The organism is Acerihabitans sp. TG2 (assembly GCF_035013185.1).
In the GTDB taxonomy this organism is placed as follows: domain Bacteria; phylum Pseudomonadota; class Gammaproteobacteria; order Enterobacterales; family Enterobacteriaceae; genus Acerihabitans.
Window position 1 is genome coordinate 57,672 of record NZ_JAYGJO010000012.1, and the last position, 57,671, is coordinate 115,342.

The 57,671-nt window shown below is 52.6% G+C and carries 51 protein-coding genes (2 of these 51 cut by a window edge); 35 read left to right on the top strand and 16 right to left on the bottom strand.

Annotation, left to right across the window (positions count from 1 at the left end; all coding sequences use genetic code 11):
* Nucleotides 1–206: the beginning of a hydrogenase nickel incorporation protein HypB gene (hypB, locus tag SJI19_RS12500; protein ID WP_323478592.1), read on the bottom strand. Its footprint begins 1,162 nt before the window's first position; only the first 206 of its 1,368 coding nucleotides appear in the window; it begins with the start codon at nt 204–206; its stop codon lies off the left edge, out of view.
* Between the two features lie 134 nt (nt 207–340).
* The gene (gene hypA, locus SJI19_RS12505; RefSeq protein ID WP_323478593.1) at nt 341–685 is read right to left on the bottom strand and encodes a hydrogenase maturation nickel metallochaperone HypA; all 345 of its coding nucleotides are present in this window, start codon (nt 683–685) and stop codon (nt 341–343) included.
* A 392-nt stretch (nt 686–1,077) separates the two neighbouring features.
* Between hypA and SJI19_RS12510 the strand changes: the two genes are divergently transcribed.
* The 13 genes from SJI19_RS12510 (at nt 1,078) to fdhF (ending at nt 15,487) form a co-directional block, all read left to right on the top strand.
* Nucleotides 1,078–1,698: a 4Fe-4S dicluster domain-containing protein gene (locus SJI19_RS12510; RefSeq protein ID WP_323478594.1), complete on the top strand. Its 621-nt coding sequence runs from the start codon at nt 1,078–1,080 to the stop codon at nt 1,696–1,698.
* A gap of 2 nt (nt 1,699–1,700) precedes the next feature.
* Nucleotides 1,701–3,716, top strand: coding sequence for a hydrogenase 4 subunit B (hyfB, locus tag SJI19_RS12515; protein WP_323478595.1), 2,016 nt, complete (start codon nt 1,701–1,703; stop codon nt 3,714–3,716).
* 11 nt (nt 3,717–3,727) lie between these two features.
* Nucleotides 3,728–4,678: a respiratory chain complex I subunit 1 family protein gene (locus SJI19_RS12520; protein ID WP_323478596.1), complete on the top strand. Its 951-nt coding sequence runs from the start codon at nt 3,728–3,730 to the stop codon at nt 4,676–4,678.
* 18 nt (nt 4,679–4,696) lie between these two features.
* On the top strand, nt 4,697–6,136 hold the full coding sequence (locus SJI19_RS12525) for a hydrogenase 4 subunit D (protein ID WP_323478597.1): 1,440 nt from the start codon (nt 4,697–4,699) through the stop codon (nt 6,134–6,136).
* A gap of 11 nt (nt 6,137–6,147) precedes the next feature.
* Nucleotides 6,148–6,798, top strand: coding sequence for a hydrogenase 4 membrane subunit (hyfE, locus tag SJI19_RS12530; RefSeq protein WP_323478598.1), 651 nt, complete (start codon nt 6,148–6,150; stop codon nt 6,796–6,798).
* Between the two features lie 4 nt (nt 6,799–6,802).
* Nucleotides 6,803–8,380: a hydrogenase 4 subunit F gene (locus SJI19_RS12535; RefSeq protein WP_323478599.1), complete on the top strand. Its 1,578-nt coding sequence runs from the start codon at nt 6,803–6,805 to the stop codon at nt 8,378–8,380.
* Nucleotides 8,377–10,092, top strand: coding sequence for a hydrogenase large subunit (locus SJI19_RS12540; protein ID WP_323478600.1), 1,716 nt, complete (start codon nt 8,377–8,379; stop codon nt 10,090–10,092). The genes SJI19_RS12535 and SJI19_RS12540 overlap by 4 nt, the downstream gene beginning before the upstream one ends.
* An 11-nt stretch (nt 10,093–10,103) precedes the next feature.
* Nucleotides 10,104–10,655 (top strand): hydrogenase 4 subunit H, encoded by a 552-nt coding sequence (gene hyfH, locus SJI19_RS12545; protein WP_323478601.1) that lies wholly within the window; start codon nt 10,104–10,106, stop codon nt 10,653–10,655.
* Complete coding sequence (locus tag SJI19_RS12550) at nt 10,652–11,434, top strand: NADH-quinone oxidoreductase subunit B family protein (protein WP_323478602.1); 783 nt, start codon at nt 10,652–10,654, stop codon at nt 11,432–11,434. Before hyfH ends, SJI19_RS12550 begins: the two co-directional genes overlap by 4 nt.
* The gene (locus tag SJI19_RS12555; protein ID WP_323478603.1) at nt 11,427–11,828 is read left to right on the top strand and encodes a formate hydrogenlyase maturation HycH family protein; all 402 of its coding nucleotides are present in this window, start codon (nt 11,427–11,429) and stop codon (nt 11,826–11,828) included. The genes SJI19_RS12550 and SJI19_RS12555 overlap by 8 nt, the downstream gene beginning before the upstream one ends.
* Nucleotides 11,825–12,316: a hydrogenase maturation peptidase HycI gene (hycI, locus tag SJI19_RS12560; RefSeq protein ID WP_323478604.1), complete on the top strand. Its 492-nt coding sequence runs from the start codon at nt 11,825–11,827 to the stop codon at nt 12,314–12,316. Before SJI19_RS12555 ends, hycI begins: the two co-directional genes overlap by 4 nt.
* 287 nt (nt 12,317–12,603) lie before the next feature.
* On the top strand, nt 12,604–13,143 hold the full coding sequence (locus tag SJI19_RS12565; protein WP_323478605.1) for a 4Fe-4S dicluster domain-containing protein: 540 nt from the start codon (nt 12,604–12,606) through the stop codon (nt 13,141–13,143).
* A gap of 178 nt (nt 13,144–13,321) precedes the next feature.
* Complete coding sequence (gene fdhF, locus SJI19_RS12570; protein ID WP_323478606.1) at nt 13,322–15,487, top strand: formate dehydrogenase subunit alpha; 2,166 nt, start codon at nt 13,322–13,324, stop codon at nt 15,485–15,487.
* A 163-nt stretch (nt 15,488–15,650) separates the two neighbouring features.
* On the opposite strand, the gene SJI19_RS12575 is transcribed toward fdhF, so the two are convergent.
* Complete coding sequence (locus tag SJI19_RS12575; RefSeq protein WP_323478607.1) at nt 15,651–16,751, bottom strand: hypothetical protein; 1,101 nt, start codon at nt 16,749–16,751, stop codon at nt 15,651–15,653.
* 217 nt (nt 16,752–16,968) lie between these two features.
* Nucleotides 16,969–18,975, bottom strand: coding sequence for a sigma 54-interacting transcriptional regulator (locus SJI19_RS12580; RefSeq protein ID WP_323478608.1), 2,007 nt, complete (start codon nt 18,973–18,975; stop codon nt 16,969–16,971).
* A gap of 613 nt (nt 18,976–19,588) precedes the next feature.
* On the opposite strand from SJI19_RS12580, the gene focA reads away from it, so the two are divergent.
* The gene (focA, locus tag SJI19_RS12585) at nt 19,589–20,446 is read left to right on the top strand and encodes a formate transporter FocA (protein WP_323478672.1); all 858 of its coding nucleotides are present in this window, start codon (nt 19,589–19,591) and stop codon (nt 20,444–20,446) included.
* A gap of 118 nt (nt 20,447–20,564) precedes the next feature.
* Here the strand turns inward: focA and SJI19_RS12590 are convergent, their stop codons facing one another.
* The 3 genes from SJI19_RS12590 to SJI19_RS12600 all read right to left on the bottom strand — a co-directional run bounded on the left by SJI19_RS12590 (nt 20,565) and on the right by SJI19_RS12600 (nt 23,853).
* A complete protein-coding gene (locus SJI19_RS12590; protein ID WP_323478609.1) occupies nt 20,565–21,866 on the bottom strand; it encodes an MFS transporter in 1,302 nt (433 codons plus the stop codon).
* A complete protein-coding gene (locus SJI19_RS12595) occupies nt 21,860–23,023 on the bottom strand; it encodes a mandelate racemase/muconate lactonizing enzyme family protein (protein WP_323478610.1) in 1,164 nt (387 codons plus the stop codon). The genes SJI19_RS12590 and SJI19_RS12595 overlap by 7 nt, the downstream gene beginning before the upstream one ends.
* Nucleotides 23,024–23,607: 584 nt before the next feature.
* Nucleotides 23,608–23,853, bottom strand: a complete 246-nt coding sequence (locus SJI19_RS12600; protein ID WP_323478611.1) for a hypothetical protein — start codon at nt 23,851–23,853, stop codon at nt 23,608–23,610.
* A gap of 287 nt (nt 23,854–24,140) precedes the next feature.
* Here SJI19_RS12600 and SJI19_RS12605 point away from each other — a divergent pair, with 287 nt between their 5' ends.
* Nucleotides 24,141–26,531 (top strand): phosphoketolase family protein, encoded by a 2,391-nt coding sequence (locus SJI19_RS12605; RefSeq protein ID WP_323478612.1) that lies wholly within the window; start codon nt 24,141–24,143, stop codon nt 26,529–26,531.
* Between the two features lie 118 nt (nt 26,532–26,649).
* Here SJI19_RS12605 and SJI19_RS12610 read toward each other — a convergent pair whose 3' ends face one another.
* On the bottom strand, nt 26,650–27,459 hold the full coding sequence (locus SJI19_RS12610) for an ABC transporter permease (protein WP_323478613.1): 810 nt from the start codon (nt 27,457–27,459) through the stop codon (nt 26,650–26,652).
* A gap of 4 nt (nt 27,460–27,463) precedes the next feature.
* Nucleotides 27,464–28,231, bottom strand: coding sequence for an ABC transporter ATP-binding protein (locus SJI19_RS12615; protein WP_323478614.1), 768 nt, complete (start codon nt 28,229–28,231; stop codon nt 27,464–27,466).
* A gap of 725 nt (nt 28,232–28,956) precedes the next feature.
* Here SJI19_RS12615 and SJI19_RS12620 point away from each other — a divergent pair.
* Nucleotides 28,957–29,688 carry a hypothetical protein gene (locus SJI19_RS12620; RefSeq protein WP_323478615.1) on the top strand — a complete coding sequence of 244 codons (732 nt, stop codon included), beginning with the start codon at nt 28,957–28,959 and terminating at the stop codon, nt 29,686–29,688.
* A gap of 299 nt (nt 29,689–29,987) precedes the next feature.
* Here the strand turns inward: SJI19_RS12620 and treA are convergent, their stop codons facing one another.
* A complete protein-coding gene (gene treA / locus SJI19_RS12625; protein WP_323478616.1) occupies nt 29,988–31,688 on the bottom strand; it encodes an alpha,alpha-trehalase TreA in 1,701 nt (566 codons plus the stop codon).
* A 554-nt stretch (nt 31,689–32,242) separates the two neighbouring features.
* Here treA and fucO point away from each other — a divergent pair.
* Nucleotides 32,243–33,394 (top strand): lactaldehyde reductase, encoded by a 1,152-nt coding sequence (fucO, locus tag SJI19_RS12630; RefSeq protein WP_323478617.1) that lies wholly within the window; start codon nt 32,243–32,245, stop codon nt 33,392–33,394.
* Between the two features lie 129 nt (nt 33,395–33,523).
* On the opposite strand, the gene SJI19_RS12635 is transcribed toward fucO, so the two are convergent.
* Together SJI19_RS12635 and SJI19_RS12640 are read right to left on the bottom strand one after the other, a co-directional pair.
* The gene (locus SJI19_RS12635; RefSeq protein WP_323478618.1) at nt 33,524–33,718 is read right to left on the bottom strand and encodes a hypothetical protein; all 195 of its coding nucleotides are present in this window, start codon (nt 33,716–33,718) and stop codon (nt 33,524–33,526) included.
* A gap of 660 nt (nt 33,719–34,378) precedes the next feature.
* A complete protein-coding gene (locus tag SJI19_RS12640) occupies nt 34,379–35,017 on the bottom strand; it encodes an RpiB/LacA/LacB family sugar-phosphate isomerase (protein WP_323478619.1) in 639 nt (212 codons plus the stop codon).
* Between the two features lie 476 nt (nt 35,018–35,493).
* Here SJI19_RS12640 and SJI19_RS12645 point away from each other — a divergent pair, with 476 nt between their 5' ends.
* On the top strand, nt 35,494–35,865 hold the full coding sequence (locus SJI19_RS12645; protein ID WP_323478620.1) for a transcriptional regulator: 372 nt from the start codon (nt 35,494–35,496) through the stop codon (nt 35,863–35,865).
* Nucleotides 35,866–35,884: 19 nt separating this feature from the next.
* Here SJI19_RS12645 and SJI19_RS12650 read toward each other — a convergent pair whose 3' ends face one another.
* Nucleotides 35,885–36,211: a glucose PTS transporter subunit EIIB gene (locus SJI19_RS12650; RefSeq protein ID WP_323478621.1), complete on the bottom strand. Its 327-nt coding sequence runs from the start codon at nt 36,209–36,211 to the stop codon at nt 35,885–35,887.
* A 462-nt stretch (nt 36,212–36,673) separates the two neighbouring features.
* Between SJI19_RS12650 and urtA the strand changes: the two genes are divergently transcribed.
* The 11 genes from urtA to SJI19_RS12705 all read left to right on the top strand — a co-directional run bounded on the left by urtA (nt 36,674) and on the right by SJI19_RS12705 (nt 48,371).
* Complete coding sequence (urtA, locus tag SJI19_RS12655; RefSeq protein WP_323478622.1) at nt 36,674–37,942, top strand: urea ABC transporter substrate-binding protein; 1,269 nt, start codon at nt 36,674–36,676, stop codon at nt 37,940–37,942.
* Between the two features lie 67 nt (nt 37,943–38,009).
* Complete coding sequence (urtB, locus tag SJI19_RS12660) at nt 38,010–39,590, top strand: urea ABC transporter permease subunit UrtB (protein WP_323478623.1); 1,581 nt, start codon at nt 38,010–38,012, stop codon at nt 39,588–39,590.
* Entirely contained in the window at nt 39,590–40,669 is a 1,080-nt protein-coding gene (urtC, locus tag SJI19_RS12665) for an urea ABC transporter permease subunit UrtC (RefSeq protein WP_323478624.1), read from the top strand. The genes urtB and urtC overlap by 1 nt, the downstream gene beginning before the upstream one ends.
* Entirely contained in the window at nt 40,669–41,469 is an 801-nt protein-coding gene (gene urtD / locus SJI19_RS12670) for an urea ABC transporter ATP-binding protein UrtD (protein ID WP_323478625.1), read from the top strand. Before urtC ends, urtD begins: the two co-directional genes overlap by 1 nt.
* 18 nt (nt 41,470–41,487) lie before the next feature.
* Nucleotides 41,488–42,186, top strand: coding sequence for an urea ABC transporter ATP-binding subunit UrtE (gene urtE / locus SJI19_RS12675; protein ID WP_323478626.1), 699 nt, complete (start codon nt 41,488–41,490; stop codon nt 42,184–42,186).
* Nucleotides 42,187–42,365: 179 nt separating this feature from the next.
* The gene (gene nikR / locus SJI19_RS12680) at nt 42,366–42,848 is read left to right on the top strand and encodes a nickel-responsive transcriptional regulator NikR (RefSeq protein ID WP_323478627.1); all 483 of its coding nucleotides are present in this window, start codon (nt 42,366–42,368) and stop codon (nt 42,846–42,848) included.
* Between the two features lie 222 nt (nt 42,849–43,070).
* Nucleotides 43,071–44,159 carry a cobalt transporter CbiM gene (gene cbiM / locus SJI19_RS12685; protein WP_323478628.1) on the top strand — a complete coding sequence of 363 codons (1,089 nt, stop codon included), beginning with the start codon at nt 43,071–43,073 and terminating at the stop codon, nt 44,157–44,159.
* 54 nt (nt 44,160–44,213) lie between these two features.
* Nucleotides 44,214–45,026, top strand: coding sequence for a cobalt ECF transporter T component CbiQ (gene cbiQ, locus SJI19_RS12690; protein ID WP_323478629.1), 813 nt, complete (start codon nt 44,214–44,216; stop codon nt 45,024–45,026).
* 18 nt (nt 45,027–45,044) lie between these two features.
* Nucleotides 45,045–45,806: an energy-coupling factor ABC transporter ATP-binding protein gene (locus tag SJI19_RS12695; RefSeq protein ID WP_323478630.1), complete on the top strand. Its 762-nt coding sequence runs from the start codon at nt 45,045–45,047 to the stop codon at nt 45,804–45,806.
* A gap of 75 nt (nt 45,807–45,881) precedes the next feature.
* Nucleotides 45,882–46,784, top strand: coding sequence for a drug/metabolite exporter YedA (gene yedA, locus SJI19_RS12700; protein ID WP_323478631.1), 903 nt, complete (start codon nt 45,882–45,884; stop codon nt 46,782–46,784).
* Between the two features lie 201 nt (nt 46,785–46,985).
* Nucleotides 46,986–48,371, top strand: a complete 1,386-nt coding sequence (locus SJI19_RS12705) for an MFS transporter (RefSeq protein ID WP_323478673.1) — start codon at nt 46,986–46,988, stop codon at nt 48,369–48,371.
* A 42-nt stretch (nt 48,372–48,413) separates the two neighbouring features.
* On the opposite strand, the gene SJI19_RS12710 is transcribed toward SJI19_RS12705, so the two are convergent.
* Nucleotides 48,414–49,127: a helix-turn-helix transcriptional regulator gene (locus tag SJI19_RS12710; RefSeq protein WP_323478632.1), complete on the bottom strand. Its 714-nt coding sequence runs from the start codon at nt 49,125–49,127 to the stop codon at nt 48,414–48,416.
* Nucleotides 49,128–49,616: 489 nt separating this feature from the next.
* On the opposite strand from SJI19_RS12710, the gene SJI19_RS12715 reads away from it, so the two are divergent.
* Nucleotides 49,617–50,051: a GNAT family N-acetyltransferase gene (locus SJI19_RS12715; protein WP_323478633.1), complete on the top strand. Its 435-nt coding sequence runs from the start codon at nt 49,617–49,619 to the stop codon at nt 50,049–50,051.
* Between the two features lie 71 nt (nt 50,052–50,122).
* Here SJI19_RS12715 and SJI19_RS12720 read toward each other — a convergent pair whose 3' ends face one another.
* Nucleotides 50,123–51,679 (bottom strand): methyl-accepting chemotaxis protein, encoded by a 1,557-nt coding sequence (locus SJI19_RS12720; protein WP_323478634.1) that lies wholly within the window; start codon nt 51,677–51,679, stop codon nt 50,123–50,125.
* A 454-nt stretch (nt 51,680–52,133) separates the two neighbouring features.
* On the opposite strand from SJI19_RS12720, the gene SJI19_RS12725 reads away from it, so the two are divergent.
* Nucleotides 52,134–52,466: a DMT family transporter gene (locus tag SJI19_RS12725; protein ID WP_416347540.1), complete on the top strand. Its 333-nt coding sequence runs from the start codon at nt 52,134–52,136 to the stop codon at nt 52,464–52,466.
* A 49-nt stretch (nt 52,467–52,515) separates the two neighbouring features.
* On the top strand, nt 52,516–53,097 hold the full coding sequence (gene speG, locus SJI19_RS12730) for a spermidine N1-acetyltransferase (RefSeq protein ID WP_323478635.1): 582 nt from the start codon (nt 52,516–52,518) through the stop codon (nt 53,095–53,097).
* A gap of 44 nt (nt 53,098–53,141) precedes the next feature.
* Here speG and glgX read toward each other — a convergent pair whose 3' ends face one another.
* Nucleotides 53,142–55,247: a glycogen debranching protein GlgX gene (gene glgX, locus SJI19_RS12735; RefSeq protein ID WP_323478675.1), complete on the bottom strand. Its 2,106-nt coding sequence runs from the start codon at nt 55,245–55,247 to the stop codon at nt 53,142–53,144.
* A 435-nt stretch (nt 55,248–55,682) separates the two neighbouring features.
* Here glgX and SJI19_RS12740 point away from each other — a divergent pair, with 435 nt between their 5' ends.
* From SJI19_RS12740 to SJI19_RS12750, 3 genes are all read left to right on the top strand, one after another.
* Nucleotides 55,683–56,495, top strand: a complete 813-nt coding sequence (locus tag SJI19_RS12740) for a shikimate 5-dehydrogenase (protein WP_323478636.1) — start codon at nt 55,683–55,685, stop codon at nt 56,493–56,495.
* Nucleotides 56,496–56,804: 309 nt separating this feature from the next.
* On the top strand, nt 56,805–57,281 hold the full coding sequence (locus SJI19_RS12745) for a hypothetical protein (protein ID WP_323478637.1): 477 nt from the start codon (nt 56,805–56,807) through the stop codon (nt 57,279–57,281).
* 40 nt (nt 57,282–57,321) lie between these two features.
* Nucleotides 57,322–57,671: the 5' portion of a hypothetical protein gene (locus tag SJI19_RS12750; RefSeq protein ID WP_323478638.1), read on the top strand. It continues 76 nt past the right edge of the window; 350 of the gene's 426 nt are visible here — the first part of the coding sequence; it begins with the start codon at nt 57,322–57,324; its stop codon lies beyond the right edge, outside the window.

The following is a 57,671-nucleotide window of genomic DNA, read 5'->3' on the forward strand; positions in this document are numbered from 1 at the left end:
GTATGTTCATGGAAACCGTCACCGGCCGCGTGATCGTGAATGTGATCATGGGTATGCTCATGACCACCAGGGCTGACGGCATGCTCGTCGGCATGGTCATGCGGATGGGCATGTTCATGGGCATGTTCATGGTGAGAACCTTGTTGAACAGGTTCGTCACCCTCAATATGGCGTTCGCCTTTGGCGCAACCGCAGGTACTGCACATGAATAATTTCCTCGCTTAACGATGGATCGGGTCGACCTGACGCGTCGACATACCCGTCATACTTCCCGTTGCAGTGGTAATGGCTTTCCGCAAGACGAACTATTGAGGGTATTGCGCCAATATTGGCTGGCACTTCAGGCCACTTCAAGACGTTTGATTTGAATATTGTCATGGGCGTCGGTCTGCAGGGCATGGCCGCCGCACAACGGGCAGATCAGCACCGGCGCGTCCGGCAACGTCACCTGCCGTTCACACGCGCGACACCAGGCTTGTGCCACCTGCACGTCCAGATGGAGCGAACAGCCTTGTGCCAAGGTGTTGCGACAAACCATGTCAAAGCAAAATTGCAATGACTCCGCCTCTACGCAAGAAAACGCCCCGATGGACAACCAGACGCCGGTAACCCGACTGGCGCCGTTTAATCGCGCTTGCTGTTCGACAATCTCCAGCGTGTTCTGCGCCAGGGTTAATTCATGCATGTCTTATTCCGCCCAATACTCCGCCTCTTTCAGACGATTGTCATTTATCTTGCGATCATTGCAAAACAGATGCCAGCTTATCATGGTCACGTAGGTTAATTTTATGATACAAATCAATTCATTAAATTAAGCGTTTTTTCAACCATTCCCCCATCGGCTGTCATCGCCACCTTTCGTCATTTATGACGACGCGGTACCGGCAACCCGGGTCGACACTTATGACGATTGACCGGTGCCGACAGCGTTTGGCCAGTACCCATAATGCCGCAACCCCGCGCCCACGGCCTTCTCCACCGATAACCACATGAGTGGCATGGAATATGCTTTACTCGCCAGCATCATCTTTCAGCATGCAGCCTGACTGTCATCCGTTTCTCCTGGAGGAGAAGGTTATGAACCGCTTTGTTATCGCGGAGCCACAGCTTTGTATTGGATGTAATACCTGTATGGCCGCCTGTACCGAGGCACATAAAGCCGTAGGGTTGCAGTCTTATCCCAGACTGTCCGTAACACGTACTGCCCAATACACCGCGCCCTTGCTCTGCCGCCAGTGCGAAGACGCGCCTTGCGCCCGTGTCTGCCCGGTTAACGCCATTACCCTTGGCCCCGACGCCATCATCCTTAATGAGAGCCTGTGTATCGGTTGCAAATTGTGTGGACTGGCCTGCCCGTTTGGTGCCATTACGCCGTCCGGCAGCACGCCGGTCAATATGCCTACGTTGTTTACGCATTTTATTCCGTCTCAACAACTGGCCGACGTTCCCGAAAGTCCAAAAAACATGAATCCCTTTCTGGCCTGGAATGCCGGAATACGCAACGTGGCGGTGAAATGTGATCTTTGCGATTTTCATCCCGACGGTCCGCAATGTGTCCAGGTCTGCCCAACCAATGCATTGGTGTTGGTGGATGACGACGCGGTGGAACAGACCAACCAACGCCGACGTCTTTATGCGGCGCGCGGGTTATCCGCCGATTTGGATATCGCTTCCCACACGACCCCAGGGCAGGAGTAAATATGAGTGCATTTCAGTTACTCAGCGGCTCACTCGGGCTGTACATTATCGGTGGTTTGCTCTCGCTGTTGCTGGCCCGTCAGGAGCATCTGGCAATATGGGTCGCCGGCCTGACGGCGATGGCCGGTGGCATCCTCGGCCTGCTGGCCGCCGCACCGGTACTGCTTAGTGGGGAAACCCTCACCTATACCACCGCCGGTCCTTTTCCCTTCGCTGCGTTCAGCGTGCGCCTGGACGGTCTGGCGGCTTTTATGCTGCTGGTGATTTCCTTGTTGGTGACCGTATGCGCCCTCTACTCCATTGCCTATGTGCGTGAATATATAGGCCGGGGCGCGGCGGCAATGGGGTTCTTTATGAACCTGTTTATCGCCTCCATGGTTACGCTGGTGGTGATGGATAATGCCTTCTGGTTTATCATTTTCTTCGAAATGATGTCGCTGGCGTCCTGGTTCCTGGTGATAGCCGATCAGGACGAAGAGTCAATTAACGCCGGGCTGCTCTACTTCTTTATTGCCCACGCCGGTTCGGTGCTGATCATGGTGTCGTTCTTCTTGATGTGGCGGCAAAGCGGCAGCCTGGAATTTGCCTCGTTTCGTACCTTATCCATGTCCCCCGCCGCCGCCTCGGTGGTGTTCCTGCTCGCATTTTTTGGTTTCGGTGCCAAGGCGGGCATGCTGCCATTACACAGTTGGCTGCCGCGCGCACATCCCGCGGCCCCTTCTCATGCATCGGCCTTGATGTCCGGCGTAATGGTAAAAATCGGCATCTTCGGCATTATCAAGGTGGGGATCGACCTGCTGGGTGCCAGCCAACTTTGGTGGGGCATTATGGTGCTGGCCTTTGGCGCAGTATCCTCAGTGCTTGGGGTACTCTATGCCTTGGCGGAGCACGATATTAAACGCTTACTGGCCTGGCATACGGTGGAAAACATCGGCATCATTTTGATGGGGGTCGGCGTGGGCATGATTGGCATTGCCGCCCATCATCCGGTACTGGCCGCGCTGGGCCTGCTTGGCGCACTCTACCATCTGTTGAACCATGCCGTATTCAAAGGGTTACTGTTTCTCGGTGCCGGTGCGATTATCTGGCGGGTGCACAGCCGGGATATGGAAAAGATGGGGGGACTGGGCCGGCTGATGCCGCTCACCGCCGTGGCATTTTTGATCGGTTGTATGGCGATCTCCGCGCTGCCGCCGCTAAACGGATTTGTCAGCGAGTGGTACACCTACCAATCCCTGTTTACCATGAGCCATGACGGCAGCTTTATTATGCGACTGAGCGGTCCGGTAGCCATCGTGATGCTGGCGATCACAGGTGCGTTGGCGGCCATGTGTTTTGTTAAAGTCTATGGCATCAGTTTTTGCGGCGCGCCACGCAGCGAACGGGCTTCCCAGGCGCGTGAGGTGCCTTGGCAAATGACGCTGTCTATGCTGCTGCTGGCGCTGCTGTGCGTCGCTTTGGGCGCCGGGGCCTCGGTGGTAGCACCGATATTGGCCAGCGTAGCCGCCGGCTTAAGCCATGCCCATGAGATTACCGTGGTGCAAGGTACGCTGCTCATTCCCCAACAGGCCAGCCAGGCCATGCTGTCCCCCTTGTTGATATTGATCTTGCTGCTGGCCTTGCCGCTGATTCCGCTGGGCATTTACCTGTTGCGCAAAGGCGATCAGCCGGGTTATCGCCGCCACGGCGAACCCTGGGCCTGCGGTTATGCCTGGGAACCGCTGATGGCCATGTCAGCCGGCAGCTTTACCCAACCGCTGCGCGTGATGTTCTCCGGTCTTTACCGGTTGCGCAGCCAGCTTGATCCTTCCCCGCTGCTGCGCCGTGTATTGGAGCGTGTGACTGAAAGCGCCGGCCGGATCGAGCCATTTTGGGATGACGATATCATTAATCCATTGGTACGTATCACCCAGCGATTAGGGGTGAGGGTCCAGGTGTTGCAGGGGGGGGATTTTCGTATCTACTGCCTGTACGTGGTCGCCGCGCTGGTGATCTTGCTGCTTGCCACCGCCCTCTGAGGAGATAGACCATGTTGATACAACCATTGCCGTCGCTGACCATGGGGCTGTTTGCGCTGGTTCAAGCCCTGCTGCTGTTGGCGATAACCCCGCTAATGACCGGTATTTCACGCCAAATCCGCGCCCGAATGCACTCCCGGCGCGGACCTGGCATCGGGCAAGATTATCGCGATTTGATCAAGCTGTTAATGCGCCAGGACGTGGCGCCAGAACAGGCCGGTCCGGTATTTCGTGTCATGCCCTATGTCTTGATAGGCAGCATGTTGCTGGTCGCCATGACCCTACCCATATTGACCCGGTTCTCACCGTTTGGCGCGGCGGGGGATCTGATTGCCCTGTTGTACCTGTTCGCCTTGTTTCGCTTCTTTTTCTCGCTGGCCGGGCTCGATACCGGCAGCACCTTCGCCGGTATCGGCGCCAGCCGCGAGCTGACGTTGGGGGTTCTGGTGGAGCCCACCTTGATGCTGGCGCTACTGGTGGTGGCGATGATTGCCGGTTCCACCAATATCGGCACCATCGGTGCGACCCTGTCTGCGGGTTGGCAATCACCTACCGCCACCCTGCTGGCACTGTTGGCCTGCGGCTTCGCTACCTTTATCGAAATGGGCAAAATCCCCTTCGACGTAGCGGAAGCAGAGCAAGAGCTGCAAGAGGGCCCGCTAACGGAGTATAGCGGCTCCGGCCTGGCACTGGTGAAATGGGGTCTTGGCCTCAAACAGGTGGTGATGGCTGAACTGTTTTTGGTGGTATTTTTTCCCTTCGGCAACGCGGCCGAACTCACTGCCGGTGCCTTACTGTGGGCGCTGGTCGCCATGATGATTAAATTGCTGGTGGTATTTATTCTCGCTTCCCTGTTTGAAAACAGCTTGGCGCGCGGACGTTTTTTATTGATTCCGCGCGTGACCTGGTTGGGATTCGGCGTCGCCGCGTTGTCCTTTGTTTTTTACCTCACCGGACTTTAAGGAGCCAGGAAATTCATTATGGAGAATATAGCCCTTGCGACTGTTCTGGTCCCGTTTGTCGGCGCGCTGCTGACCGCCTGTCTACCTCAAAGGATGGCAAAATGGCTGTGCACGCTGTTTGCGTTGCTGGCCACTGTCGGCACGTTACTGCTGGCACAGGCGTTTTTTTCCGGCGGTAAAATCGCCACCACCTATACCTTGCTGCACTATGGCGATGTTGCGCTCATTGGCATCACCATCGACCGTATCAGTACGTTGATCGTGTTTGCCGTGGTGTTTTTAGGATTACTGGTCAGCCTCTATTCCACCGGTTATCTGACCACCGGCAACCGCGAACATCCCCATGAAGGCACCAATCGTTATTATGCCTTCCTGCTGGTGTTTATCGGCGCGATGGCCGGGTTGGTACTCTCGTCCACCCTCCTTGGCCAACTGTTGTTCTTTGAAATCACCGGTGGCTGCTCCTGGGCGCTTATCGGTTATTACAGTACGCCGAAAGCCCAGCGTTCAGCCATGAAAGCACTGCTGATCACCCACTTTGCCTCTATAGGGTTGTATCTGGCGGCGGCGATGCTGTTTGTCACCACCGGCACCTTTGCCCTGAGCGCCTTGAGCCAGTTGCACGGCGACGTTGCGCTTATCGTCTTCGGCGGCATATTAGTGGCGGCCTGGGGAAAATCAGCACAATTGCCGTTGCAGGCCTGGCTGCCTGATGCCATGGAGGCGCCAACACCGGTCAGCGCCTATCTGCATGCAGCCTCGATGGTGAAAGTCGGGGTGTATATTTTTGCCCGCGCTATCCTGTCGGCGGGTGATGTACCGCATATTATTGGCTGGGTCGGCATGGTGATGGCGGTGATCACCATGATCTACGGGTTTATAATGTATCTGCCGCAAAAGGACATGAAACGCCTGTTGGCATGGTCCACTATCACCCAATTGGCCTACATCTTTTTTGCCCTGTCACTGGCGATTTTAGGTTCCAAGGAAGCGTTCACTGGGGCCATCGCTTACATCTTTAACCATGCCTTCGCCAAGAGCCTGTTCTTTCTGGTCGCCGGCGCACTCAGCTACAGCTGCGGCACCCGCATGCTACCACGACTGCGCGGGGTACTCGGCAAGATGCCGTTAGTCGGCATCGGCTTTTGCGTCGCGGCGCTGGCCATCACCGGTGTACCGCCATTTAACGGTTTTTTCAGTAAGTTCCCGATTTTCGCCGCCGGTTTCGCCCTGTCGCGCCAGTATTGGGTGCTGACGCCACTGATGATTCTGGTATTGATTGAATCCGTCGCCAGCTTCGTCTGGTTACTCTATTGGTTTGGGCGCGTGGTTCCCGGCAAGCCCAGCGATGAGGTGGCTCAAGCCGCACCGATCCCGCTGGCCATGAGTGCGGTGCTTGCCGTGCTGGTGGTGATGTCGCTGTGCTCCAGTTTTATTGCCGTTGCCTGGCTTGGATAAGGAAGAAGACTATGACCGGATCTCTTATTGTCAATAACCTGGCAGGGCTGATGATGATCACCTCACTGCTGGTGATTGGCGCCAAACGCCCCATCGTCTCTTGCTGTTTATATGCACTGCAGTCGCTGGTATTGGTGTTGATTTTCTTCACCCTGGCAGAAACGCTGCATGCTCATCAATTATTACTGTGGTCACTCAGCGCCTTGATCACCAAGGTCATACTGGTGCCGTTGATTATGGCTCGGGCCTTTAGCACATTGTCGGATCCCGGCGCCGACGGCGGGATTATCAGCCCCACCATGCTCATGCTGGCGGCGGCGGTCATTGTCCTGCTGTGCTGGTTTGTGGTGGCACCGGTCAACCTGCCGATGGTGGCGGCATTAAAACCGGCCTTGGCCGTGTCGCTTGGCCATTTCCTGCTCGGCCTGCTGTGTATTGTGACCCAACGTAATATTCTCAAGCAGGTGTTCGGTTATTGCCTGATGGAAAACGGTTCACACCTGACACTGGCCCTGTTAGCCAATCGTGCACCGGAACTGGTGGAAATCGGTATTGCCACCGACGCGATATTCGCCGTGTTGATCATGGCGTTTATGGCGCGAAAAATCTATCGCACACTCAACACGCTTGACGTTAATCAACTGACGGCGCTGAAGGGGTAATGAGATGAGCAATACCGTTGTTGTTTTACTGTTACTGATTACGCCGCTGGTATTCTCGCTACTGGCGTTTGCCTGTTGTCTGCTGGGCAGCGCAGCGCGCGGCGTGGTCACCGCCCTGCACGCCCTGGGTATCACCGCGCTGCTGCTGGAAGCCTTGTGGGTTGTCAGCATGGTCATGACCCAGGGTAGCCTGCTGGCGGCACACAGCTGGTTCTATATCGATAGCCTGGGTGCGCTGTTCTTGGCGATCCTCGGCATTATTGGTTTTATTACCGGCCTGTATTCCATGGGTTATATGCGCCATGAGGTGGATACCGGGGAGATATCGGTCGCTACCCTGTGCCAGTATTACGGTTTTTTCCATCTATTTTTGTTCACCATGCTATTGGTGGTCAGCAGCAACAATCTGATTCTGATGTGGGCCGCAGTGGAAGCCACGACGCTCAGCTCGGCGTTTCTGGTGGGATTGTACGGTCAGCGCTCCTCGCTGGAGGCCGCTTGGAAATATATCATTATCTGTACCGTCGGCGTCGCATTTGGGCTCTACGGTACCATTCTGGTGTACTCCAACGCCGCCAGTGTGATGCCGGATCCCGGCCAGGCGATTTTTTGGACCGAGGTACTCAAACATACCAGCCTGCTTGACCCGACCCTGATGCATCTGGCCTTTGTGTTTATCCTGATAGGCTTTGGCACCAAGACCGGTTTGTTCCCCATGCACGCCTGGCTGCCGGATGCCCACAGTGAAGCGCCCAGCCCGACCAGCGCCCTGCTGTCGGCGGTACTGCTTAACTGTGCGCTGCTGGTTATCCTGCGTTATTACATCTTGATCTCTGCCGCCATCGGAGCAGAGTACCCCAGTCGGTTGTTGATCATCTTCGGTCTGCTATCGGTCGCGGTGGCCGCCTTCTTTATTCTGGTACAGCGTGATATCAAGCGACTATTGGCCTATTCCAGCGTGGAAAACATGGGACTGATCGCGGTGGCTGTCGGCATCGGTGGACCACTGGGCGTCTTGGCGGCGTTGCTGCATGCGCTCAACCACAGCCTGGCGAAGACCCTGTTGTTTTGCGGGTCCGGCAATATCTTGCTGAAGTATGGCACCCGCGATATGGGCGCGATAAAAGGCCTGCTGCGCGTCACGCCGCTGACCGCCGTCATGATGGCGGCAGGTGCGCTGGCGCTGGGCGGCATGCCGCCATTTAATATCTTTCTGAGTGAATTCATGACGGTCACCGCCGGTCTGGCTAAAGGCCATATCATCCTGACCCTCGTGCTACTGCTGTTGCTCACTGTGGTACTCGCCGGCCTGGTACGCATGATTGCCATGACGTTGTTCGGTGATAAACCCGAAGCGACCAGTAAGGGCGAACTGGGCTGGCTGACCACCTTGCCGATGGCGGTGCTACTGGTACTGATGCTGGGCATGGGCACGTATATCCCGCGGCCAGTGGTCCATTTATTGGAGAACGCCGCCACCATCGTACTTAATCGCGACGCCACGACGTTCAACTGGCCCTGGGCCGCACAACCTAACGCGTCGGCGACATCCTCAAATTCCCCGTCAGGAGAAAAAAAGTGACTGATAGCATTTCCGATAAACTCGGCCTGGGTTACCTGACGCAGGTAAACGAAAAATTTCCGGCGGCGGTATTGGCCCATGAATGGCAAACCGCCAATCAATTAACCATTACGGTAAAAGTTAACGCCCTGCCGGACGTGGTGGAATTTCTCTATTATAACCAAGGCGGCTGGCTGTCGGTGCTGTTCGGTAATGACGAACGCTCCTTGTGCGGCGATTATGCGGTCTATTATGTCTTGTCCATGGAGCAAGGAGAGAAGTGCTGGGTGATTGTCAAAGCGCTGGTCAGCGCCATCACCCTGGAGTTTCCGTCGGTAACGCCACGCGTACCGGCAGCGGTATGGGGCGAACGTGAAATCCGTGATATGTATGGTCTGATCCCCGTGGGTTTGCCCGATGAGCGTCGCCTGGTGCTGCCCGACGACTGGCCGGAAGATCTTTATCCGCTGCGCAAGGACAGCATGGATTACCGCCAACGGCCAACGCCGACCACCGACACGGAAACCTACCCGTTCGACAATGCCGCCGCCGGTGAAACCCGCGTGGTGCCTATTGGACCGTTGCACATCACCTCCGACGAACCGGGGCACTTTCGTCTGTTCGTTGACGGCGAGCAGATTGTCGACGCCGATTATCGCCTGTTTTATGTCCATCGCGGCATGGAAAAACTGGCAGAAACCCGCATGGGTTATAACGAAGTGACCTTTTTGTCCGATCGGGTATGTGGCATCTGTGGATTTACCCACAGTGTGGCCTATACCAGTTCGGTGGAAAATGCGCTGGGCATTGTCGTGCCGCCACGCGCCCATGCCATCCGCAGCATTCTGCTCGAAGTTGAGCGCCTGCACAGCCACTTATTAAATATCGGCCTATCGAGCCACTTTGTCGGCTTTGATACCGGTTTTATGCAGTTCTTCCGGGTGCGCGAAAAATCCATGACCATGGCGGAATTGCTGACCGGGGCGCGCAAAACCTATGGCATGAACCTGATCGGCGGCGTGCGGCGCGATATCATGAAAGAACAGCGGCTGAAAACGCTGTTGCTGGTGGCCGAAATGCGCGCCGATTTTGTACAGTTGGTGGATATGCTGCTCAGCACCCCCAATATGGCTCAACGCACCCAGGGCATCGGCCGGCTCGACCCGAAAATAGCCCGTGATTTCAGCCCGGTGGGGCCAATGATTCGCGCCAGTGGCTTTAAACGCGACATGCGTTTTGACCATCCTTACGCCAACTATGCCAACCTGCCGAAAAACCTGTTTACCTTGGACGGTTGCGATGTGTATTCGCGGCTGATGATCCGGGTCAAGGAGGTGCTGGACTCGATGGCGATGATTGAATACGGCTTGGATAATCTGCCGGGTGGCCCATTGATGACCGAAGGGTTCACTTACCAACCGTATAAGTTTGCCTTGGGGTTCTCGGAAGCGCCACGCGGCGAAGATGTGCACTGGAGTATGTTGGGTGATAACCAAAAACTGTTCCGCTGGCGCTGCCGTGCCGCCACCTACGCCAACTGGCCGGTGCTGCGTTATATGCTGCGCGGCAATAATATTTCCGACGCGCCGCTGATCATCGGTAGCCTGGATCCCTGCTACTCCTGCACCGACCGCGTTACACTGGTGGACATTAACCGGCGTAAATCGAAGACCGTGCCTTATCAGGAATTGGAACGCTATGGCATTGAGCGCACCCATTCGCCGCTTAAGTAGAGGGTTAAACGATGTTTAAACTGTTTAAGACCATCCTAAAGGCCGGCGAACCGACGGTTAAATATCCGTTTAAGCCCATAGAGGTCGCGCCGGGATTTCGCGGCAAGCCGCATTATGACGCCACGCAGTGTATCGCCTGTGCGGCCTGCACCAGCGTTTGTCCGGCCAACGCACTGACCATGGAAACCGACTTGGCCAGTGGTGAACGACGCTGGCAGCTGTTCCTGGGCCGCTGCATTTTTTGCGGCCGCTGTGAAGAAGTTTGCCCGACCCGCGCCATCGTCCTGTCCGAAGAGTTCGAACTGGCGGTTACGTGCAAGGCCGATCTTTACGTAAAAGCCAGCTTTCGGCTACAGGAGTGCCGCGTCTGCCACCAGCCATTTACCGCCAAAAAATCCGTCGACTACACCATGGCGCTATTGACCCATTCCGGCATGGACGCCGACGCGGTCGAAGCGCTGCGTCCGCAGTTTGAAACCTGTCCGGACTGCAAACGTCACCAGAACCTGCAAAACAACCGTGACCTGCGTTTGAGCCATGACTCGGGGAGAGAACATCAATGAGCCGGTTAGATATTCCGCTACAGCACCATATCAGCACCCCGGTGGTGGCCGATGAGGCGACGCTCGGGTTAAAAACCGCCTTGCTAAAGAACATCAAACGCTCAGCCTATGTCTATCGGGTCGACTGCGGTGGCTGCAATGGTTGTGAAATAGAAATTTTCGCCGCCATTACCCCACTGTTCGACGCAGAGCGTTTTGGCATTAAGGTGGTGGCATCACCGCGCCATGCGGATATTTTGCTGTTCACCGGCGCGGTAACCCGTGCCATGCGAGTGCCCGCCCTGCGCGCCTATGCCGCCGCGCCGGATCCAAAAATCTGCATCTCCTACGGCGCCTGCGGTTGCGGTGGTGGTATTTTCCACGATCTGTACTGCGTATGGAGCGGTAGCGAAAGCATTGTGCCCATTGATGTGTGGATCCCCGGTTGCCCGCCCACACCCGCCGCCACCATCTATGGTTTCGCCGTCGCCCTTGGCCTGCTCGACCAGAAGCTTAAGGGCGAAAACCACAATGAGCAGCCGGACGAACATGCACAAGTTCTGCTGCCAAACGTGCCGTCGCATACCCGAGTGCTGATCGAGCGCGAAGCCCGGCTACTGGCGGGTTATGGCGAAGGCCGCAAGATCAGCGATACGCTGTTGTCCTTGCTGGCCGACGCCTCGGCACACACCCTGGCGGAGCGCGTGGCGTTATGGCTGAAACAGGATGACGATCCTAGGCTGCGCGAAATTGTTGAACAGCTGATGTTTACCCTGGGCAACGAGGTGCATCATGGCTGACGTCGTTTTTTGGTCGCTGCGACAGAAATTTCTCGATAGCGACGAGGATATGCCGGCCCAGGCCAAACAGGTGATGTATTACTCCCTGGCCATTGGCCATCACGTTGGCGTAATCGACTGCCTGAATAAAGAATTTAGCTGCCCATTGGATCAATATCAGCAGTGGGTTGATCTGCTGGCACCGGGCGAGGCACGGCGCAAAATGCAAGGCTTGCTGACCTTCGGGGAAATTGTTATCGACAGTACCCATACCAATCTGCTGGCCACCGCGCTGGCGCCGCTGCGTGACGATCAGGTGGAACCTTTCGCCGCCTGGAGTGCAAACCTGATCGCGCTACTCACTGAAATTACGCATGAACCCGCCATTTATCTGATTGTGCGGAGGGTGTTATGACGCCACCCGACACCATTGATAGCGTCGTCCTGACCGTTGGCAACAGCATGATGGGTGACGACGGTGCCGGTCCGCTGCTGGCGGAATTAATGAGCCGCAGCCCGGTGGCCGGCTGGACGGTGATCAACGGCGGATCGACACCGGAAAACGTGGTGCATCAGGTACGCGCGTTACATCCTGCCCGAGTGGTGGTGGTGGATGCGGCCGATATGTCGTTGGCCCCTGGGGAAATCCGCCTGATCGACCCGCAGCAAATCGCCGATATGTTTATTATGAGCACCCACAATCTTCCACTTAGCTTTGTGATCGATCAATTAAGCGAAGACGTTGCCGAGGTATGGTTTGTCGGTATCCAACCGGATGTGGTGGCGTTCTATTTTCCCATGACGGAAAAAGTGACGGCGGCGGTCAATACTGTACTCCAACGCTTAAGCGACTGGCACGGAGACGGCGGTTTCCCTTGGCTGGTTGCTGACGACGAAAGCTGACGTCAAAGGCGTGTGTCGATATGACCACCATCGTCAATTATGTCGACATAGGAGAGACGGCCAGCCTTTTTCCCCCGTCAGGGGCCGCAACCTTGCCGCGTCATTGACGCTGCGAGATAGCCGGAACAGCGGCCCCGTAGGCGTTCCCAGCCTGTTTCCATCAGCATGGCAAAATAATTGCCGCCATTATGCAAACTGGCATAAACCCTGCTTTATATACGGTTATTAACCCGCCGAGCTTGGTGGGCCTAAAGAACCACGACAGTTGGAACCGCGAGGAGAAATGAATGAACCGGTTCGTTATTGCTGATCCACAAAAATGCATTGGCTGCTTTACCTGTGAAATCGCCTGCGTTATGGCCCATACCGGCGAAAATCCCGGTGCGCTGAATCGCGAAAACTTTCTGCCGCGGCTGAAAGTGGTGAAAGAGTGGAATATCAGTACTCCGGTACTGTGCCGCCAGTGTGAGGACGCCCCCTGTGCTAACGCCTGCCCGAACGGTGCCATCATCCACGCGGAAGATTCCATCCAGGTCTTGCAGGAGAAATGTATCGGCTGCAAAACCTGCGCCGTCGCCTGCCCCTATGGCGCAATGGATATCGTCACACACAGTGTTTATGACGAGCGAAATCCGCTTTCCGGGCATAGCATCAAGGCACAAGCGCAAAAATGCGATCTCTGCGTGGGCCGTGATGAAGGTCAGGCCTGCGTCAACGTTTGTCCTACCAACGCACTGGTGTTGATGACCCACGAAACCGTCGAAATGATGAAACTGAAAAAACGGCAGCGGGCCGCGTTGGAAGGCTTAGGCGCCATCCTGTCATGACCGCTTATACCCGTCATACTTCAGTGCGTTGGTTTGCCTCGCTCACCCCAGTTACTTACGAGAGTAAGCTCCTGGGGACTCGCTGCGTCGCCGCCTTCCTGCAACTCGAACTATTTAGGGTATATTTCATTAATCTTTGGATTATCAGTATAAAATCCTCCATAAGGGGTATGGCATAATGCATAAAGCACTTACCGTATGTCCGTACTGCGGCTCCGGCTGCAAAATCAATTTATTGGTTGAAAACGGCAATGTTGTTGGCGCCGAAGCAGCTAATGGCGTGACCAATCAGGGCGAACTGTGCCTAAAAGGCTATTACGGCTGGGATTTTCTTAATGACACCCGTCTGCTGACGCCCAGACTGCGCAGCCCGATGATCCGCCGCGAAAAGGGCGGCTCGCTTGAAGAAGTATCCTGGGAGGAAGCCATTGAGTACACCAGCTCCCGCCTGCGTGATATCAAAGAAAAATATGGTGCCAAAGCCATTATGCAAACCGGTTCTTCCCGCGGCACCGGTAATGAAACCAACTACGTGATGCAAAAATTCGCCCGTGCGGTGATCGGCAATAACAATATCGATTGCTGCGCCCGCGTATGCCATGGCCCCTCGGTTTCCGGTCTGCAGGTGACGCTGGGCAACGGGGCCATGAGCAACTCCATTGGCGAAATTGAAGACACTAAATGTTTGCTGGTGTTTGGCTACAACGCGGCGGATTCACACCCTATCGTGGCGCGGCGGATCATTAAAGCCAAGCAAAAAGGGGCCAAGATTATCGTCTGCGATCCGCGACGCATAGAAACCGCCCGCTTGGCCGATCTGTGGTTACCGCTGAAAAACGGTTCCAATATGGCGCTGGTCAACGCCTTCGCTCATGTGTTGATTAACGAAGGTCTGTATAACGCCGATTATGTGGCTCGCCACACCGAAGGTTTCGACGAATATCGCGCCATGGTCGCCAAATACACGCCGGAATACGCCGAAACCATCACCGGCCTGCCGGCGCAGCAAATTCGCGAAGCCATGCGTATGTATGCCGCCGCACCTACCGCCACCATTCTTTGGGGCATGGGTGTGACCCAATGGGGCCAGGCAGTGGATGTGGTTAAGGGCTTGTCTGGCTTGGCGCTACTCACCGGCAACCTGGGTAAAGCCAACGTGGGTGTCGGCCCGGTACGTGGTCAAAATAATGTCCAGGGTGCCTGCGACATGGGTGCGCTGCCGAATATGTTTCCCGGCTATCAGTCGGTGGCTGACCCCGAATTAAGCGAGAAGTTTGCCCGCGCCTGGGGTGTGGAATCGCTGGATCGCGAACCCGGTTTTTCCCTGACCGATGTGCCACATAAGATCCTCAGCGGTGAGATCAGAGCCAACTATGTGATGGGCGAAGATCCGCTGCAAACCGAACCGGATCTGTCGCTGATGCGCCAAGCGTTCAATAAACTGGATTTTCTGATCGTGCAGGACATCTTTATGACCAAGACCGCAGCCGAAGCGGATGTGATCTTGCCCGCCACCTCTTGGGGTGAGCATGAAGGCGTTTATACTGCGGCGGATCGCGGTTTCCAGCATTTCGAAAAAGCAATTGAACCGAAGTTCAATGTAAAACCCGACTGGGAAATCATCAGCCTGTTGGCCACCGCCCTCGGTTATCCGATGCACTACAACAATACCAAAGAAATTTGGGACGAGCTGCGCGGATTATGCCCACTGTATGCGGGTGCCACCTATGAGAAACTGGCCGGCTTCGGTTATGTTCCTTGGCCTTGTCTCGACGAAAAAAGCCCGGGCACGCCGTGGCTGTATGAAGGTGATAAATTTGACCGTCCGGGCGGCAAAGGTCTGCTGTTCGCCGCTGAATGGCGCGCGCCAATGGATCTGGTGGATGATGATTTCCCGTTGGTGCTTTGTACCGTGCGTGAAGTTGGCCACTACTCATGCCGTTCGATGACCGGTAACTGTACCGCCCTGGCCACCTTGGCTGATGAGCCGGGTTATGTGCAGATCAATCCTAAGGATGCTGAACTGTTGGGCATCCGTGACCAGCAATTGGTCTGGGTAACGTCGCGTCGCGGCAAGGTGATTACCCGTGCCTCGGTAAACGAGCGCATCAACCTTGGTGCGGTGTACATGACCTACCAATGGTGGATCGGTGCCTGCAATGAGTTGACCATCGATCATCTCGATCCGATCTCTAAAACCCCGGAATACAAATATTGCGCGGTGAAATTGGACATGATTGACGATCAGCGCTGGGCGGAAAGTTACGTGCAAACCGAATACAGTCAATTGAAGGCCCGCCTGCGAAATGCGGTGGATGATGCCATCACCCCGGTTGTCGGGTAACACCCCCTCCCCGTCTTCACCGACGGGGATCCATTCAGGACAGGGAGAGAGGTTGCAAGACCTCTCTCCCTGTTCGCATTTGGCGTGGGTTGACGGCGGATGTTGCCACCCCCGATTGGGCCAGTAGAAAACGTATCCCATTGATGCGGGTTGCCATGACCGGTTATGGCCGATAAAACGGCGATACCATGGTATTTGACAATTGACTCACCACTAAAAATATTTTATCAATTTTATACATTTTTTGCGCGATACCACATACCGAAATTTGCGAGAGCAGCGTATGGCGACTGAGATGACTCTCTCGCGCGGCTTGGAATATATTCCCATTATGTTTCCATAAGAGTAAATGGAGCGACTGGAAAAGACGATAACGTTTTAATTCACCATTGCTCGGCAGTATCCTGCTAGGTAACGGCTCTAGGTGCTTAAGCCCCACAGGTATTGATATATTCATCTCAATATTATTAAAACCATTTATTTTTTTTAGTGTTTGATGGAGCAATAAGGACAGTTCATATCGTTGCCAACGCAACGTTTGTTCTAACGCCGCCAGGATAAACGTGGTGCAAAGGAAACATTGGCTAAACTCAAACAGTACATTTATAGCGTTTTTATACCCCATAATAGCGGCCAGTTCAATGGCCTGTTTTAATACATCCCCGCGCTGTAAACCAGGCAATAGGGTGAAGCAATATCTTATTTTATCCGCATCTCCTGCATAGACGGCGTCGGCAAAGCCGGATCGAATATACTCATTGTTAAAACTATCGGTGCCAGCACATAACATTTCTTTAAGGATGTCCATTCTTTCGTTTGCGCAGCGCTGCCAATCAAGATAAGGCGTAAACATATCATCTACTGCCATAATCTTATTAAGTATCTTATGGGTTGCTGATTCCGGTTTTTCTACAAACATATCATTATTATGCGGTGTTACCGCTAGCGTTGATATTATTTTAATATCAGGCATGGCTCGTGCGCATTTTTTAATAAGGTTATTTTTCTGGTTTTTATGTGGTTTGATTTGCGCAACAAATGACGTTTTTTTTGATGAATTCATTACCGCATGATCATGTTCTCGCTGACAAACCTCATAATGCAACCCTGGAGGGGGAGAATGCGTATTTTCAACCGATACATTGCCGACATAGGTTATGACTGATTGCCATCGAGCAATAGGGGGTTCGCTGTCCTTATTGGTCCAAGGCTGCCAAAATCCGCCGACGGTTTCATTTCCATTGATGCCGTTTATACGTTCCATTCTTTCTCCGCACAAAATTAAAATGCAAAATTGGCACAGGTGAAAACAATGATACCCGTTTTATGCCAAGTCGCATGCGCATGGGTATGGCGCCAATGCCTATTTCCAAACGAAGAGACTAAGCCCGTATTGTTATACAATACAATAACCCGCAGCCGTTTAATGCAGATAGAAACAAAAAGGTTATTAACCCAAGCACGCAAGACGCAAGCTGCGCCTACCACTCCTGAGGAGAAATGCCCAAACGCTGCATACGTGAAAGTAGCGTGGTACGCTTAACGCCCAGCCTGATTGCCGCCCCTCGCGGCCCGGCCACAATGCCGTTAGCTTCTCGCAGCGCCTGGATGATGCGCTGGCGCTCCACTTCATCGTTCTCCAACGCTTCCCGTGGTTTGCGTTTTGGTTCCACTATCGGTGGTGGGGCCAATGGCACCATGGCCGTATGCTGCAGTTCATCCAACTGCAGATTAAGCGTCGCACCGCGGGTCAGGATCACCGCCCGTTCAATGACGTTTTCCAATTCACGCACGTTGCCCGGCCAAGGTAACTGGCTTAACCGGCGCAGCGTTTCGCCGGGGATACTATCGATAGTACGATTCATACGGCGGGATATTTTTTGGGTAAAAAATTTGGCCAGCAACGGAATATCCTCTGGCCGCTCGCGTAACGGTGGGATAGTGATCGGAAATACGTTCAGCCGATAATACAGATCGCTACGGTATTCTCGATTAGCCACCATATCTTTCAGATCACGGTTAGTGGCAGCAATCAGGCGTGCGTTTACCGCGATCACCTTACTGCCGCCCAGGCGCTCGATTTCACGTTCTTGCAGTACCCGCAACAGCTTGGGCTGGAGTTCCAGCGGCATATCCCCGACTTCATCGAGAAATAGCGTACCCCCTTCCGCCAGTTCAAAACGCCCTTGACGGGTAGTGGTAGCCCCGGTAAATGCCCCTTTTTCATGACCAAACAGATCGCTTTCCAATAGGCCTGAGGGCACCGCAGCACAGTTCATCTTCACCATCCGCTGACGACTGCGCGCACTGTGCTTATGGATAGCACGGGCAATCAACTCTTTGCCAGTACCGGTTTCGCCCAGGATCAGCACGGTGCTATCGCTGTCGGCCACCATTTGCACTTGCTCGAGCAACGCACTCATCGCCGCGCTTTGCCAAATAATTTCACCAAAGCTGCCGCTGTTGTGCATTTGCTCGTTCAGCCAGATATTTTCATGCTCCAGATTATCTTTTAGCCGAGTAATCTCGTCGTAGGAACGCGCATTATCCACCGCAATGGCGATACGTGCACAAATTTGGCTGAGCAAACGCACATTGGTTTCGCTAAACGTGTCGGTATCCGCATTGTGTCGCGCCAGTTTTATCATACCCAACGGCTTATGGCCGTACGCCAATGGCAATAGGCAAAGTGAACTTAACCCGGCATTTCGCATCTCCATCAAATGCGGATCGTCCCTGACCGATTGAGACGGCGTACACAGGTCGATCAGCACCGGATGGGAATCCGACAATACCCGTGACGCCACGATATTGTCGGCCATGGCCACCCGTTTTTGCTCGCGCCGCATGGGTTTCCCCGGCATATAGTGAGTTAAATACACCTTCAAATGGGCATTTTCGCCGCTGCCTTCGCACAGCGCCAAGCTAATGTAATCGATGCCGAAAAATCGATGAATTTCCTTGGAGACTTCCGCCGCCAGGGCATCAATATCCAGGCAGGAGATCACCGAATTGGTCACATCCACCAGGATACGATGATGATCGCGCTCGTGGCGCAGCACATCGTTCTCTTCACGCAGGGTTTCATGGACCGAAAGGTTTTCCAGCGCCAGCGCCAGCATCTGCGCCAAACGGCACAGAAAATCCCGTTCGTCCCGGCTGTAATGATAACCATCGGTGCGGGTAAACCCTACCTCGCCGAACTGGCGGCGGGGAGAGGTTATCGGCAACACGCAGCGGCTATGGCCCTCCGGCGGTACCTCACCCAGCACAAGCGCCGGCGTAGTCCGCAGCCCATCACGGTCGCAGCACAGATGTTGGCGCGGCAAGGTCAGCGACAAGTCGATGAACTGGCAGGGAATGGGCAATGGCAGCATTGCGCATAAAATAGCTGACACATCCCGCTGAAAAAGTAATTTTTGCGAAATCTGCAGCAACGCATCCTGCCATGCCCCGGTGGTGTCAGTATCATTCGACGTTCTTAGCATCAGGATAGCTTCATAATCTTGGTTTTATCTTCTCTTGGCATTTTAAAACAGACCCGGCGGAAAGAATATTCGCCCGTACCATTAATTTGATCTCATACCCTATTTCATTTCATAACCAAAAAATTATTGGATGTATACCCGTCATCTTTCGAACCGCTGGGGCGTTGGCTGCGCGCTATCACCCGAATCATTTTTTTGAGTAAGCTCATCGGGTTCTTTTGCTTGCCGCCTTCCTGCAGCTCGAAAGCTATAGGGGTATATAGGCGGCGATACAATCAATACGTTATATAAATAATTATATATCCAAAATAAAATGCGCAGATTCTATGTTTTGCTGCAGAATGCAAATGATTCTCTTTTGCATTCTGCAGCAAAACACCCTGCTCAGGTTTTTATCATAGCCTAACAAAAATAATTTTACCTCCGATCAACGCTGGTATGGGAAATGCATTAATTACGACAATCGCCTTCTTTTAGTATCCAGCGATCACCAAGACAACCTATACCTATCATCTTTCGAGTTGCCGATCCATTAGTTATACCTTCAGGCAACACAAAATTTATTGGGTATAAATACTCGACATATTATTAAAAATAATAATCAGGAGTCATGATGAACACAGAGAATTCATTTGATCTACGCCTGCCAGCGGAAATGGCAAAAGTCGCAGAGGCGGCCGGTGTATATAAAACCACGAAAAAACCGGAAATCACCTTTTTTCTGGCGATGACTGCAGGCATTTTTATTTCATTAGCCTTTGCTTTTTATATTACCGTTACCACCGGTCCCGGCCCCACCAGCGGCCTGACCAAACTGGTGGGCGGTATGTGTTTTTCTCTGGGGTTGATTCTGGTGGTCGTTTGCGGTGCTGATCTGTTTACCTCAACGGTATTGACCGTGATAGCCAAGGCCAGTGGCAAAATAAGCTGGCGTCAGTTATCACTGAACTGGCTTAACGTTTATTTGGGTAATTTTGTGGGCGCGATGTTTTTCGTTGCGCTGATCTGGTTCGCTGGCCAAGAAATGTCGAGCAACGGTAGCTGGGGCTTAAACGTGTTGCAAACTGCTGATCATAAACTGCATCACACCTTCATCGAGGCGGTATGCCTGGGCATTTTGGCCAATCTGATGGTTTGCCTCGCGGTATGGCTAAGCTACTCGGGTCATTCGCTCAGCGATAAGATGTTTGCCATGCTGCTGCCGATCGGCATGTTTGTCGCCAGCGGTTTTGAGCATAGCATTGCCAATATGTTTTTAATTCCGCTGGCCATCGTGATTCGTTATTTCGCCACGCCCGACTTTTGGCTGGCGGTTCACAGCTCACCGGATCAATTCCCGGCACTGACCGTGAACCATTTTATTATCGATAATCTGATTCCCGTCACTATCGGCAATATTATCGGCGGCGGACTGCTGGTGGGGCTGACGTATTGGGTGATTTATTTGCGATCGGATGCGACCCGTCATTAAGGTGTCGAGACCGTCACAATGACAGTTTTGACGAACTTGGCGACATCAAAGTACACTATCCACGGTTGCTATGGCGGAGCCTTGGGGCTATTTTACCCCCCAAGACACCGCCTCACACCTACGCCGCCTGCAGGCGAATACGGTCTACTCTACGTTGGCGAACAAACAGCAGCATCACCACGATACCCACCAGCGCCAAAATACTGGACAAGATAAACGCCGATTGATACCCGCCGCCATATTGAATCAAAAACCCGGTAATCCCCGGCGAGAGTATACCCGCCAAATTGGCCAGCAGATGCACAAACCCGCCGGCAGAGCCGATACGCGCCGCCGGTACAATATCTTGTAACAGTGACCAACAGGCCTGCGGTGTCATATACGCAAAAATACTGGCGATAGTAATCAAGGCCACCGCCATCCCTAAGCTTGACGCGTAGGCGGTCAACATTATGCACAGTGCGGCAATGGCCAAGCCGCAAATGATCACCAGTTTACGCGACAACAGGAAATTCCCGGTTTTCTTAAATAATCCGTCGCAAATCAGGCCGCCGACGATAAACCCGAGAGTGGCACCCAACCACGGCAAAATTCCGATGATACTCATGCTTTTGATATCCAAATGTTGGAAATCAGTAAGATAGCTGGGCAACCAGGAAAGGAAAAAATACTGGATATAGTTAAAGCAAAAAAACGCCGCCGCCACGCCCAGTACCGGCATTGACATCACATAAAAAAACATGCCGTGTTTTTGTTTGGCCGATTGCCCAGCCATCGCTGGCACCGCCTCGACTTTCGCTGGTCGATCGGCGGTGATCAGTGCAACTTCCTCCGGCGAGACTCGGGGATGTATTTCGGGCCGGTCGCGGAAAAAGATCAACCACAGACTCAGCCAGACAAACCCCAAACAGGCGATCACGACAAACGATATCCGCCAGCCAAAATTAAGCCCCACTAATCCAACAATCGGCGCGGCAATCGCCGCTCCCAACGGCTGTCCAGCATTGGTAAAACCGACAGCTCGACCAACTTCACGCTTGGGAAACCAATTAGAGATCGACTTATTAGTGGTGGTACCCATCGGTCCTTCACCAATACCAAACAACACGCGAACAATCAGCAAATAACCGAAGCCGGTTGCCAGCGCGGTGGCACCACAAAAAAATGACCAGAACCCGGCAGCCCAAGCATAAACCTTGCGTGGCCCGTACTTATCCGCCCCCCAACCGCCGATAAAGCAAAACAGACAATACCCCACAAAGAATAAGCTAAACAAAATACCCATCTGCGCATCGCCAATATGCAGATCTTTTTTTATTAACGGTGCCATAACGGATAATGCTGCACGGTCAAGATAGTTGAGCATGCCGGCGCTAAACAACAACAGCGCTACGACAAAACGGTATTTGTGTTTTAACATGAGGTGGTCTCCCGGTTCAGGCTGGTATTTGCAATACAGTAGCGCGCCAGAATCGCTTCATCCGGCGCGAACCCTAGCCCCGGAGTCAACGGTAATGTCATTCTGGGCTGAAAGTTCAGTTCGCCATACAGTGGCTCTGGCCATTGCAGATACGGAACCTCCAACTGAGTATCTTCCGGCAACGTCGCCACTAAATGCGCGGTCGCCATCAGCGCAGCGCCATAATAAAAGCAGTGCGGCACCACGTTGACCCGATGGGCGCGCGCCAGGCGATAGACTTCAAGCGCAGCGCTAATGCCACCAATTTTCGCGACGCTAGGTTGGGCCACACTGACCGCCCCGGCGATAAAGTGTTGCACAAAGCCCTGCACACCCTGGGCGTTCTCACCAGCGGCAATCGGTATACCGCACTCGCGTACTCGCGCCAGCCCGGCCAAATCGTCCGGTGGCCAGACCGGTTCTTCCAGCCAGCCCAGATTAAGCTCACGCAGCGCCACCGCTTGACGGCAGGCCTCATCTACCGTCCAAGGACAGTTGACATCCACCATAAGCTGCGCATCAACCGGCAACGCCGCACGCGCCGCCGCAATGGCGGCATACTCGGTTTCATGCAGTTTGATGCTGTGGAAACCCGCGTCGTAAGCCCGTCGCGCATGGGCTGCTACCTGAACGGGGTCATTGTCATAACTCACCAGACTGGCGTAGACACCGATTTCACTGCGGCTAGCCCCCAATAATTGCCATAGCGGCAAGCCAGCCTGCTTGGCGCAGATATCCCATAAGCCGATATCCAGCGCCGACAAGGCAAATTGCACCGCACCGCTACGGCCAAAAGCATGAAAGGCGCGCTGGGCCTGATCCATCAACCGACCAAGACCATCAGGCGTACCGTCAAAGATTTTATCAATAAAAAAACGTCCTACCGGACCGGCCAACGCGGCATAGGTAACGGGATTAGATAAATGGCCAAAACCTTCGCCCCAGCCCAACAAACCGTTGTCGGTGGTGATACGCACCAACAGGGTTTCCATGCGGGTCAGTTGGCGCGAGGCCGCGTTATAGGCATCACCGCCGCCGGTGTCATTAAACGGATCGTCTTCCCGCCCGGAACTGAACGGCATCGCGATACGCATCACGTCTATGGCGATAATTTTCATAACCTGTCCTCAAAAAGGGCGCATCACAACCGACGGAATGCACCGGGGATTACGTTGATGTTTCGTGCTTCGCCCACACAACAAGGTGGTGTCTAGGTGATGGGTGTGATGGGTGTGATGGAAATTATAAACAGAGGTCAGTCAGGAGACACCGGTCAACAGCACAGCTTTTACGGTGGGTATAGCGTTTTTTTTGTGCAGGCGAATAAACTGATGAGAGCCTGATCACGCATTTAATCGGGGGGTGATAACGACACACGGGTGATATAAAAATCAGCTCATGGCTGTTGTGCGTTGTCGAAAATATCGGCCAAGGTAACAAAAGTATAGACGGGACGGACGACTGAGCGATGCGTTTGAACCGCGAATGCCAGGGGCATGGGACCAGAGGCTGAAACAGGGACGAAGCATGCCTCTATCACGCATCACTCATCACTCCCCCGACGCGGACCAGAACGGGTTATCTGGTTCGCGTTATCCCGGTTACCCCGCCTTAAAAACCGAGGGGTTACAGCACACAGGATAACGTCGCTTTAAGCCAACGTGAGGAGCAATCATCGTGGTTATGGCTAAAAAGACCTGGCTTAACGGTCTTTGGTGGTGTCCAGTTGGGCTTGTTTATCATCACGAGCATCCTGGCTCTGTTTAGCCGCGGCCTTGGCTTGTTCAGCCATAGCATCGACCTGTTCTGGGGTCAGGGCGGCATCGGCTTCGAAAATCTTGTGCAGTCCTTCACTGACAGTGACCTCTGCAGGCGCTTTTTCATGCTGTGCTGTGGGTTTAACATCACCTTTTGCGGCGTTTTTGGCAGAAATATCTGGTTCGGTCATGGCGTGGTACTCCGATAATGTTTCATAAATAGCCTAAGGTAAGCATAACCCTAATATCATCCTAGCTTAGGAAAAATAGACAACAATGTCATGCAGCAGTCCGTCATTGCGACGGCAGCGCATAATCTAGATCCTATGGAAATAAAACCAACGCACTGGTCACCGTAGTCTGACGGCGCTAGACGACATATTTTCTCATGGTTGAGTCGGCCATCCCGTGGGCAGAGCTGACCATAGCAGACTAGACTGTAGACCATGCTGATACCTTTACGTTTAGGAGCATACGAATGGAAAATAATCATCCGCAGACTCTCCCCCCCACCGCCGATGAACTGGCGTTAATCGATCGCTACTGGCGCGCGGCCAATTATCTGTCAGTGGGTCAAATTTACCTGCTGGACAATCCACTCTTGCGCCAGCCGCTACAACCGGAACACATTAAACCGCGACTGTTAGGTCATTGGGGCACCACGCCGGGACTTAATTTTATCTACGCCCATCTCAACCGGGTGATCCGGGACAGGGACGTGGATATGATGTATGTCTGCGGCCCTGGGCACGGCGGGCCAGGCATGGTGGCCAACACCTGGCTTGAAGGCACCTATAGCGAAATTTATCCGGATATTTCCGCCGATGCCGAAGGCATGCGTAAGCTATTTCGGCAATTTTCTTTTCCAGGCGGCATCCCCAGCCACGCGGCAGCACAGACGCCAGGATCGATCAACGAAGGGGGTGAGTTGGGTTATGCGCTGGTGCACGCCTATGGCGCGGTGTTTGACAATCCGGATGTGATCGCAGCCTGCGTTATTGGCGACGGTGAGGCGGAAACCGGGGCAATGGCTGCCAGTTGGCACTCGAATAAGTTTATTAACCCGGCCCGTGATGGCGCGGTGCTGCCGATTCTGCATCTTAATGGATACAAAATCGCCAGCCCCACCCTGCTAGGACGCAGCAGTGATGAGGATCTTAAGCACCTGTTTCAAGGGTATGGTTATCACCCTATTTTCGTTGAAGGCCATGAACCGGCACCGATGCATGTCCTGATGGCCGCCGCGTTGGATCAGGCCTTTGATGAGATTCGCCTTATCCAAAACGACGCGTTGACGGACAATGCCGCACCGGACTCGGTACCTCGGTGGCCAATGATTATTCTGCGCAGCCCAAAAGGCTGGACCGGCCCCAAAGAAGTCGACGGAAAAAAAACCGAAGGTTTCTGGCGGGCTCATCAGGTCCCTGTGGGCCGTTGCCGCGAAGATGACGGCCATCGTCAGCTCCTAGAACAGTGGATGCGCAGTTACGACCCAGCGGATCTTTTCGATGAACAGGGTCGGCTACAGCCTGAATTGCGTCGTCTGGCCCCCACCGGTGACAGACGTATGGGGGCCAATCCCCATACCAACGGGGGGTTGCTGAGAACCCCGCTTGTGACACCAAATATTGAGGATTATGCCATCAAGATCGCTCAGCACGGCACTACGCAAGCGGAAGCCACCAAAGTTTTCGGTTTATACCTGCGTGATATTTTCCGACTGAACGCAGATAATGCCAATTTTCGGCTGTTTGGACCGGACGAAACGGCCTCAAACCGGCTTAGCGCCGTATTTGAAGCCACCAGTCGGGTCTGGATGCAAGAGATCGAGACCTATGACGAGCAACTCTCGCGTGACGGCCGGGTCATGGAGGTACTTAGTGAGCATCTTTGCCAGGGCTGGCTCGAAGGTTATCTACTGAGTGGGCGTCATGGGCTGTTCAACTGTTATGAAGCCTTCGTACATATCGTCGATTCAATGTTTAATCAACATGCCAAGTGGTTAAAAGTCTCGCGCATGCTGCCCTGGCGGCAACCAATATCGTCGCTGAACTACCTGCTGTCCTCCCATGTTTGGCGCCAGGATCATAACGGCTACAGCCATCAGGACCCGGGATTTGTTGATCTGGTGGCCAATAAAAAAGCCGATATTGTGCGCATCTATTTTCCACCTGACGCCAACACCTTGCTCTGGGTGGGCGATCACTGCCTCAATACCTATGACAGAATTAATGTCATCGTGGCCGGCAAGCAGCCCGAGCCGCAATGGTTATCCATGGATGAGGCACGCCAGCATTGCGAAGAAGGCCTTGGTATCTGGGACTGGGCCGGCAACGAGCATAGCTCCGGCGACCCGGATGTGGTCATGGCCTGCGCTGGAGATGTGCCAACCGTGGAAACCTTGGCGGCAGTCGAACTGCTGCGCCGCCATGTGCCCGAGCTGCGTATCCGGGTCGTCAATGTGGTGGATTTGCTGGCGTTGCAATCGGACCAACAACATCCTCATGGCCATACCGATGCCTATTTCGATCGGTTGTTTACTGAGGATCGTCCGGTGATTTTTGCCTATCATGGCTACCCGGTCCTGATCCATAGTTTGACTTATAAACGGCGCAACCATAGCAATATTCATGTGCATGGTTTTATGGAGGAAGGCACCACTACCACACCGTTTGACATGACGGTACTCAACCAGTTGGATCGGTTTCATCTGGCCATCGCGGCAATTGAACAGGTACCCGACCTGGCATCGGCCGACGCCGCACTGAATCTGCTGCACGCCAAGCTTGACGAACATTATCATTATGTACGTGAACACGGCGATGATATGCCAGAGGTGCGCGACTGGCAGTGGCAGAAAATAGAGTAACATGCCATCGGCCTGACGGCGCGCGCGCACAAACGGCAGGTCAATATCCGCCAGACCGGGATCCGCAAACTCCACCGACGCTTTGGTGGTCCGGTTTATCAGCCACGGACGGCACAGGTTAGGCGGAACGGCGCCAGTAATGCCGTGACCAAGGGCGCGCCTTGGACGATGTGCGCCAAGGGGTAACCAGATACTCCAGCATGATAACCAACAAGAAACTGATAATGCCCAACAAGGCCAAAAACCCAATAGCGGAAAACGTGCCTGCGGTATTAAGTCGAGAGTTGGCCTGTAGCAGGTAGGCCCCCAACCCGCCGCTGGTCGAGGCGGTCCATTCGCCGATCACCGCACCGGTCACACTGAAGGTGGCAGACAGTTTCAGTGCGGAAAATAACGGCGTATAGGTGGCGGGTAATTTTACATGGCGAAAAATTTTTATCCGCGAACCCCCCATGGAACGCGCCAGGCTCAGCATATCTGGATCCACTGAATGCAAGCCGTCCAGCACATTGACCACCACCGGGAAAAACACCACCAGCGCCACAATCACCAGCTTCGGCGCCAGGCCGAATCCCAACCAAATGGTCAGTGCGGCAGAGATGGCAATCACCGGCACCGCCTGGCTGGCGATCAGGATCGGGTAAAGGATACTGCGCGCCCAGGTGGCAGAATCCATCACCACAGCAAACACAAACCCTGCCCCGGCACCCAGGACAAACCCGAGTAAAAAGGTCGTAAAGGTGATCTGGAAACCGGTCCACAGCACTGCCCAGTCGGACAATGTGTGCTGCCAGGTCATTTGCGGCGAAGGCAGCACATAGGCCGGAATGTGATAAAAACGCACCGAGAGATCCCATACCAGCAGGACCAGCAGCAAGGCCACTAGCGGCCCCCCCAAAGGTAATAACAGTTTACGGATATTGATCATGGGCTCACGTTTCCTGTGTGGACGATTCCTGGTAAATCAGATCCAGGATTCGACCTTTTAATTGGCTAAATAACGTACTAGTTAAACAAGATAACGGTCGGGGACGGGGGATATCTACAGTGATAATCTCTTGAATTCTGCCGGGACGCGGGGTCATGACCACCACCCGATCGGCCATAAAGATTGCCTCGTCAATATCGTGGGTAACAAAAACCACCGTGCGCTGCTGCTCGGCCCATACCGTCAGCAACCATTGCTGCATGGACAGACGGGTTTGAGAATCCAGCGCGCCAAACGGCTCATCGAGCAGCATAATATCGTGATGCATGGCCAGGGTGCGCATTAACGCCACGCGCTGACGCATACCACCGGAGAGTGCCGCTGGATAGTGGTTGATAAATTCACCCAGGCCATAACGTTGCGCCAGCGCCACCCCCGCCGCACGTTGCTCTCGACTGGCCCCGCCGGTCAAAATGGCGCCCAGCACGATGTTGTCGATCACCGTCATCCATGGCAACAGCAGGTCCTTTTGCAGCATATACCCCACATTCCCGCTGCGGCTGGTGACATCGGCGCCATCGATGAGGATCTTGCCATCATCGGGCGTCAGTACCCCGGAAATCAGGTTGAACAACGTGCTTTTGCCACAGCCGGAAGGACCGACCACACAGACAAATTCACCCGCGTGGATATCAAGACTGGTGGGCGCCAGCGCGGTCACCGCGCCGAAGCGTCGCGTGACCTGTTGAATCGATAGTTTAGCCTGTGTCATGCCGTAGCCTCGTTTGCCGATACCGCAGGGAATACCTGAGAAAAATGATTGCCAGCGTTAAAACGTTGCATTGCTCACCACCGAACCCTACCCGATCGTTCAGGTTCACCGCCCTGTCGCTGCAGCGCATTCATTGGCGTTAATCATGTAGGGTAGGTCGCGGCAAACTATCAAGTTTAGGGCAAAACCGAGCCTTGCTCCACGCATCATTTCTTTGGTAAAAAATAATCTTCATAACCTTGGTCAACATCACCTCAGTCCATCCGGTGTCGGGGGCAGCATCGGCGTAGTGGGCAGTGGGTCGGCAGTCCTACAGACTTTTATACGGCGTGACTGCTCCCCGCCTATACGGCCTAAATTAACACTTTATTTGTATTTGGCCAGGTAAAGTACATTAGGCAGCAGACTGATGGAAATATCAGTGTTGGGTTTTTATAAAAAACAGGTGTAGAGGGTTAATTCAACCAGGCTAAAAACATCATGTTCGGTGATAAAACCTACCCGCCATTTGGTAATGAAACAAACAAATAATTAACCTTATCATTTTTAAATGAAGGTATTATTATTCTGAATTTAACCCTAAAATAGGGGAAAATAAGTGTTTTCCGATATGAATAGCGAAATATCATATAGAATAGAATTGAATAGCGTCAGGTTGGTTTTAACGGGTAGGTTGACACCACTTACACTGGCGCTCACTGGTTATGTTTTTACTGGACAACCTAATGAATAACGTACATGATTTCCATAACATAAATATTACTGGTGATTCAATTGACTCGACTGCAGTACCAACGCCACAATCGTCTTCCCGGATTCAAGAAGCACTGATAAAAATGGGAAATCAGCCTGTTGATATAAAAACCTCTGGCAAAATTAAAAGTCGTCTTTGCCGTCGCTATGCTCAAGGAATGAGAGAATCGTGGTTAACTGGGACCCGCCAACACCACCTGCCGGTAAAAGACCTCTCGGAACGCCACAAGATGCTGCCGAGCACCCTCTATTTCTGGCCTAAAAATCCCAGCATCAATAATCAGTTGCAGACAATAGAAAAATCCCTTACAACCGAGATCATAAAAAATGAGCATATTTTAGAGCAAGCCCTAAAAAATAATCTATTAATACAAAAACATGTTCATAATTTAACGCAACAGACTGTCTACGTAGATAAAATAAACCAACAGCATGCGACTGAGATTAAAGGCTATGATGTTAAAAAAACAGCAGTCAACTGTGGGATATGTTCCAGCTTAAATTTATTCAAATATTATGTTATGCATACCGGCGGAAAGCTGGATTTTTCGCGATTAGCGACCAGCAACGATTATTCTTATTACGTACAACAACGCTACCACACCACGTATAAATTGATCAAAATGTTACTTGCTGAAAATGAATACCTCATCCAGTACCTGAAAAATTCAAATCCCCCATCGGTGATGAGAGACAGATTATAAATGGATTAGACGGTTGAAACCTATCCCATTAATGGTCTCATTTATGCCATATTCCGCTAACACGGCCAGGCGCTGTTCTTCACCGCCCGCTCCGACAGCAATCATACCTGCCTCATAAAATCACGACTGCTTAATTATTAACTGCTGAGAAGACGTCGCCCTAGGGCGAGATCACCTTTGGTGAACGGCGGCTTAGTACCATTGTTAACGTTTGCATACAATCAATAATATGTTGTCGGCTAATTGAATAATGCCGACAATATATTTTATTGCACTCGCTCACACCAGGGCCAGATGTGTCATGCGGGTTTTAGCGCGAATGCCGGCTCGCTTTTTGACTCATTTTTCGTCTCGATGGATCGGTCATCCTCGCAGCCGGGCGTTTGCTCACAATACAGCTCCAACAGTTTGAGCGTCACGCCGTTAGTCCAGCCGAAACCGTCTTGCAGCGGATACTCACCACCACCACCACCACCGAGTCCGCTGCCTTCAACCACATATTTTTCCACCAGCTTATGCTGGTTATTAAACAGGCGTTGAACATTCGCCAAGAACCGGGTGGCAATCTCTTGTGCGAGGTCATGATGCCCATAATTGCGCAACCCTTCCACCGCAACCCACTGCAGCGGCGCCCAGCCGTTGGGTGCATCCCATTGCTGGCCGGAAACGTTGGTGGTGGTGATCATGCCACCTTGCTTGAGCAAGCGCTCGCGCACCACCCGCGCAGTACGGTCTGCCAGATCTACCGGCGCAAGATTCAGATATAACGGAAATACCGTGGCCCCGGTGAGCTGTTCACGCAGCGTTTTCTGTTGCCAGTCATAATCGCCATAACATCCTTGTTCTTCATTCCACAAATGCAAATTTATCGCCTGTTTACGGCGTTCTGCCCGCTGGCTGTAGTAGCTGGCAGCGTCGTGATTATCGGTGAGCAAACTGGCATTCGAGAGCGTCATTTCCAGATGGTAGAGCAAGGCATTAAGATCTACCGGTAAAATGCCGGTAGTGCGAATGGACGAGAGCTCCTGCGGATCGTCAAACCAGCGTGAGCTAAAGTCCCATCCTGAGGCAGCTCCCGCCCGTAGATCGCGGTACACATCGGCGGCTGGACGATCTTTTGCTTCACTGGCGGTCACGATATCATCCATATAGGATTCGGTGCGCGGGGTATCCAGATCATCCCAATAACGGTTGAGCAGTACCCCGTCGTCCAAACGCACCACCCGCAGCTCAGCACTGCCATTTTCCAATCCGTCCCCACCCTCCATCCAATATTGATACTCTTTTTTCAACTGGGGCAGAAACTTAACATAGATGCTGTCATCCTCGCGGGTTGCCAGCAGATCGATCATCAGCGCAAAAAATGGCGGTTGGGAACGGCTCAGGTAATAGCTACGATTACCGTTGGGGATACAGCCATAGGTATCGATTTCATAAGCGAAATTATCCACCATACCCACCACCAGATCCCATTTGTCGCACTCTGCCAGACCTAACATGGTGAAATAACTGTCCCAGTAATAGATCTCGCGAAAACGGCCGCCGGGCACCACATAGTCCTGCGGTATCGGCAGCAGGGAATCATAGGGTCGCACAGTGGAGGTATTGCGCGTCAGCACTGGCCACAGCGTCGTAATGTGCTCACGCAGGCTTTGCCCATCAGGCGGCACGTATTTCACCCTATCGGTGGGGAAAATAAAATTCTTGTCCACAAAAGTGCGCAGATTAAATTTTTTCCGCCGTTTTTTCACCTGATAATCGGCGACAATCGCCTCCGGGGTACGTCTGGGTACCGCATCAGCAAAGGTTTTCTGGTCGGGGTAAAATTTTGCCGTCTGCACGTCAATATACAACTGGCCAAAAAGGATATCCGGTCCCTGGGTAGCATTTCGATTTTTTTTGGTTCTCGCTATTCTTAACGCCAGGCCGGACGGGGAGCGGCGCGCCGTCTTCCACATCAGTAATCGTTTCAACATCCTCCTGAGAGAGCATGCAAGCATAAATGTGTTCTCCTTAGTATGCGCTATCGGGCTAAACTGGCCGGGGTCAGCCGCAATCAAAACCATAGCAGACTTATAACTATAGCTACTCATCGCCTAATCAGCCGACCCAACGGCCATTTAGCGCGATAAACCGCACGGACGGCCTTCCAGACCGCCGGATTCAACATTATCGCAATGGTGTTCCTCCGACCGGGTGATCCCAACTACGGTGCGAATCCGCCGGTTAACCCAGCACCATGTCCTCCGGCTCGGTCGGGTACATACACACCGACGCGTACTCACCATTATGCCCACCTGTCGCGATCGAACGATGACAGGACACTACCGAATCTCAATTTCGCTGCCTATAACCACATAATCGCTACATTTAGTATAAATATTTATCAAAAATTACATCATGTATACATACTGGGATCGCGTCATAAAATATCACCCCCCTCTGCAGACCTCAATTTTAATTAATGTGACGTTACGCGGTTAATAATCCTTGTGGTACCCGTAGACAGATGAAAATATGAATTATCATTCTCATATTATTAAGGTTATTAATTATGGCTAATAGAATTATTCTTAACGAGACGTCTTACTTTGGCAAGGGTGCAATTTTACATTTAATTGATGAAATAAAAGGCCGAGGGTTTAAAAAAGCCTTGGTGGTTACCGATCGTGATTTGATTCGTTTTGAAGTCGCGACCAAAGTAACAGACCTGCTAAAACAGGCCGGACTGCCCTTTCATATATTTGATAAAGTGCTGCCCAACCCTACCATTTCCATCGTTGATAAGGGAGTCGCCACATTTAAGGCTGCCGGCGCTGATTATCTGATCGCCATCGGCGGGGGGTCGCCACAGGATACCTGTAAGGCTATTGGTATTATTATCAACAATCCGGAATTTGCCGATGTTCGCAGTTTGGAGGGTGTGGCCGCGACCAAAAAACCCAGCATACCCATCCTGGCGATTCCCACTACCGCCGGTACCGCAGCTGAGGTCACTATTAACTATGTCATCACCGATGAAGAGCAGCGGCGCAAGTTTGTTTGCGTCGATCCGCATGATATCCCGCAGGTCGCGTTTATCGATCCGGATATGATGGCCAGTATGCCCGCAGCGCTCAAGGCCGCCACCGGCATCGACGCACTAACCCATGCCATTGAAGGCTATACCACACTTGCCGCCTGGGAATTGACCGATATGTTTCATCTCAAGGCCATTGAAATTATCGCCCGTTCGTTGCGTGACTCGGTGAAAGGAATGGCACGAGGCGTCGAGGATATGGCGTTGGGTCAATATGTGGCTGGGATGGGGTTTTCCAATGTGGGACTGGGGCTGGTTCATGGGATGGCTCATCCGCTGGGTGCGTTTTATAATACGCCACACGGTGTGGCTAATGCTATTTTGCTGCCGACGATTATGCAATATAACGCAGCGCATACGGGTGAAAAATTCAGAGCTATCGCGCTGGCAATGGGGGTAAAAGACGCCGCGACTATGGAGATCAGCGAAGCCCGTTCCGCTGCGATCAACGCGGTTACGCAACTCTGCCACGATGTCGGCATCCCGCTGGCGCTGCGCGAGGTGGGGATGAAACAAGACGATATTACGGCACTGGCTAAAGCCGCGTTTGCCGACGTTTGCACGGGTGGCAATCCGCGGACAGCCAGTCTAGCCGATATAGAGGAGTTGTACCGTTCTATCTACTAGGCTAGCGCTCAACCTACTAGGCTAGCGCTCAACCCTCACCCACCATAGTGGGATGTGCTGTGCCACATCCCACAACTCGGAACCTATTAACCCGACCCTTACGTTCAAACTGCCAGTACGGTGGGTATATCAGTTAACATGGGTTTGGCTGACATCACATTCGAGATCGATGACCCGTTGCCAAACCTCGGAAGGGATAAATACCGGCATGTTTTCGCACCCCATGGCACTGAAGAGGGCATCAGTATCAGAACCGGTAAACATATTGCTTGCCGGCTCTTCTTGCGGGGTGATGAGCAGACGTTTTAATTGATCAATAATCATCTCGCGACTCCTGGTGTACGTTCAGGCGGCCATATCAGGGCCCGTTTATACCCGTCATACTTCAACTTGCAGGTGTGTTGGCAGTATTTCCCTGTGCTTCGCCCCCTAACGGGACCGCGACAGGTCGCGTTGACATCTGTTCCAGACAGATTTGTCACTGCATCGCCGCCTTTATGCAACTCGAATCATTTAGGGCAGCATATATGACGTTTTACGCTACCGTCGGTTTATGACAGTTAAACTGTTATAAACGGAAAATCCGGTCACTGGAAAGACTTTTTTAGCAATGCATGGCCATTTCACCACAATTAATCCTGATCGCCCCCCACTCCCGGAGGGTTTGAATGGCGCATTGTCAGGGCATCGAACATCAGTTAAGGGTGCGAGTCTGTCCAGGTGGAGGTTGGGCGGTGGGTGAACTGATAGGGCCGGGAGTGTGGCGACTGGGTTATAGGTGCTGCACTATGGGTTTCAGGCGGTGGGTTTCAGACGGTGGGTGTCAGGCGATAGGTGTCAGACGGTAAGTGCCAGACGGTAAGTGCCTGGCGGTAAGTGCCAGACGGTAAGTGCCTGGCGGTAGGTGTCGGACAGTGGGTGCAGTAGGTATCGGACGATGGGTGCCGATAGGCTGGCACCCACACACTGCCGATAGGCCGCAGATCAGGCCAGCAATGATTCGATGTATGCACCAATGGCTTTATCTTGGCAATGGGCAAAAAAGTATTCACGGAATTTTGGACCGGCCACCGCGCCTTTGAGAAGCTCGTGGTCGAGATCCGGCAATATGGACAAGAAGTCGCGATAAGTCACCGCTTTCACCCCATCAAGAATCTTCTTATTCCGTTGCTCCGGCACGACACGTTCCTTGGGATAACCTTGACCGCCGGCCGTTCCAAACAATTTTTCAAAGATATATTGCAAATTCAACTCTGCACCCCAGCCAAAGCCCTTGGCAAACGGTAGGGAGATGGCATTACCGTCGTTAATCTGCGCGAACATATAACCATCGGCAGGGTCAATGGCCAACCCGCAAATCACGCCGGGAAATGAATTACAGGCCAGCATGGCGCCAGCGCCGGTACCACATCCGGTGACCACATAATCTACCGCACCAGAATTGAGCAATATTGCCGCCAGGATACCGTTTTGCACATAGGTCAGCGAGGCCGAATCCTCGGCGGAGTACATGCCATAGTTAAACACCTGATGCCCCATAGGTTCGACTACCTTGGCGAGGGTGGCAACGATAAGCTCGTTTTTTGCAGCCTGGCTATTTTCGTTAATCAAAGCAATTTTCATTTTATATTAACCTATTGTTATTGAAGGTAGTAATGACACTTGAGGTTATGATGACGCCAGCATGAAATTGAAATGGCGTTTCGTTTTTACAAAAGCTATTCTACCACGAAGAAATCCCTTGCCAACCTCTGTTTTCAATGATATTCAGTAAAATGGAAGATCTTGATCACACTAATGCACCTTATTGCTTAATAATATTATTTGTTCATGTGCTTTTATTATAAATAAATTTATTTTTATAAATAATATTTTCCATAAATTAAGACTATTTGATTACATCAATAATATATTCCCATGATGTCGTCATTACAGCAGATAACATATATCAAGAGATTGGCAACGTATTGCCAAGCGCACCGGATTTCATGGTAAAAATAAGCAAGTTAGGTGACTTATCGCAAGGACAATTCATGCTTCACTATATAGATTGCGGACTATCAAATATCTGGCTAATAAACGGATATCGATATGAAGACATGGACAGATTGACTAACGTGCGTATTATCGATATACCGGGTTTGCACCGACTGATTGGCCACCAGTTAGTCAACCGTCGTGGTTGTCTGGTATCGTCGGAGATGCGATTCCTTCGCCAGCAAATGAATTTATCCCGTCAGTCACTGGGCAATAAACTGGGGGTGGAAATAGCCTTTATTGAACAATGGGAGCAACATAAGACCCGTTTACCCCGTATCGCTGATGTCTCACTCCGGGCACTGTATGCCTGCGACTTACTGGGCGGTAACGAAACTGAACTCTCGCTGCATATTTTATCTGACGCCGAATGTGCGTTGAGCGCGGAGAACATGGTCCTCAGTTGGTCTCCGCGCGGCTGGCAAGCCGATTAACCGCCACTATCGCGGATCGTTATTTGGCTACATCATCCTCGAGTCCAAAACGTTCGGACAATTCGCGCCGCAGGTTATCCGACTGCCGGCCAAAGATGGCCTGGACCTGCTGACCGATAACCACCACCCCAAGCGCACCCAGCCGCTGAATTTCGCCTGTATTGACCTTGCTAAGATCTTTCACTGTGACCCGCAAACGGGTGATACAGGCATCCACGTCTTGGATATTTTCCCGATCGCCCAGTGCGGCGATTAACGAGGTGATATCCGGATCTCCTGGCGCCACATGATGTGAGTGGGACAATTTTTCGCTAAAAAAACGCATAAACTCTTTCAGGTTAACCATCTAAGTATCCTTATAAAGCAGCATGAATTTATGACAAAACGCACGGGTTCGGTTTTCAGGCCATCCTACCGCGATGGACCACACGCGCAAAGCGTGATTTCGATCGTTGGCCCGGTTACGTCGTGCTGTTAGGGAAAAATGTGATCTGTACGACGATAGTGACCGACCAAACCGACGGGTCAATGCCCGCGGGCGCCTGCACAATCATGGCCCGCAGTATCACCAACAACCTGCACCGCTGTTATTCATATCCCCGGCAAATTTGCCTGATTTTCACCCACATCGCCCCAGCGTATCGCATATCCGCCCGATATTGGTGCGTACTGCGTACCGGCGGTCATTGGCGTTTGGCGCCCCGCTTGATAACCCGGTAACTGGCACAGTGTTTGCTTCACGTTGTTTGCTATGAGAAAAGTTCCCTACCATCAAGGTTAGCCCTCTCTCTCTATTGGAGTGCCATGTATGCAACGACGTAAAATAGTAAAGGCGTTCGCTCTCTCCGCCACCGTTATCGCTATGGGTATTAGTTGGGGAGCACTGGCTGCTGACACCATTAAAGTCGGCATCATGCATTCATTATCCGGCACGATGGCAATCTCGGAAACACCGCTTAAAGAGGTGGCATTGATGACCATCGATGAAATTAATGCCAAGGGGGGTGTTTTAGGTAAGAAACTCGAACCGGTGGTGGTCGATCCCGCCTCGAACTGGCCGTTGTTCGCGGAAAAAGCGCGCCAACTTCTGACCCAGGACAAAGTGGCGGTGGTGTTTGGCTGTTGGACCTCGGTATCACGCAAATCCGTGTTGCCGGTCTTCGAAGAGCTCAACGGTTTACTGTTTTATCCAGTGCAGTATGAAGGGGAGGAAATGTCACCTAACGTATTTTATACCGGCGCTGCACCGAACCAACAGGCCATCCCGGCGGTGGAATATCTGATGAGCGAAGACGGCGGCGGCGCCAAACGCTTCTTCCTGCTCGGCACCGACTATGTTTATCCACGGACCACCAATAAGATACTGCGTGCTTTCTTGCATTCCAAAGGCGTAGCCGATAAGGATATTGAAGAGGTCTATACGCCATTCGGTTATAGCGACTACCAAACTATCGTCGCCAATATTAAAAAGTTCTCCGCCGGCGGTAAAACAGCGGTCATTTCCACCATCAACGGTGATTCCAACGTACCCTTCTATAAAGAACTGGCCAACCAGGGCATCAAAGCGACGGATGTGCCGGTGATTGCCTTCTCGGTAGGCGAGGAAGAGCTGCGCGGCATCGATACCAAACCTCTGGTAGGCAATCTGGCGGCCTGGAACTATTTCCAATCGGTGGACAACCCCACCAATGAAAAGTTTGTCGCTCAATGGAAAGCCTACGCAAAATCCCATAACTTGCCCAACGCGGCAACCGTTGTGACCAACGACCCAATGGAAGCGACCTATGTTGGCATTCATATGTGGGCACAGGCGGTTGAAAAGGCCAAATCCACCGACGTTGATAAAGTGCGTGCCGCCATGGCGGGTCAAACCTTTGCTGCGCCGTCCGGTTTTACCCTGACGATGGATAAAACCAACCATCACCTGCACAAACCAGTGATGATCGGCGAAATCGAGTCTAACGGTCAATTTAATGTGGTGTGGCAAACCGACAAGCCGGTACGGGCTCAGCCGTGGAGCCCCTACATTGCCGGGAATGATAAAAAACCTGATTATCCGGTTAAAAGTACCCTATAACCCAGGATGTATCGACGCCGGAAAAATTCCGGCGTCGCGGTACTGCACGTGCTAACGGGTGAAAAATATGCGTCAATCTCTTTATCTATGCTGGCGGTTCAGCTTGAGTCTCTTGCTGTTATGGCCATTGTTTTCCTACTCTGGCCCCGCAGGGGACTTTGCTGCCGCCAGTCGTGGCGATCAGGCAAAATGGCTCCAGAGTTGGTCAAGTGCCCCGGATGCCGCCCGGTTACCGCTACTGCAGGCGCTACATCAGGAAAAGATGGTCGTTGATGAAGCCGGTAGGCCATTTATCCAGCAAGCGGGTGTTCTCACGCCGATGGAGGGTACAGGTGTCCCTAAAGGCGAGGTTAAAAAGATCTGGTTGAACAATCGCCTGCGTATTCTGATCGCCAACGCATTATCTGCCCAACAGTTAGTCAGTAACGACGCGCAAGTGCGTCTGCACGCCGCCATGGCACTCCAGCGTGAGGCCAAGGCCGATCAACTGCCGTTACTCACCGCCCGATTGCCAGTGGAAAAAGACCCGGCGGTACGCACCGCACTGCTTGGCGCCATCGCCACCTTGCAGTTGAGTGATCCCAACCCCGAGATTCGCCTGCAGGCGGTGACACTATTGGGCGAATCAGCAGACCCGGACACCCAATTAGGCTTACAGCGACTCGCTACGGTGAAAAACGAACCTGACCCCCGGGTACGCGCCGCTGCTCAACAGAGTTTAAAGCAGGTACAGCACCGGCTGCTGATTGGCGATCTGCTTGGGCAAGCCTTTACCGGGCTCTCCCTTGGCTCCATTCTCTTGCTGGCCGCTCTGGGCCTGGCTATCACTTATGGGTTGCTGGGCGTGATTAATATGGCGCACGGCGAGATGCTGATGCTCGGCGCCTATGCAACCTATATGGTTCAGCAACTGCTCGCGCAATATTCCCCGGCATTGCTGACATTTTACCCTCTGGTGGCGCTGCCGGCGGCCTTTGCCGTCACTGCGGTGGTCGGCATGTTGCTTGAGCGGACCATCATCCGGCATTTGTATGGCCGACCATTGGAAACCTTGCTGGCCACCTGGGGCATCAGTCTGGTGCTAATTCAGGGAGTGCGCATGCTGTTCGGGGCACAAAACGTAGAAGTGGCCAATCCGAGCTGGCTTTCCGGCGGCGTTCAGCTATTGCCAAATCTGGTGCTGCCCTATAACCGTATCGCGGTCATTTTGTTTGTGCTGGGGGTATTGGTCCTGTGCTGGTTGTTGCTCAACAAAACCCGCTTGGGTATGAATATTCGCGCGGTCACCCAAAATCGGGCCATGGCCGCCTGCTGCGGTGTCCCTACCGGCCGGGTGGATATGCTGGCGTTTGGTCTGGGTTCGGGCATTGCCGGTCTGGGGGGCGTGGCGCTCTCGCAGCTTGGCAATGTGGGACCCGAACTGGGGCAAGGTTATATTATCGACTCCTTCCTGGTGGTGGTGCTCGGTGGTGTTGGCCAACTGGCCGGTACCGTGGCAGCGGCCTTCGGACTTGGCATTGTCAATAAAATTCTCGAACCGGAGATGGGCGCAGTGTTAGGCAAGATCCTCATATTAGTGCTAATTATTTTGTTTATCCAAAAACGCCCTCAGGGTCTGTTTGCGGTCAAAGGGCGGGTGATTGACTGATGAGCCAACAACAACCCTTGACCCTGACCGGGGTACAAAAAGCGCCCCGCACCGCCATTACGCTTGGCATACTGGCGTTCATTGCCCTGATCATTTTGCCGCTACTGGCGTTGCTGCCCCCGGATCACCCGCTGGCGATTTCCACCTATACCCTGACGCTGGTGGGCAAGATCTTGTGCTACGCGGTGGTGGCCATCGCGCTGGATTTGGTGTGGGGCTATGCCGGACTGCTGTCGCTCGGGCATGGGCTGTTTTTTGCCTTGGGGGGTTACGCCATGGGCATGTATCTGATGCGCCAGGCCGCCGGCGACGGTCTGCCCGCGTTTATGTCGTTTCTATCATGGAGCGAACTGCCCTGGTATTGGTCCGGAACCCAACATTTCGCCTGGGCGCTGTGTTTGATTATCTTGGCACCGGGTCTGCTGGCGCTGATCTTTGGCTACTTCTCGTTTCGATCCAAAATCAAGGGCGTGTATTTTTCCATCATGACCCAAGCATTGACCTACGCGGCGATGTTATTGTTTTTTCGCAACGAAACCGGCTTTGGCGGTAACAATGGCTTCACCGGTTTTACCACCATCCTGGTGGCGTCGGTCACCGACACCACGACCCGAGTGGGACTGTTCTTGGCCACAGTGGTACTGCTGGGCGTCAGTTTACTGTTGGGTTTTGCCTTGGCGCGCAGTAAATTCGGCCGGGTGCTGACTGCGGTGCGCGACGCAGAAAACCGGTTGATTTTCTGCGGTTATGATCCAAGAGGCTTTAAATTATTTGTCTGGACCCTGTCGGCGATACTGTGTGGATTAGCGGGCGCGCTCTACGTGCCTCAGGTGGGTATTATTAATCCCAGCGAGATGTCGCCCACCAACTCGATTGAAGCGGCCATTTGGGTCGCGCTGGGCGGGCGCGGTACGCTGATCGGCCCGCTGTTGGGCGCCGGCATTGTTAACGGAGCCAAAAGCTGGTTTACCGTGGCCATGCCGGAATATTGGCAATTATTTCTGGGACTGATGTTTATCGTGGTAACCCTGTTGCTGCCCCAAGGGGTGATTGGACTGCTGCACAAAAGGAGAGGTTGATGACGTCCTCCACCCATGACATGTTGATACAACGCTATTCGGCAGATTCTCATCGCCAACAACGGGATCCGGTGCTGGCGTTGGAAAACATTAACGTCAGTTTTGATGGTTTCCGTGCCTTGACCGACCTGTCGCTAACGATTGGCGTTGGGGAATTGCGCTGCGTTATCGGCCCCAACGGCGCCGGCAAAACCACGCTGATGGATGTGATCACCGGCAAAACCCGCCCGCAAAGCGGCCGGGCCATTTACGATCAGCGGACCGATTTAACCCGGCTGTCGTCGGTGGAAATTGCACAGGCCGGTATTGGCCGCAAATTTCAAAAACCGACGGTGTTCGAGGCCTTAACGGTGTTTGAAAACCTGGAGCTGGCGTTGAAAACCGACAAATCCGTGTGGGCCTGTCTGCGCGGCAAACTCAGCATGGAACAGCGCGATCGGATCGACGCCATGCTGGTGACATTACGGCTCGACACGCTGCGTCAACGTCCTGCAGGATTATTGTCCCATGGGCAAAAGCAGTTTTTGGAAATCGGCATGCTATTGGTGCAAGAACCGCATTTGCTGTTGCTTGATGAGCCCGCCGCCGGTATGACGGATGCGGAGACCGCCTATACGGCCGAACTGTTCCGTTCCCTGGCAGGTAAGCATTCACTTATGGTGGTAGAACACGATATGGGTTTTGTTGAAACCATTGCCGATCACGTCACCGTGCTGCATCAAGGTCAGGTATTAGCCGAAGGTTCCTTAAAGGAAGTCCAGGCTAATGAACAGGTGATAGACGTGTATTTAGGACGTTAAGCCGCTGAGGGTAAAAACATGCTTCACGTTGAGGACTTACATCAGTTTTACGGCGGCAGTCATATATTGCGCGGTCTGTCGTTCGACGCGCCCATTGGTGAAATCACCTGCCTGCTAGGGCGAAACGGCGTGGGAAAAACCACCTTATTAAAATGCTTAATGGGGCTGCTGCCGGCCAAAACCGGCCGCATCCGCTGGCAGGGTGAATTGATGAATCAGCGCAAGCCGCACCAACGTGTGCAGGCGGGTATCGCTTACGTTCCGCAGGGGCGGGAGATTTTTGCGCGCATGACGGTGGAGGAAAATATCCTACTGGGTCTGGCTCGATTTTCGGGCGCACGGGCGCGGCAAGTCCCCGTGGAAATTTATCAATTATTCCCCGTGCTGGCACAAATGCGGCAACGGCGCGGTGGCGATCTCTCCGGTGGCCAGCAGCAACAGTTGGCTATTGCCCGCGCCCTGGCTTGCCAGCCACAACTGCTGATATTGGATGAACCCACAGAAGGCATTCAGCCGTCGGTAATCAAAGAGATCGGCGTGGTGATAAAGACCCTGGCGGCACGCGGCGATATGGCGATCCTCTTGGTGGAGCAATTTTATGATTTCGCCGCCGAGCTGGCGGATAATTATCTGGTGATGTCTCGTGGGCAAATCATCCAGCACGGTCGCGGAACGGATATGGTCGCTGATGGGGTACGGGAATTGGTGACCATCTAATACCCGTCATTCCTCACATGCCGGCGCGGTGACTGCGGCCACGCAACCCCGTCACCGCGTTATCGATGTTGCCGACGACCGGTGGACCTGCTGCCTTCCTGCAACTCGAATTATTTAGGCTATAGGTTTTGCCGGCAAAATGTTCCACACTAGGGTTTTATTCGTTCTTGGAATTGTCTATGCAGCGATTAACCATTTCACTCGACGATCGCCTGGCCGTCGAACTTGACCAACTGATGCGGCTGAAGGGATATTCAAGCCGCTCGGAGGCCTTTCGCGATATGTTGCGCCGCGAGTTGGGCCAGCAAGCGGCCAGCGCCGATCCCCAGGCGCCATTTATTGCCATCCTGAGTTATGTTTACGATCACCATGAACGACAATTGGCTACCCGGCTGACCGAACTGCAACATGATCATCATGATTTGACCATTTCCACTATGCACGCCCATCTCAGCCAGGAGGAGTGTGTGGAAACCGCGATTTTGCGCGGGCCGCTGCGCGCCTTAACGGAATTTGCCCAGTCGGTGATTGCCCAGACCGGCGTGCGTCACGGCAGTATCAATCTGATTCCCCTGGAGAACCTCGCCGAGCAGATCCACCCTGATCGCCATGACGATAGCGCCGGCAAATCAGTCCACCACCATGACCACCCTCATCCATAGTCCTGCGCCAAGAACGCTGGCAGCCTGAGAGTAGGTACCGGAGGCCGCCGGAAAAGCCCCCCTGGCGTTTCGTTGAGCCTGATCAATAATGTAGTATGATTTTTTATAGAAAAGTATGATTCGTCCGTGCATACTGCTAAACATTGTTCATTGCATTACCGTCGGTGGCCTTTAACATGACCCCCGGGCGGCAATGGCTGGTCATGTCAAAAGGTTCACTCAATGCATATCCCGGACGGTTATCTCAGCCCCTCCACCTGCGCGGTCGCTTTTTTGATCGCTATGCCATTTTGGTGGGTGGCGCAACGGCGCGTGCACCATATGCTACATACGCGATTGGTACCGCTGCTGGCGGTAGTGTCGGCATTTTCATTTGTGATTATGATGTTTAACCTGCCCTTGCCTGGCGGAACCACCGGCCATGCGGTGGGTATGGCGGTCGCAGCCATTGTGCTGGGCCCCTGGGCGGCGATTCTAGCGATTTCGGTGGCGTTGTTTATCCAGGCGGTGTTTTTTGGCGACGGCGGTATCACCGCCATCGGCGCCAACTGCGTGAATATGGCCATCGTTGGCCCCCTGGTCGCCTATGGACTCTACCGCCTGATTGCCGCCGGATCGCAGATTACGGCCAAACGCCGGGTCGTGGCGGCGGCTATTGCCGGCTACGTCGCCATTAATATTTCCGCGTTACTGGCGGCGGTAGAATTTGGTATCCAGCCCCTGTTGTTTACCGATCCGGTGGGCACTCCGTTATATGCGCCCTATACCTTATCGGTGGCCGTTCCCGCCATGCTGCTCGGCCATCTGACCTTTGCCGGAATAGCGGAGGCCGTGATTTCCGGCGGTATCGTCGCCTATTTGCAAAAGGCCAATCCCGATCTGTTGCGCTTTACCGCCCCACCCAGCGCGGCCCTGCCGTCGCCAGCAATGCAAGGCGGCTGGCGGCCGGTGCGCGCGCTGTGGCTAGGTATGACCCTCATCATGTTACTAAGTCCCCTGGGCCTGCTGGCCGTCGGCACTGCCTGGGGTGAATGGGGGGCGGGAGATTTTCAGGATGCCGCCGCCCGGGCCGAGATCACCCGCGCTTCCGGCGATGTCGCTCCGCCGGCTGGAATACCTTCCGGTATGCAGCGCCTGGAAGCACTATGGACGGCACCGGTGCCGGATTACGCCCCGTCGTTCATGCAAAATGCCAGTGTCGGTTATATCCTGTCGGCAGTTATGGGTAGCGGTCTGATCTTGCTGATGTTTTACCTGTTGACCCGGCTGTTTTCTCCACTAGGTTATCGACGTTTTACCGGGCGGCACTAACCGGTGCGAGAACCGTCATTCAGGTCGCAGCACGGTCCGGGGCGGCAACATTTTATGACCCGGTTGCTGTCAGGACTGGAGGGTGTCTTGGCTCATGCCGATGACGCGCAGCAATTGGCCGAGCGGCGAGGCTTGTTGCAGTGGCTGGATCCACGCATCAAACTGGTGGGACTGGGTCTGCTGATCATCACCGGCGTGATGGTACATTCCCTGGTGGCGTTGGCTGGACTGCTGCTGACCGCCGTCGTGCTGGCCGGCCTGTCGAAGATTTCCGCCCGTCGCCTGCTCAATCAGGTATGGATTGGGGTATTGCTGTTTACCGGCCTGGTGGCGCTGCCCGCGCTGTTCTTGGTGCCCGGTATCCCCCTACTGCAATTACCCGGTTTGCCGCTGGTGATCACCTGGCAAGGGTTACGATCAGCGGCGTTTCTGATTGGCCGGGCGGAAAGCTCGGCAACCCTGTCGTTGCTGATGGTACTCACCACCCCTTGGCCCGATGTCTTAAAGGCGCTGCGTTACCTGCGAGTGCCCAAAATGGTGGTGATGATTCTCGGCATGACCCATCGTTATATCTTTGTTCTGCTCAACAGCGCTATTGCGCTGTTTGAGGCACGCAATAGCCGGATGATTGGCCCACTGCCGCCCCGCGAAAGGCGCCGCCTGGCGGTTAACGCCGCCGGGGCATTGCTGGAACGATCGTTATACCTGAGTCAGGAAGTTCATCTGGCCATGCTGTCCCGTGGGTATCGCGGCGACATACACCTGATGCACGATCTGCGCTGTCGCACGCTCGACTGGCTGGCATTGGCCGGTTTTATCCTGCTGTCACTTGCCGCGTTTAGCTGCCAGTGGCTGCGGTTGGCCTGAAAGCATGGAGCAGAACAAATGAAACAGGATTTACCCGCCGCAGAGCCTTTACCGGTCTACCAATTACACCAGGTGAGTTACGCTTATCAATCGGTTCCTGCGCTGCTGGATGTCAGCCTCAGCATCGCGGCTGGACAACGCATCGCATTATTAGGCGCCAATGGTTCCGGCAAGTCTACGCTGCTGCGCCTGTTGGACGGCCTGCTGTTTGCTGACACCGGCACGGTTTCCGCCTTCGGTCAGCCGCTTGATCAGGCCGCACTGCAGCACGATGAAGCGGCCTATGCGTTTCGCCGCCGCGTCGGGTTGGTGTTCCAGAATGCCGATGTGCAATTGTTTAATCCCACAGTCTTTGATGAACTGGCCTTTGGACCGTTACAGCTTGGCTGGGACAAAACGCACGTCACCCTGGCCATCGAAACCCTGTTGGCACAATTTGGCATCGAGCACCTGCGCCACCGTTCCCCGCACCGCCTGTCCGGCGGGGAAAAAAAACGCGTTGCGCTTGCGTCGGTGCTCATTATCGATCCCGAGGTGCTCTTGCTGGATGAACCGTGCAGCGGTCTCGATCCCGCAAGCCAAGGAAACATGGTAGAATTTTTACGCTTAAGCCGTGGCCGCACGCTGATCACCGCGACCCATGATTTGGCCATCGTGCCCGAGATCGCCGATTACTGTCTGGTCATGCGACAGGGACGGCTGGTGGCGCAGGGAAGCTCGCAGGTGATTTTAGCCAACCAGGAACTGCTGCAGCAATGCGATTTAACCTGGCTGCATTAGCACAGCAAGAATAATCGAGGTTTTGGTGCCGATAATTTACTATTGGCTCATCTAAAAGATCGTTAAGGTTGGGAAATGCTGTCACGTGATTCGAACGCTCTAAAATTGGTTTTTTCATTGTTTGCACTTTATATCATCTGGGGATCGACTTACTTTGTTATCCGCATCGGCGTGGGCAGTTGGCCGCCGTTGATGATGGCCGGCGTGCGTTATTCTATTGCCGGCGTTTTGTTGACCACTGTACTGCTGCTTAAGGGCAGTGACCGGCCGTCGCTACGACAGATGATCAATGCCGGTATCATCGGCATTTTGCTCCTGGCGGTGGGCAACGGTTTGGTGACGGTAGCGGAACATATGCACGTTCCCTCTGGCATCACGGCGATCATCATCGCCACGGTACCGCTATTTGCCGTGTGTTTTGGTTGTTTTTGGGGCCTGAGAGCGACCAAATTGGAATGGTTCGGTATCGTACTTGGCCTGCTGGGAATTATTTTATTAAATACCGGTGGTAATCTGATCAGCAACCCAATAGGTGCGCTATTAATCGTCGTGGCGTCAATCAGCTGGGCCTTTGGATCTATCTGGAGTTCACGGCTGAATCTGCCGAAAGGCATGATGGCCGGCGCGGTTGAAATGACCGTAGCGGGATGTGTACTGTTGGTGGCCAGTCGGCTGAATGGCGAAAAACTGGATCATCTGCCGGACAGCGCCGGACTACTGGCAGTAGGTTATCTGATCGTATTTGGATCAATCATCGCCATCAGTGCGTATATGTACCTGCTGACTCATGCCCGGCCAGCCTTGGCCACCAGCTATGCCTATGTTAATCCCGTGGTGGCGGTGTTGTTGGGTATGGGTTTCGGCGGGGAACATTTGAATCCGGTGGAATGGTTGGCGCTGGGTGTGATTGTCCTGGCGGTGGTCATTGTGATTGTCGGTAAATCCTTTGCCGCTGGCGCACGTAGACACCAAGCGTAACGTTTTTTGTATGACAATTTTTTTTGCCCAGCGTAAAATATTCGCTTCCCCAGCATCCAATATGACCTGATATTCGGCGGCATTGTCGCGTAAGGATTTGGGCAGGTAATGATAAACGAACCACCACCGGTATGCTCGTCGACCAACGCTGGGGAGCAAGACCGGCAGAGCGAAACACCGGCTTCCCACGGAATATCCGGCATGGCATTATTGGTGGCCGGTGCTTTTTTCATGGAATATATCGACGGTACGGTGATCGCCACCGCGCTGCCGCAGATGGGTATCACCTTCGGCGTATCGGCAGTGGACTTAAATATCGGCATGAGCGCCTATCTTCTGACGCTGGCCGTATTGATCCCTGCCAGCGGCTGGATTGCCGATCGTTTTGGCTCGCGTCAGGTATTCACCCTGGCGCTGGCGATTTTCACCTTATCTTCAGTACTTTGCGGCCTGACGCAAAATGTTCCACAGTTTGTGCTGATGCGGATCATCCAAGGGGCCGGTGGCGCACTGATGGTACCGGTGGGACGTCTGGCAGTATTGCGCAGCACCCCTAAATCACAGCTTATTACCGCTATCGCCACTCTGACCTGGCCGGCGCTGGTGGCACCGATTCTCGGCCCGCCGCTGGGGGGTTTTATTACCGACTATGCCAGTTGGCGTTGGATCTTTTTTATCAATCTGCCCTTGGGTCTCCTAGCCATGGTGGTCGCCTGGAAACTGATTCCTAACCCATCGCGCGATGTGCGTCCACCCTTTGACCTGTTTGGTTTTATCGCCAGCGGCGGTGCCATGCTCTCGTTGGTGTATGGGCTGGAACTCATCGCCAGGCGCGATGCCACCTGGCAGGTCGCAACAGTGTTTTTAGTACTAGGCCTGTTGGTGCTGTGGGTTGCCATCCGCCATATGCGGCACGCCGAGCGTCCTATGGTCCGACTGAGTTCGCTGCGCGTGTTAACCTTTCGCGTGACCATCTTCGGCGGTTCGTTGTTTCGCATGTCCATCGGCGCGGTGCCTTTTTTGCTGCCCTTGTTGTTTCAGGTCGGTTTCGGGATGGATGCGTTGCATGCCGGTTCGCTGGTGCTGGCGGTATTTGCCGGCAACCTGGCCATGAAACCCGCCACCACGCCGTTAATCCGCCATTTTGGTTTTCGCAAGGTGTTACTGGTGAACGGTATCCTGGCGGCATTTTCTCTAATGGCCTGCGCGTTCCTGACCCCGTCAACCCCCGACTGGCTGACGCTGACGGTGTTGTTCTTCGGTGGGCTGTGTCGCTCAATGCAGTTTACCGGCATAAGTACGTTGGCATTCGCCGACATTCCACAGCCCGCCATAAGTGATGCCAATACCTTGTTCAGTACTGCGGTTCAGCTTTCGATTGGTATGGGTATTACCATCGGTGCCATCGGCGTACGGCTAGGCAATGCCGTGGCACCCTGGATGGGCATGGAAAATTTACCGGGTATCGGCTATCGCATGGCATTTGTGCTTATTACGCTCATGTCGCTCATTGGCCTGATGGACCTACTGCGCTTACCGAAAAACGCCGGGGAACGGGTTTCGCGTAAACCGGGATCGACAAAGTAACCCCCCGCCAGGGGAAAACCTATCGATTTACCCTGGCGGCACCTACAGGACAATAAACCGCTGCGGATTGACGAATTTTGACGGTGCATATCTGTCATACCCTTTCGCCAGACAAAACTCCTTCAAAGCACCTAAGCTATTGACCTGCGCTTTTTGGTACATCATCTGCAATTTATTGGTGACGGTTCGATTCGATAGGGCCAGGCGTAGGGCAATTTCTTTGGGTTTCATCCCCTGCAGAACAAAAAACAACACATCAAACTCCCGGTCGGTAAAAAAACAATCCGGCTTATTCAAGGTAAGTTCGGAAGGGTATTCCCCGCGGGTATAATGGTGCATAGAATAAAATGTCAACCGCTTTAGATAGGAAACGGTGCCAATGCATTCACCATTTTTATAAAGCGGAAAAACATCACCCAAAAAAGCCTGCACCCTTTTTTCCCTTCCGCCAAAGATAAAGGTGTTGAGGATATTTTTCTTCTTGCCAGTGGTTCTGACCACCCGCTCGTTTTCCTGAAATAACGGAGCCTGTTCTGACCAGTAGGCTGGACACTCCTGATCCAGTCGCCCTTCTATATCAAAATTCTTCGGCAGATCACCATAATAATATGACACACTATTCGCAAAAATATAACGTGATTCTATATCTTTAATTAACCAAAAATCATCGCTTCTTTCCATAAAAGCAATCAATGATTCCACAGAATCCACCGAGGTATTAAGTAAGGATTTTGCGCTTTTGTCTCTTTCTTCCATAGACTCTCCTGATCTTCCCTTCACCTTTCAAGCTGCGAGTGCGTTGGCTGCGCTCTCTCACCCGAATTATTTAAGGTATATAGAATAAATAAACATCAAACCGTAGAGGATTATTGCGTCCAAAAATAGACTGCTGATATTTGTACCACATCCTTTTATCGAAACCAACTTTTTATAGATAATAGGAAAAGTCACCACAGGGTTAAATAAGAACAGTATTTTAATTATTATTAAAAATATTATTTTCTTACTCAGACTAAGTTACCCGCGCCTAATATACTGCATTTTTTTCGAATCCGCGCATTATACATTATTGTCTGCATCTGGCATCGTTTAGTACGGGATACCGGTATAGTGATCGGCATAACTTACTCAGCATGGTGTTTTTTAGGTTTGACGATAGATAAAATCATTCAATTGGCGCTGAACGCTTGCACAATGAACTATGATGGAAGCAGATGTCCAATAAGTTACCCTGAGAGACCTAAAATGGAGAATATTCGAATTGAACGCGTTTCATCCATAACAAAAACATTGGCGGCTGATCTGACAAATTTACTTTCTGAACTATCAGAAACCGCACCCGTGCTGGAGTTTGATGATGTTAAGGCAACGATTCATTCTGACGCGGTAGATGTTTTTGTCGCGTATGACAATGACGCTCCAGCGGGTATGCTGACAGTCGTGTTTGTCACATTGCTATCGGGTAAGAAGTGCATTATTGAAGACGTGGTTGTCAGTTCCCGGTTCAGACGCAGAGGGATCGCCGCTGAATTAGTTCGTTCTGCTGTGACTTATTCACGTAGTCACGGGGCACGTTATGTCGATCTTACTTCCCGTCCAGAGCGTGTCGCGGCCAATGAACTGTATCAGAAGTTGGGGTTCATCCAACGTCAAACCCATGTTTACCGGTTGGCTTTGTAGGATACGACGGCAAATTAACCCATAAAAAAATCCACTGTGCCGGAAGTTTGACACAGCGGATGGCAAATCAATCAGGCAATATGAAAGAAACCGACCGATTTACGTAATTCCAGCCCCTGCTCGGTGAGCGATCGCGCCGCGGCGGCAGCTTCTTCCACCAATGCGGCATTTTGCTGGGTAACGAGGTCCATCTGGGCAACGGCCTGCCCAACTTCCTGGATCCCCAGATTTTGCTCATTGCTGGCGGTCGCGATTTCATGAATAATAGCGGCCACTTTATCCACCGAACCCACCACCTCCGTCATTGCCTTACTGGCGTTATCGGCACCCGCCGAACCGGCGATAATTTTATCCACCGTGCCTTCAATTAGCGTTTTGATCTCCTTGGCCGCGTCTGAACTCTTCTGCGCCAGCGTGCGCACTTCACTTGCCACCACGGCAAAACCTCTGCCTTGAGTGCCAGCACGGGCCGCTTCCACCGCTGCATTAAGTGCTAGCAGGTTGGTTTGAAAAGCAATACCTTCAATCACCGAGATTATGTTAACTATTTTTTCCGAGCTTTGGGAGATATCCCGCATTTGAGTCAGCATTTCGGCCACCACCTTGCCGCCTTGGGTCGCGGTACGAGAGGTGGTTACCGCCAGTTCACTGGCCTGTTTCGCGTTATCTGCGTTCTGGTGCACCGTTTGCGTCAATTGCTGCATGTTAGCCGACGTTTGAATCAACGCCGCAGCCTGCTCTTCGGTGCGTTGGGACAAGTCGGTATTCCCTTGGGCAATTTGTCCCGATGCTACCGCGATGGACTCGCTACCGCTTATGATGCCGCTGATGGTGTTACGCAGTTGCTGGCTCATGGTGTTTAGCGCAGCGAGCAGGCTGATATTATCTTTATTATGCAAATGAATAGGGGTGGACAGGTTACCAGCAGCAATTTTTTGCATGATATCTGATGCATAAGCAGGCTCGCCACCCAGTTGACGCCATAGGTTGCGGGAAATAATGGTTGCCAGCAAACCCGATAGCAGTAAAGCAAATAACGCCAGCCCACAGAGACTGTACTTGGCGATCTGATATCCCCGCGCGGCCTCAACCGCCGCCACATTGCTGCCGCTCACTTCGCGATCGACCATGGTAGCAAGATCAAGCATAAGCTGGGTACGGTATTTACGTGAAGTATCGCTGCTGATTTGAGTCGCCGCCGTCACGTCGTTGTCCTTCATCGCCGTCACCATTTTATCATTAGCCTGACTGAACTGATCAAAATTGGCGACTATCTGGGCAAATAACGGCGTTGATGACAACGCTGTATTTAACGCCAGGTAGTGATTTTGCGCATCGCGGAAAGTCGCCACTGCCTGCATTAACTCTATTCGATGCCCTTCCTTCGCTTGCTCGGTGGTTGATGAGATATATTGTATTTGTTGCAATCTTAATTCTGATAATACACCACGCATCTCCAAGGTATAACGTACCCCTGGCAGCCAGTTATTACGATATGTTTCAATATGGGTATTAGTGGTGCTGAGTTGATAAAGCGATACGCCGCCCAAGCCAAGCATCAACGCAATAATAATGGCAAAACCACCAAACAACTGAACCATAAAGGGCAATTGCATTAACTTCTTCATAACCGTAAATATCCTTAATTAGGGTTAACGGTCTATCGGCACCAAACAAATATTAATGAGTAAAATAACAATATTTTTTACGTTATGTGATACACATCGCATTTTTTAACATTGACACAAGTATTTTTCAGCGTATCAGCGGCAATCTGTATCGAAAAGAGGCAGTTTATCGCTGCATTGACCTGAGGACAGCACAGCCGCTACCGTTCGACATAAGGAAAACCAGCCTTTGGCGATAAAGTCAGGCTGTTTATTGTCACCGATAAGGCCGACCGGTTACGCAGGATGGTAATACCTGACGCGGTACCCCTAAAATGCACTCCCGTGCGGGGGAAAAAAAGTTCGCAGGACATCGGATAAAGAAGGTGTTATAGGGGCAATAAAAACGCTGATTTTCTTAATTATCTCAGCCGTGTTATTATTATAGGCTGTTGCTCATTATAGAATACTGTTTATGATAACTTATGTGTATTTGCTTATTGCCATTATTTCCGAGGTTATTGCAACATCTTGTTTAAAAGCGTCAGCTGGTTTTACCAAACTTTACCCATCCATCGCCGTGGTAGTGGGTTATGCTATTTCATTCACCCTGTTGTCTTTGGTGCTTAAATCCATGCCAGTGGGGATCGCTTACGCGATATGGGCCGGATTAGGCATTGTTTTTGTTGCTGTTTCTGGTTATGTTTTTTTTGGTCAACAGCTCGACAGCTATGCCATAATAGGTATATTACTGATTATCACCGGCGTACTGATAATAAACGTACTCTCTTCATCCACCGGGCATTAATCCGTTATTTCACCATAAGTTGAACCACTAAAAATTGCGGGTACTAATTATGATCGTCGAAAGTAAAATATCCCATAGCTATAATATAAAACTTCATCCTTTAGAACGCGAAGATCTTCATTTTGTTCATCAACTCGATAATAACGAAAGTGTCATGCGTTATTGGTTTGAAGAACCCTATGAAGCATTTGTCGAACTTAACGATTTGTACGAAAAACATATTCATGACCAAAGCGAGCGGCGGTTTATCATCGATAAAGAGGGTGAGAGCATCGGTTTGGTTGAGCTTGTGGAAATTAATCATATTCACCGCCGTGCCGAATTCCAGATTCTGGTTGATCCGGCCCACCAGGGACACGGCTATGCCAGCATCGCCGCCCAGTTGGCCATGAACTATGGTTTTATGGTGCTCAACCTGCATAAGCTGTATCTGATTGTTGATCAGGAAAACGACAAGGCCATTCATATCTACAGCAAGCTGGGTTTTAAGGTGGAAGGCGTGCTGCTAAAGGAATATTTTGTCAACGGCCAGTACCGCAACACCATCCGGATGTGTATTTTCCAGGATGAATATCTGGCCAATGCCGAGCGTTTATCTGGCGAAAAATCAGCGCCGACCACGCTACGTTGATGCCGGCGCTAAGGGTTACCTCTACCACCAAAACCTTCTTGCGATCAGGCGCCAGTCATGGAGTTTTTGGTGTTCACTAGCTCAAACAATACCACGGTGCGCGAGGGGCAGGTATAGGTTTGACCGAAACCAAAGCTGTGCTCATTGATATCATCGGGCTGATAGGTATCAAAAATATGCCGCCAGCCATAACCATGGGCCACGTCAGGTAGGGTAAATATCACATCTTCATGGGAGGCGCTAAACAACAGCAATACGGTGCTCTGCGACCCCACCCGCAATAGGCCTGTGGGCTGAGCGCGCCCATCAAGCAGCATGCCGATACTTTTTTGGTTGGCGTCATCCCAGGCGTCCTCAGACATCTCTTCGCCATTGGGTTGCACCCAGGTCACATCCTTGATATTGAGTTTTTCGTGTCGCTTACCGCTGAGAAAACGGCCACGATGTAAAATAGGGAATCGATTACGCAAGGCGATCAGCCGATAGGTAAACAATATCAGCGCCTGCCCCTTATTACCGATATCCCAGTTTACCCAGCTGATGGCGTTGTCTTGACAATAACCATTATTATTACCCTGCTGGCTACGGGCGAACTCATCGCCAGCCAACAACATCGGAGTACCCTGAGAGAACATCAGCGTCGCCAACATATTGCGCATCTGGCGCAGGCGCAGCTCGTTAATCGCCGCGTCCTCAGTCAGCCCTTCGGCACCGTAATTAGCCGAGATATTATCGCTGTGACCATCACGATTATCCTCACCATTGTCTTGATTATGCTTTTGCTCGTAAGAGACCAAATCGTTAAGGGTAAACCCATCATGGGCGGTGATAAAATTGATCGATGCATGGGGCTTACGACCCCGGTGGTTGAAAATATCGGCGGAACCGGCCAGGCGGGTGGTGAATTCCGCCAGTTGTCCTTCATCACCGCGCCAAAACTTACGCACCGAATCCCGGTAACGGTCATTCCATTCCGACCATCCCGGCGGAAACCCGCCTACCTGGTAACCACCGGGTCCACAATCCCAAGGCTCGGCGATCAGTTTGCATTGACTCAATACCGGGTCTTGTCGGCAGGTATCCAGAAAACCGCAACCTTCGTCAAAACCGTAGCTTTCCCTGCCGAGGATAGTCGCCAAATCGAAACGAAAACCATCCACCTGCATCTCCGTCGCCCAATAACGTAGAGAATCGGTGACCATTTGCAACACCCGTGGGTGGCTAAGATTGAGGGTGTTGCCGGTGCCGGTATCGTTAATATAATAACGTTTTTTCTCGGGAAATAAGCGATAGTAGCTGGCGTTATCAATCCCCTTAAGCGATAGGGTCGGCCCTAGCTCATTGCCTTCGGCAGTGTGGTTGTATACCACATCCAAAATCACTTCGATGCCAGCGGCATGAAGCGTGGCAATCATCTGCTTAAATTCGTAAACGGTTGAGGTGGCCATATACTGGGGATGAGGCGCGAAAAAACACAGCGTATTATAGCCCCAGAAATTATGCAGCCCATTTTCCTGCAGATGACGATCGTCAGCAAAAGCATGGATCGGCATTAACTCTATCGCCGTTATGCCGAGAGATTTTATGTAATCGACAATTTGCGGAATGCTCAGCGCGGAAAAAGTACCACGCAGGTGCTCTGGTACCGCCGGATGACGCATAGTATAACCACGAACATGGGTCTCATAAATCAGGGCTTTTTCCCAGGGAATACCCGGTTTGCCGTTAACTGGCCAGGAGAAGGCCGGATCGATGACCCGGCATTTGGGCATGAACGGTGCACTATCGCGCTCGTCAACGCTAAGATCCTTATCTTGCGCCCCGATGTCATAGGCAAAAAGCGCATCGTCCCACGTCAGTTCGCCCCAGATCTGCTTGGCATAGGGGTCGAGCAGCAACTTGGCCGGATTAAAACGATGACCCTGCCCTGGTGAAAAGGGGCCATGAACCCGATAGCCATAAAGCAGACCAGGTCTGGCATCCGGCAGATAACCATGCCAAACCTCATCGGTATACTCCGGCAATTCAATGCGGTCATATTCCTGCCCTTCATCATTAAATAGGCACAGCTCAACTCGAGTGGCGTGTGCGGAGAAAATGGCAAAGTTAACCCCCAGCCCGTCCCAGGTCGCGCCTAACGGTACCGGCATCCCTTCCCTAACCCGGGTCTTGCGATTAGCATCCAGTTGCTGGACAATTTCACTGTCGGTATTAGGGTGGGTGATCCGTGCGCCCTGTTTATCGACGGTGACAACGACCTGATTATCCACTTTACTTACCATAGTGGTGGTCGGAGTCGGCATGATAAATTCGTTTTTCTTAGACGATCTCTTGACCATTAAATTCGTCTCCTGCACAGTTCACTTCACTCAGTTCATTGATGAAGTGTAGTACCAGTTTAGTAGCGCTTTGCGGTTATGCCAGAGCCTCACGCAGGTATTCGGTAACACATTAAGCGTCGGGCTGAAGAAGGGGTCACAGGCTGATAGCCACAAACGAGTGTGTTATTCTCTATGAAAGTAAGGTGACTGCACCTGATTTTGATCGGGCTAATGTGTCATGGCCAAACTACAAGGATAACAAGCATGAATATCAATAAAGATACCTTACTCTGTATGTCACTGGCCGCTCGTCCCGGCAATTTCGGTACCCGCTTTCATAATTACCTGTATGAACACTTGAATCTCAATTATATCTATAAGGCATTTACTACCCAGGATCTGGCCGCCGCTATCGGTGGTGTCAGGGCTCTGGGCATTCGCGGCTGTGCGGTTTCGATGCCATTTAAAGAGGCCTGCATTCCTTATCTGGATGAGTTGGACGGGTCGGCGCGCGCCATAGAATCCGTTAATACCATCGTCAATACCGACGGATACCTTAAAGCCTATAATACTGATTATATCGCCATTGAACGTTTACTGGCCCAGTATAAAATCGATGCCCAAACCCCTTTTGCCCTTCGCGGCAGCGGCGGCATGGCCAAAGCAGTGGCGGGTGCGTTGTTTGACGCTGGATTTCGTCATGGCGTGATTATTGCCCGCAATCAGCAGACTGGCCAGCGTTTGGCCGATCTCTATGGTTATCAATGGTGCGCAGATGAAACCGGGCTGGACGCCAAGCTGCTGATTAACGTCACGCCGGTGGGCATGGCGAATGGCGCGCAAGCGGACGATCTGGCCTTTAGCAAGCACGCCGTCATCCAGGCGGATACGGTGTTTGACGTGGTGGCATTGCCGGCGGAAACGCCGCTTATTCGTTTGGCCCGTAAGCATGACAAAATCGTGATTACCGGGGCCGAAGTCATTGCCATTCAGGCGTTGGAGCAATTTGTGTTGTATACCGGCGTACGGCCGGAATATGCGCTGGTCGAACGTGCGGCGGCCTTCGCCCGTTCGTAAGCGCTGCGGCCCGGCACCCTTCGCAGCGTGCCGGTGCTGAGCGTTGAACTGGGCGCATTTCATCGCGCCCGTCATAATGCTTGTCACAGCATAAATAGTGCCGTAAATAGTGCCGTAAATAGTGTAGAAAATAGTGCAGCAAATGCACCAACCCTAAGCATCCCCGCCAAAATTTCAGATCTTGAAAATTTAACCCCTTAAAAAGCAATACATTACATCACTTCGGTCTTGGCATATTACTTGCTTATTAATTAGTTAATTAATTAATAGTCAATGTAGACGTAAACCAACCGCCCAGAGGGTAACAACATGACCGTTGATGAAGTGATAACGCGCTTTGAACAGGAACGCGAAAAAATATGGTTTGAGCAGCCAGATGAAGTGTGCGATTTGGGCAAGGGTATTGTCCCACGTGGCACCGGCTCGCGTGGCCAATACTTAAGCACCATTATTTTCGCCGAGGGGGAAGCCCGGACAATGGCGGACGAAATGCTCTGGGGCCTGATACGGGTGGCGGAGGATACCGACGCCGATTTACCGACACTGCAATCGATAATTAAAGAGATCATTGGTTATAAAGCGGATTTTTTTGATTTTGTCAGTCTGCCCCACGCCGCGTCCATGATTCACTTGTATGTGGAGACCGCTTGCCAATGTACCACCCTGCACGATCTTTGTCGGTTATCCCATGCCGCGCTGTCCTATGCCAATCGATTGCATATGTGGGTTGATTTTATTCTGCCGTGGGGCCTTGGCGATGGCTTCCGTCAGGTTAAAGCCGGCTGACCTTTACCCATATCCTTTAACATTACCATCAGGTGGCAGAATGAAACTCAGAATGAACGTGGCGAACGAACCTATTTGTGTGATTGAGGTGTGGGAAGATAAAGTCCCCAATTTGGTCAAAGAGTTGCGGGCAAAATTACCCATGAAAAGCGTGCTGCAACACGGGAAATTGATTGGCGACATGGTCTTTTTTACGATGCCCATTGTCGCCCCTTGGGAAAATAAATTTAAAACCGAAGACGTAGGCAAAATGCGTCGGGAAAAATACGGCAAGGTTACCGGTTCGGTGTGTTTTTACAGTCCACGCCAGCAATTTTGCGTCGTTTATGGCGATGATACCGCCGAAGAACCGTTGCCGATTTCTTATATTGGTGAAGTCATTGAGGGCGA

What these genes read in the sequence shown, in the direction of transcription:
- SJI19_RS12600 (WP_323478611.1), bottom strand. Translation starts at nt 23,853, where the DNA reads ATGACCGAACCAGATATTTCTGCCAAAAACGCCGCAAAAGGTGATGTT.
- speG (WP_323478635.1), top strand. Translation starts at nt 52,516, where the DNA reads ATGATCGTCGAAAGTAAAATATCCCATAGCTATAATATAAAACTTCAT.
- SJI19_RS12610 (WP_323478613.1), bottom strand. Translation starts at nt 27,459, where the DNA reads ATGATCAATATCCGTAAACTGTTATTACCTTTGGGGGGGCCGCTAGTG.
- SJI19_RS12555 (WP_323478603.1), top strand. Translation starts at nt 11,427, where the DNA reads ATGGCTGACGTCGTTTTTTGGTCGCTGCGACAGAAATTTCTCGATAGC.
- SJI19_RS12595 (WP_323478610.1), bottom strand. Translation starts at nt 23,023, where the DNA reads ATGAAAATTATCGCCATAGACGTGATGCGTATCGCGATGCCGTTCAGT.
- SJI19_RS12705 (WP_323478673.1), top strand. Translation starts at nt 46,986, where the DNA reads ATGGCATTATTGGTGGCCGGTGCTTTTTTCATGGAATATATCGACGGT.
- SJI19_RS12550 (WP_323478602.1), top strand. Translation starts at nt 10,652, where the DNA reads ATGAGCCGGTTAGATATTCCGCTACAGCACCATATCAGCACCCCGGTG.
- focA (WP_323478672.1), top strand. Translation starts at nt 19,589, where the DNA reads ATGAACACAGAGAATTCATTTGATCTACGCCTGCCAGCGGAAATGGCA.
- SJI19_RS12590 (WP_323478609.1), bottom strand. Translation starts at nt 21,866, where the DNA reads ATGTTAAAACACAAATACCGTTTTGTCGTAGCGCTGTTGTTGTTTAGC.
- SJI19_RS12605 (WP_323478612.1), top strand. Translation starts at nt 24,141, where the DNA reads ATGGAAAATAATCATCCGCAGACTCTCCCCCCCACCGCCGATGAACTG.
- SJI19_RS12565 (WP_323478605.1), top strand. Translation starts at nt 12,604, where the DNA reads ATGAACCGGTTCGTTATTGCTGATCCACAAAAATGCATTGGCTGCTTT.
- cbiM (WP_323478628.1), top strand. Translation starts at nt 43,071, where the DNA reads ATGCATATCCCGGACGGTTATCTCAGCCCCTCCACCTGCGCGGTCGCT.
- SJI19_RS12525 (WP_323478597.1), top strand. Translation starts at nt 4,697, where the DNA reads ATGGAGAATATAGCCCTTGCGACTGTTCTGGTCCCGTTTGTCGGCGCG.
- SJI19_RS12535 (WP_323478599.1), top strand. Translation starts at nt 6,803, where the DNA reads ATGAGCAATACCGTTGTTGTTTTACTGTTACTGATTACGCCGCTGGTA.
- hycI (WP_323478604.1), top strand. Translation starts at nt 11,825, where the DNA reads ATGACGCCACCCGACACCATTGATAGCGTCGTCCTGACCGTTGGCAAC.
- hyfH (WP_323478601.1), top strand. Translation starts at nt 10,104, where the DNA reads ATGTTTAAACTGTTTAAGACCATCCTAAAGGCCGGCGAACCGACGGTT.
- treA (WP_323478616.1), bottom strand. Translation starts at nt 31,688, where the DNA reads ATGCTTGCATGCTCTCTCAGGAGGATGTTGAAACGATTACTGATGTGG.
- hypA (WP_323478593.1), bottom strand. Translation starts at nt 685, where the DNA reads ATGCATGAATTAACCCTGGCGCAGAACACGCTGGAGATTGTCGAACAG.
- nikR (WP_323478627.1), top strand. Translation starts at nt 42,366, where the DNA reads ATGCAGCGATTAACCATTTCACTCGACGATCGCCTGGCCGTCGAACTT.
- SJI19_RS12740 (WP_323478636.1), top strand. Translation starts at nt 55,683, where the DNA reads ATGAATATCAATAAAGATACCTTACTCTGTATGTCACTGGCCGCTCGT.
- hyfB (WP_323478595.1), top strand. Translation starts at nt 1,701, where the DNA reads ATGAGTGCATTTCAGTTACTCAGCGGCTCACTCGGGCTGTACATTATC.
- SJI19_RS12640 (WP_323478619.1), bottom strand. Translation starts at nt 35,017, where the DNA reads ATGAAAATTGCTTTGATTAACGAAAATAGCCAGGCTGCAAAAAACGAG.
- SJI19_RS12650 (WP_323478621.1), bottom strand. Translation starts at nt 36,211, where the DNA reads ATGGTTAACCTGAAAGAGTTTATGCGTTTTTTTAGCGAAAAATTGTCC.
- SJI19_RS12645 (WP_323478620.1), top strand. Translation starts at nt 35,494, where the DNA reads ATGGACAGATTGACTAACGTGCGTATTATCGATATACCGGGTTTGCAC.
- hyfE (WP_323478598.1), top strand. Translation starts at nt 6,148, where the DNA reads ATGACCGGATCTCTTATTGTCAATAACCTGGCAGGGCTGATGATGATC.
- urtB (WP_323478623.1), top strand. Translation starts at nt 38,010, where the DNA reads ATGCGTCAATCTCTTTATCTATGCTGGCGGTTCAGCTTGAGTCTCTTG.
- SJI19_RS12715 (WP_323478633.1), top strand. Translation starts at nt 49,617, where the DNA reads ATGGAGAATATTCGAATTGAACGCGTTTCATCCATAACAAAAACATTG.
- SJI19_RS12725 (WP_416347540.1), top strand. Translation starts at nt 52,134, where the DNA reads ATGATAACTTATGTGTATTTGCTTATTGCCATTATTTCCGAGGTTATT.
- urtE (WP_323478626.1), top strand. Translation starts at nt 41,488, where the DNA reads ATGCTTCACGTTGAGGACTTACATCAGTTTTACGGCGGCAGTCATATA.
- SJI19_RS12720 (WP_323478634.1), bottom strand. Translation starts at nt 51,679, where the DNA reads ATGAAGAAGTTAATGCAATTGCCCTTTATGGTTCAGTTGTTTGGTGGT.
- SJI19_RS12745 (WP_323478637.1), top strand. Translation starts at nt 56,805, where the DNA reads ATGACCGTTGATGAAGTGATAACGCGCTTTGAACAGGAACGCGAAAAA.
- SJI19_RS12695 (WP_323478630.1), top strand. Translation starts at nt 45,045, where the DNA reads ATGAAACAGGATTTACCCGCCGCAGAGCCTTTACCGGTCTACCAATTA.
- cbiQ (WP_323478629.1), top strand. Translation starts at nt 44,214, where the DNA reads ATGACCCGGTTGCTGTCAGGACTGGAGGGTGTCTTGGCTCATGCCGAT.
- SJI19_RS12575 (WP_323478607.1), bottom strand. Translation starts at nt 16,751, where the DNA reads ATGGAACGTATAAACGGCATCAATGGAAATGAAACCGTCGGCGGATTT.
- SJI19_RS12635 (WP_323478618.1), bottom strand. Translation starts at nt 33,718, where the DNA reads ATGATTATTGATCAATTAAAACGTCTGCTCATCACCCCGCAAGAAGAG.
- urtC (WP_323478624.1), top strand. Translation starts at nt 39,590, where the DNA reads ATGAGCCAACAACAACCCTTGACCCTGACCGGGGTACAAAAAGCGCCC.
- SJI19_RS12520 (WP_323478596.1), top strand. Translation starts at nt 3,728, where the DNA reads ATGTTGATACAACCATTGCCGTCGCTGACCATGGGGCTGTTTGCGCTG.
- SJI19_RS12710 (WP_323478632.1), bottom strand. Translation starts at nt 49,127, where the DNA reads ATGGAAGAAAGAGACAAAAGCGCAAAATCCTTACTTAATACCTCGGTG.
- SJI19_RS12620 (WP_323478615.1), top strand. Translation starts at nt 28,957, where the DNA reads ATGAATAACGTACATGATTTCCATAACATAAATATTACTGGTGATTCA.
- SJI19_RS12615 (WP_323478614.1), bottom strand. Translation starts at nt 28,231, where the DNA reads ATGACACAGGCTAAACTATCGATTCAACAGGTCACGCGACGCTTCGGC.
- SJI19_RS12510 (WP_323478594.1), top strand. Translation starts at nt 1,078, where the DNA reads ATGAACCGCTTTGTTATCGCGGAGCCACAGCTTTGTATTGGATGTAAT.
- fdhF (WP_323478606.1), top strand. Translation starts at nt 13,322, where the DNA reads ATGCATAAAGCACTTACCGTATGTCCGTACTGCGGCTCCGGCTGCAAA.
- SJI19_RS12580 (WP_323478608.1), bottom strand. Translation starts at nt 18,975, where the DNA reads ATGCTAAGAACGTCGAATGATACTGACACCACCGGGGCATGGCAGGAT.
- fucO (WP_323478617.1), top strand. Translation starts at nt 32,243, where the DNA reads ATGGCTAATAGAATTATTCTTAACGAGACGTCTTACTTTGGCAAGGGT.
- glgX (WP_323478675.1), bottom strand. Translation starts at nt 55,247, where the DNA reads ATGCCGGTACCGTTAGGCGCGACCTGGGACGGGCTGGGGGTTAACTTT.
- urtA (WP_323478622.1), top strand. Translation starts at nt 36,674, where the DNA reads ATGCAACGACGTAAAATAGTAAAGGCGTTCGCTCTCTCCGCCACCGTT.
- yedA (WP_323478631.1), top strand. Translation starts at nt 45,882, where the DNA reads ATGCTGTCACGTGATTCGAACGCTCTAAAATTGGTTTTTTCATTGTTT.
- urtD (WP_323478625.1), top strand. Translation starts at nt 40,669, where the DNA reads ATGACGTCCTCCACCCATGACATGTTGATACAACGCTATTCGGCAGAT.